A 56,295-nucleotide genomic window follows, 5' to 3' on the forward strand; every position below is an offset into this window, starting at 1 on the left:
CAAAAGCCATCCGGCCTGCGCTACACTCTGTCTGCATCGGGTCTCTGGCCTCGCTCGCGGATTTTGCTTTTCCAACAAGAACTTTCGCCGATTTCAGAGCCCGATGCACCTACTCGTGTGAGATTTCCGGGTTCAGGGCAGAGTGACTTCTCTGCTGACCACTCGACCAACAGATGTGGAGATAACGGACATATTCGCCGCGTCTCATGCGGATATGGCATTGCAGCTTGCGGTGATTACGCGCCATATTCTCCGCATGGAGTGCAGAAAATATGGCGCGATACATTCATCAGCATGAAGACTGGCCGAATTTCCGGTGGGACAATGATGCCATCTCCCAAGAATTGGCCGCCGTGCGTCATCGGCAGGGACGCCTCCTGGGCCGTATGGAAAGTCTCGGCTTCGATTTCAGGTCAGAAGCCGTGCTTCAGACCCTGACGGACGATGTCATCAAGTCGAGCGAGATCGAGGGTGAAAACCTTGATCGTGAGCAGGTAAGGTCTTCCATTGCCCGGAGACTGGGTATGGATATTGGCGCGCTGGCATCGGTGGATCGGGATGTCGAAGGCGTCGTAGAGATGATGTTGGACGCAACCCGGTATTACGCTGAGCCTTTGACCGAAGAAAGGCTGTTCGCCTGGCATGCGGCTTTGTTTCCTACCGGGCGAAACGGCATGGCACGCATTCTGGTCGGAGAGTGGCGTGATGACAGAACGGGCCCCATGCAGGTCGTGTCAGGTTCCGTCGGACGGGAGAAGGTTCATTATGAGGCGCCGATAGCCAGCAGGTTGCCCGCGGAGATGCAGGCCTTTCTCGACTGGTGCAATAGAACGCAGACGCTGGACCCCGTGCTGAAGGCAGCCATTGCTCATCTGTGGTTTGTCACCATTCATCCGTTCGAGGACGGAAACGGGCGCATGGCCCGGGCCATCGGCGACCTTATGCTGGCGCGTTCGGAACAGACAGAGCAGCGTTTCTACAGCCTGTCGGCCCAGATCCGTCAGGAACGGAAGGATTACTACGCCATCCTTGAGGTCACCCAGAAGGGAGATATAGACATTACGCCTTGGCTGCACTGGTTTCTGGGCGCTCTGGATCGCGCTTTTGACCGTGCTGAACTGGTCTTAGGAAAAGTCATCCAGAAGGCTAGGTTTTGGGACAATCTGGCCGGTCAATCGATCAATGATCGGCAGCGTCTCATGCTTAACCGTCTGCTCGACGGGTTTGAAGGTAAGCTGACCTCATCCAAATGGGCAAAGCTTGCAAAGACGTCCCCGGATACCGCCCTGCGAGATATTAATGATCTCGTATCACGCGATATTCTGGTTCGGGAGGCTGCGGGAGGAAGAAGCACCAGCTACAGGCTGGTTTTCCCTGAGGTGTGAACCGAAGATCCGCACTGGTGCCTTCCTGATCGCGGGAAAGGACATCCATCGTCTCTGTCACAATAAGAGACCGGCCGTGTGGCAGGGGCCGTCCGGGTCTTTCGGAGTAAGGGCGGTCAAGGACCAAACGAAAGTGAAGAAAAAAGCTTCAAATGTTTCAGTCGCTTAACTATGCTGCCAATCGTTCAACGAACCCGCTGACAAGCAGCAGTTTTCTTTGGTTGCGTGCCCCCGCAACCAACGACGCTTGCGAATGACCATTCGCCACATTTCGCCGGGATCGTAGTGTGCGGTTCCCCGCAACCACTGATACCGACACTCCCGTGAGCACTGCTCCGGGAGTGTTTCTTTTTTCAGCCTTTCCAATGGCTTGTCGCTCGATCCAGGTCAGGATCGTCCCCAGTTCTCCATACAGCATCGCGTCGATCTCGCCCCGGTTTGGACCAGGAGTGAGCACGACCTTCTCGATCAGAGCCCGCAGCGCTTCTGCGGCTTCCAGTCGTTCCTCGGGGCGGTTGAGAGCGTCGGTCAGGCGGCCGACCTTGCAGGCGTAGATCGCTGAGGCACTCGGCAGCAGGTCCGGCACTTCATCGGGAACGTCGGAGAGTAGGGATGCCAGTTCGGCTTTGCGGGCTTCGAGCGCGTCCATCTCCGCCTTCATGCTGGGATGGAACATGCCTTCCTTGATGGCCTCGATGATGCCCCGGATCTGCTTCTCGACCTTCACCTGTTCGATCTGCCAGACATCGGCATTGGAGCGGCGCTCGCGATTGAGGCGGTTGGTCTCCTCGGCATAGGCGCGCATGGCCTCGGCGGCGATCTCCGGTGCCATCATCCGGTCCTTGAGACCGGAGAGCACGCGGCGCTCCAGGTCGGGACGGGGGATCGTCCGACTGTTGGTGCAGGAGCCGTTGGTGACGTGGGACGAGCAGGCGAAACGGTCGGAGCCGCGCAGCGTGTAAGGGCCACCGCACAGGCCGCAGAACAGTAGGCCAGATAGCAGGGATTTCGGGCGACGGGTGCCGTTGAGACGGTTGCGCTTGTGGTGCGCTCGCACGGCCTCGGTGACATTGACGTATTTCTCAGCGATGACGCTCTGGCGGGCCTTTGTCGCCTGCCAGAGTGCGTCATCGACGATCCGCAGGTCGGGCACGTCTGTCACCACCCATTCGGATTCCGGGTTCAGGCGTGAGACGCGCTTGCCGGTGGACGGGTCTTTGACATAGCGCTGACGGTTCCAGACCAGCCGGCCAATGTATAATTCGTTGTTGATGATGCCGGTGCCGCGCTTCACATGGCCCCGGATGGTGGTGTCGCTCCACAGCTTGCCCTCGGGACCGCCGATGCCCTGATCGTTCAAAGTTTTGGCGATGGCGCGTGGCCCAACGCCGGCGGCGAAGTCGCGGAAAATGCGGCGGATGATCTCCGCCTGGTGCGCGTCGATCTCGCGGTCACCCCGGATATGTTCGCCTTGGGCGTCGAACTGTCGGACGACGCGATAGCCGTAGCACAGTCCGCCACCGGATTTGCCGTCCTCAACCCGGCCGCGCAGGCCGCGATGGGTCTTGGCGGCGAGGTCTTTCAGGAACAGGGCGTTCATGGTGCCCTTGAGGCCGACATGCAGTTCGCTGATCTCGCCTTCGGCCAGAGTGACGATCGGCACGCCGGCGAATTTGAGATGCTTGAACAGGGTGGCGACGTCAGCCTGGTCGCGCGAGACGCGATCCAGCGCCTCGGCCAGCACAATGTCGAACCGTCCGGCCTGGGCATCCTGCAACAGGGTCTGGATACCGGGACGCAGGATCATGCTGGCGCCCGAGATGCCCGCGTCCTTGTAGGCGCCGACCACCTTCCATTTTTCCCGCTTTGCGTGTTCGCGGCAGATGCGGAACTGGTCCTCGATCGAGGCGTCGCGCTGGTTGTCGGACGAGTAGCGGGCATACAGGGCGACGCGGGTCATGGGGATGGTCCTTATCAGGCGACCTTGTCCATCCGGCTGGGCCGGATCAGCACCTCGGCCGAGATGCCGAGGCCGTCATGCAACTGGCGGATCATGTCGATCGACAGGCCGCGTTTGCGGTTCAGCACATCGGCCACCCGGTTACGCGGGCCGATCATCGGCTCCAGATCCTTGCGGGTGAGGCCCTGCTGTTCCATGCGGAAGCGGATCGCCTCGACCGGATCAGGTGGGTCGATCGGATGGTGCTTGGCCTCATAGACGTCGATCAGGGTTGCCAGCACGTCGAGGCGGTCGCCATCCGGCGTGCCGGTCTTCGCACCCCACAGGCGCCCGACCTCTTCCAGCGCTGCGTCATAATCCGCCTCGTTGCGGATGGGCTTTAGATCAGCCGTCATGTTCCACCTCCGTCACGTCGATCCTGTCATACGCCTTATGCGTGCCGATCCATTTGATCCAGACGATGCTTTTCTCGAAATCGACCGCCACGACCAGGCGATAGGCGTTGCCCTTGATGTTGAAGACGATCCGCTCGGCGCTGACGATGCTGGCCGTGGCGTATAGCCGCTTCACATCGGCGGTGCTCGTCCAGCCAGCCCTGCCGACTTCGGCGAACCACGCGTCCAGCGCCGCCTTGACGGCCGGCTGGTCCTTCTGACCCGCCAGACTGTCGACGAACTCTCTCAGCGTGCGTCGGGCGATGATCCTCATTGACTGGCCTTATATCACGGGACCATAATGGTCACAAGAAAAATGCACGTCACCCTGGCGAGGGATCTCTCACCGGGGGAATACAGCCGGGCAGGGAAGGTTATCGCATGTGACCGGATCGGTTCTGCCGGGCCTGTTTCCTTTCCAAGGCACGTGCGCGCTCGAACTGTTCGCGTGCCATCTGACGGCCGATCAGGCGGGCGATGGACAGAATGGCTTCGTTGGACGGGCGGAACGCCTCTTCGGCTGTTTCCGCCTCACTGGCGGGGCCGAACACCTCGATCCTGATCCTGTCGGGTTTGCGTGCCATTCTGTCCATCTTCCCGGTCATGGGGCGACAGGAACGATGAAGGACAGGACAAGGGGATTTGAGAAGACCATGCGCCGGTCCATGCGGTAATCGGCGGTGATCGCGCAGAAAAGGGAGGCTTATCGGCTGTGGAAAAAATGATCATTCTCCTGGCGATCGGATATGCCATTGGATTCTATATTCGAGATCGTCGTGCGAAAGAGGCTCTTGTGCAGTCCGAACGCCAGGCTGCGGGTCAGATCGAGACGCTTCGTCGACAGATCGCCACGCTCAACAAACAGGCTGCCGATAAGCAGCAGGAAGACGAGCGGCGCCGGCAATATCGGCAGGAGAATGACCTGTCCGATCCGCAGAACCAGTTACGCTTTGTTGGTGAATGCAGCCTGAAGGCGGTTCCACCCGTCAATCGGGAAGCCGTGCGCGTGCTCTATGCGATCGACGAGTGGATCAAAAATATGCAGCCCGACTGGCGTTTCGCCTTCGAGGTTGCGATGGGTGGCTTCATTAAAACGCCTTATGCCTCGGATGATCCGCGTCAGAAGCGGGCCTTTAATTCTTACAGCGGCAAGCGCGTTGATTTCCTTCTGATCAATCGCCGTGGGCAACCAGTATTGGTGGTCGAGTATAATGGTTCGGGCCACGACCTGTCCGGCGATGCAGACGCTCGTATGGAGGTCAAGCGTCTGGCTTTGCAGAAGGCGGCTATCCCGCTGCTCGAGATTCCCGAGAGAATGGACAAGCTCGATATCTTCGCTGCACTTTCGGAGAAAGTTGGAGTGCTGGAAACAGAAAAAAGAACAGGCTAATGGCTCCGCCCTCGCGCCGGCAAGGGTTCGCGTCAGCGCGCTGACGCCGCCCGAGGGGGTGTCCCCGATCTTCCTGCGCTGCGCTCCGTGCAGATCTGGCGATACCTTGCTCCTTCGCCGGGAAACTGATAAAAGATAATAAGAATCACTTGCATTTCGTAGGGCTGTAAAAAGCTGTCTCCATGGCATCAGACTGCGCGCGAGAGGTGGAACCATTGGAAAAGGCAGGCTCGGTCGCGTCTCTTTACGCTGCCCATCAGCGCGCATTGCTCCACTACGCGGGACGGCTGGTCAGGGACCGTTCGACGGCCGAAGACATTGTGCAGGAGGCCTGGTTACGCTTTGCCCATGCGGCCGTTGACGCGCGACCGATCGATCCGATGCGTTATCTCTATCGCATCATCCGGAACCTATCGATCGATAATGGCCGCCACGCGGCGCGTGAACAGGAGCTGTTCGAACCGGAATCGTACGGGGAATGGTCTGCTGCCGCGACAGACGGCGCGGTCGCCACCGAACGGCTTGTCGGCGACCGTGCGGCGCTCGACATCGTGAAAACGGTGATGGACGCCATGCCCGAGCGCATGAGGATCGCCTTCGAGATGCATCGTCTCGGCGGCTGCAAACTGCGCGAGATCGCCACAACCCTCGGTATTTCATTGCCAATGGCGCATGTGCTGGTGTCCGAGGCTGTCGCGCGTTGCCGCGAGCAGGTCGAGTGGCCATAACAAAACATGCCACATCGTTAGAAAAAGCAGGACGTTTTCTGTCTAAGATCATAGAGCGGATGCGGATAGCCATCTTATGCCACGCATTCCATACCGATTTTCTGAAGGATTATAATGGCGACGCCACCTGACCCAGGCAGTCAGCGTTCTTGCAGGGAGGCGACGGACTGGCTGATCCTGCTTCAGGAAGAGCCTGACGATCCGGAGATCGCCGCCCGGTTCGCGGCATGGCGTGCCGCGTCGCCTGCCAATGAAGACGCCTGGCAACATACCCGGAAGGCTATGGACATCGTGGCGCGACTTCCCGCCAGCAACGCCGGCGACTGGAAGGCGGGGGTCCGGTCGGACGGGACGCCTGCTGCCGTGCCCCCCGGCCACAGTCCGCGACGACACGTCATGTCACGCCGCCGGGCAGTGCTGGCCGTGCCGGCGCTTGCCGCGTGCGTGGCGCTTCTTCCATTTCTCCCTGAGCTGTCTCTGCGTATGCGTGCCGATGCCCGGACCGGCACGGCCGAACGGGTGACACTGGCGCTCCCGGACGGTGGTTCCGTCACTCTGGCCCCGGCAAGCGCCATTGCATTCGGGCACGGCAGCGACAGGCATCACGTCACGCTTCTGGCCGGCGAAGCGTTATTCTCCGTTACGCACGATGAGCGTCATCCCTTCACGGTAACTGCCGGTTCTTTCGAGGTCAGGGATATCGGAACCCTGTTTGATGTCCGTCGCGCCGGTGAAGGCGTCGCCGTTTCCGTCAAAACCGGCCTTGTCCGCGTGCGCGGCGGCGCATTGCCGGATGGCGGGCAGGAACTCGGAGCAGGCCAGATGCTCGCCGCCGACAGAACCGCGTTTCACGCCGACACCCGCGCGCCCGACCAGATCGCCGCCTGGGCTGATGGTCTGCTGATGGCGAACGACCAGCCGCTTGGCGAGGTGGTGGACAGGTTGCGGCCCTGGCTTCCCGGCAAAGTCGTCGTCTCTCCCCGGCTCGCGGACCAGCGTATTTCGGGGGTCTACAGTCTTGCTGACCCACAGGCCGCACTCGACGCCATCGCCCACGCCCGGCAGGCGCGTGTCCGTCGGGTAGGCTCCTGGGTTGCGGCAGTCTGGTAAGCCAGGCGCCTCGCGGCTTACCCGGAAGCGGGGAGGGAGGGCCGGACAGTCATCGGCAACCGCAGGCGGTAAAGCCTTTCCCCACGTCCTGATGCCCGCGTTCCTCACCGCCCTCGGCATGACGCGAAACACGCGTTACCGCCGGTTCCCGAAATCTCGCTGCCCCTTTGTCTTCAAAGCAAAAAATTTCGGTCAGAGTTTGTCGCATAAACCTGCGGCGTCTCACAGCGTCCCGTCGTCTCGCAAAAAAAATCAGCCGCTGACCGGTTTTTATTAGAAAAAATTTCCCGCCGCCGTCTTCCCAGATGAGAGACTTGCAAATGTAAGGCAATCTTAACTGACGCCCGGACCACTCCCCGGTTCGCGCCGCGCATGACGGAGAGAAAGACAAGGCGATGCCACCCACGACTGACCAGAAACAGCCCGGCCGGAAATGGTGCGTAATGGCAGCCGGCGACGCCGCCTCCCGAATGTTGCATGTCCGACCGCGAACCTTGCACCTGGGCCTCGCGCATCTTGCACATCCCAGCTCGTCGAATCCGGCATGGGATGGCCCCCCGGATCTTGCATCCTCGAGGCCTCCTGAATCTGGTATGGCCACACAACGTAACCCATTCAATCTGCAAGGAAAAAATGCCACCAGTTCGTCCTCGTTCCTTCTGCCGGTTTCCGTCTCCCGCAACGCGGCCCTTCTGGTCGCCTCCACGGCGCTTGTGGCGTTTACGCTGCTCGTTCCTGCCTGTGCCCAGGCGGCTGGGGCGGTTTCTTCCGCAACTGTCCTCTCTACTCGCACCTACAACATCAGCGCTCAGCCGCTCGGATCGGCTCTCCTGAGTTTCGGCAAGCAGTCGAGCCTTCAGCTCACCGCACCGGGCGAGCTTCTGCGCGGGGTCAAAACCTCTGGTGTCCATGGTCAACTGACATCACAGCAGGCGTTGGGACAACTGCTTGCGGGGACTGGACTAAGTTACGCCCCGTCGGGAAGCGGGACCGTCGTTCTGACAAAAGCGGCGGCCAACATTACGCTCGGTCCCGTGCGCGTCGGCGGTACGGCGAGGTCATCTGGCGGGGACGCGCAATCCGCCTACGGTCCCGGCGTGGGTTTCGTCGCCACCCGGAGCGCGTCGGCCACCCGGACCGATACGCCGTTGATCGAAACGCCGAAATCGGTTTATGTCGTGACACGTCAGCAGATGGACGATCTGCAACCGCTCACGATCGGCGCCGCGCTGCGCTATACGCCCGGTATCGTCAGTCTGGCCGCCAATGACAGCACACCATCCGCAAGCCTGTTCCAGCCCGTGCATCAGCGTGGTTTCGAATCCTATACATTCGTGGATGGCCTGCTGAACGGAACGTCCATCAGCGATCCGTTCTTTCTGGACCGGATCGAAGCCTTGAGCGGCCCGTCGTCCGTGATGTATGGGCAGGCCAATCCCGGCGGGCTTATCAACATGACGCTCAAACACCCGACCGAAAAGGCGCAAGGTCAGGCGAATGTGGGTTTTGGCAATTACGGGCGTTACGAGGGGCAGGTCGATTTCAGCGGTCCGCTCAATAAAAGCAGAACCTTGCTTTATCGGCTGATCGGTGTCGGCATCACTCAAGGATCTCAGATTAATTACAATCATTACAAGAGACTGGCCGCTCAGGGTGATATCGAATGGAAGATTGATAACAAGACCGATCTCACCATTATCGGGCAATTTGCCTACGATCCGGAAAGCTTGAGTCCCTGGATCGGTATTCCTGCTTATGGAAGCCTTATCGAAAGTCCGACCGGACGTATTCCCGTATCGACATTCTATGGCGATCCAGCCTTCAATGAGAACTGGAATCGGGAATATATGCTGGAAGCCATTTTCCATCATGAGTTCACGAAGAATCTCCAATTCAATATGACGGCGCGGTTTGACGCACAAAGTCACGGAAGTTGCAGCTTGATGGCTGGAGCCGTGAATATTGCCAAGAATACGATCGCCCGATCAGCATTTTGTGACAGCCAGATCGGGGGACGCTCATCACAGTTAACGGCCAATCTCAGTTACAAATTGCACACGGGACCGGTGTCCCATTCGTTTCTCGCCGGCGTCGATTATCGTGGGCAATGGTCCAAGGGGTATTGGGGATTTGCCACCGCGCCCGCGGCGATTATTATCAATCTCATCTATAATCAATATACATATTCCGATTATCTTCAGGCGACCAATGGTCAATCCAAATGGAAAAAATATGCGTATTGGCAGGATGGTATCTACTTTCAGGATCAGCTCAACTGGCGTCGTTTCTATGTAACGCTCGCCGGCCGTCAGGACTGGAACGGATATGGCGATATCTTCAATCGGCCGTTCACATGGAATGCGGGGATCAACTATGTTTCCAGTATCGGTCTCGCGCCCTATTTCAGTTACGCGAAATCCTTCATGCCGCAGACGGGGCAGGTTTATAGTGCGGGCAATCTCATACAGCCTGATCCGTTGAATGGACATCAGTGGGAAGTTGGTTTGAAATACCAGATTCCGCATACCCAGTCTATGTTGACCGCTGCCTATTACGATCTGGCCGAAAACAATGTTCTTGTGAGCAATCCGGACTTTCCGAAATATAGCAGTGAAATCGGGCAGGTGAAGTCGCGGGGCGTCGAACTTTCTGCTCATGCCAATCTGGCGCAGGGTCTGGACCTGATCCTGAATTATACTTGGAACCGGGTCTATAACGCCCGCACCACGCTGACAGGGCAGACGATCAGTGGTCTGGCGGTCTCTCTGGTGGGCAAGCGTCTGGTCCAGCAGCCGACGAATGCCGCGTCGGGCTTCCTCGATTATACGCTGCCGAAAAATCTCGTGCCGGGCCTGTCGGTGAATTTCGGGGTCCGGTATCAGGGGAAAAGCTGGGCCGACCAGGCTAATTCATTCCGAAATCCGCCCTTCATCCTGTTCGATACGGGGTTTAGTTGGGACGCGGGGAAGGTGTTCAAATCGGCCAAGGGTCTCAATGTCAGGCTGAACATGACCAATTTCGCCAATGACACGTATGTCCAGTGCGGCAGCGCCAGGTTCTGTCATTATGGCGATCAGCGCGTCGCATACGGGACGATCGGCTATCGTTTTTGAGGTGCAGCGGTTTGGCCCTGAAAAATTTCCGTTAGAAAATCCGGCCCCACAATCGTCTTAGATAGAGTGAGGACCGAAAGCGGGCGCGACGCATCGACGCGCCTGCCGATACGAAGGGCGAGACAGGGGGGCGATGAGGCTTTATATCTCCACGAAATGCGACTTAGTATCATCATCATCATCATCATCATCATCATCATCATCATCATCATCATCATCATCATCATCTTCTTCTTCTTCTTCTTCAGGCGGTGAGCGAACACCATGACCACCACGACGCTGCGCCGCTGGTTCGTTGTCCACAAATGGACCAGCCTGATCTGCACACTGTTCCTGCTGGTGGTATGCGTCACCGGCCTGCCGATGCTGTTTTCCGAGCAGATCTGGGATGCCTTCGTGGGCGATGACGATCCGCCCTATGAAGTGCTTCCGCCCGGCACGCCCAACACCAGCCTTGACGTCATGGTCTCGAAGGCGCGGGCGATGTTTCCCGGTCAGATCGTCACACAGGTCAACCCCGACGACGACGAGCCGGCGGTGCTGGTGTCGATGGCCCCGAGTTGGCAGGCGCTGAAGGACGACGACAAATACCCCGATCGCCATTCGGGTCACTGGATCAAGTTCGACGCCCGCACCGCGAAGATCCTGAAGCAGTCACGTCCGGCGAATGCGCCAAAGTCGCCCCGTACCTGGACCGGAATCATTCTTGATACCGCGACGCGGCTGCATATGAACCTGTTCGCTGGCCTGCCCGGTGCCCTCTTCATGGGAGGGATGGGGATGCTCTTCGTGGCGTCCCTGGTATCGGGAACGGTGCTTTACGGCCGCTACATGAAGCGTCTGCCTTTCGGCACGGTGCGGCGGGATCGGGCGGCGCGCCTGGCATGGCTGGATTTGCATAATCTGCTTGGCGCGGCCACCCTGGCCTGGGCGCTCGTGGTTGGCTTCACCGGCTTCGTCAATGAATTGCAGACTCCGTTGTTCGGACTGTGGCGAATCACCGATGTCCGGCAGATCCTGAAACCCTACGCCCATCTGCCAGTCGTGTCGCAGGATCATCTGTCTTCCGTTCAGGCGGCGTTCGACACGGCGGCGAAAGCCGCTCCCGGCAACGAGGTGACGGGACTGTCGTTTCCCGGTGCCCCCTTCGGCAGCCCGGTGCATTACGTGCTTTGGACCCATGGTGCGACACCATTGCGCGCCCGCCTGTTCACGCCGGTCCTGGTCGATGCTCGCTCCGGTGAACTGACCGGCGCCTACCCGATGCCGTGGTATCTGCGCTTCCTCGAAATTTCCCGCCCGCTGCATTTCGGCGATTATGGCGGCATGCCGCTCAAGGTGCTCTGGGCGCTGCTCGATCTGGTGGTGATCGCGGTGCTGGTCAGCGGCGTCGTGCTCTGGGCCGGCAAGCGCAAGCTCTCGACCGATATGCGCCTGCGCGCGCTCGACTTCGACCTGGAGGATGCCGGCACCGTTCCGGCTCGCGCGGAGCATGCCCGATGAACGCCACGCCACCGCTGCTGCCGCGCGCGCAGTCCTCGCTCCGGTCCCCGGTCGTCGTCTGGCCCTGGCCGATCGCGCTTGGTCTGCTGACGTCCTTCGGGCTGGCGTCCGCCCTGCTGGGTCAACATGGCGTTTGGCTGGTGCTGTCCTGGATTGCCCTTTCCATTCCCCTCGTCGTGACGCTCGCCTGCCTTGTCCAGGCGGGACGTCGCGCGCCCCTTTCCAAAGGAGGTCTGTCATGACCCCGATCTCGTTTTCTCCGTGGGACATGTTCCTCAATGCCGGCAGCGTCGTGCGCGGCGTCATGGTCCTGCTGGCCGTGGCCAGTCTGGTGAGCTGGACGATCCTGATCGCCAAGTCGGTGGAACTGCTGCGTGTCCGCCTGGCGCTCGAACGCGCGGAGCGCGTGCTGGGCGAGGCCAACACCCTCAACCTGGGTGAGGAGTGGACGCGCGATCGCGGCGGCATCGCCCATCGCCTGGTCATGGCCGCCGAGGCCGAGCGGAAGCAGTCGCGGGACATTCCCGAAGACCGTGACGGGCTCAAGGAGCGGATCGTACTGCATCTGGAGCGGCTGGAAGCGGCAGAGGGACGTCGCCTGATGCGTGGCACCGGTCTGCTGGCCACCATTGGCGCCACCTCGCCCTTCATCGGGCTGTTCGGCACCGTGTGGGGCATCATGACCTCGTTCACGGGGATCGCCGCAAGCAAGGCGACCAGTCTGGCCGTCGTCGCCCCCGGCATCGCCGAGGCCCTGCTGGCCACGGCACTGGGGCTGGTCGCCGCCATCCCGGCGGTGGTGATCTACAACCATCTCGCCCGTCAGTCCGCTTCCTGCCGGGCACAGGTGGCGGACCTGACGTCACTGGTCATGAGGCTGGTCTCGCGCGATCTGGGGCGGATGCAGATGCTGACGGCCAGCGGTCAGGTCGTGCGGCTCGGTGCGGCACGCGACGCCCACATGGTGGCGGGGGAGTGAGCGGCGATGATCCGGATCCGCCATGCCGACGAAACACCGCACGAGGCGCATGAGATCAACGTCACGCCGTTCATCGACGTGATGCTGGTGCTGCTGGTGATCTTCATGGTCACGGCCCCGCTGACCACGGTCAATGTGCCGGTGGACCTGCCATCCTCGACCGGGAAACCCACGCCGCGTCCGGACGATCCGGTGTTCCTGACCATCAAGCCGGATCACTCGCTGGCGCTGGGCGAGGATGACATCGTCGCCGATGCCCTGGCCGGGGCCATGGCATCGGCGACCAAGGGCAACAAGGATGAACGGATCTTCCTGCGCGCCGACAGGAGTGTCGATTACGGTACCCTGATGGGCGTGATGGACAAGCTGCGAGCCGCCGGATACCTCAAGGTCGCGCTGGTCAACCTTCAGGGACAGGAGGAAGACAGCGAAGCGGGCGCAACGGCGGGGCCCGCTGGCGATGCCGCTCCCGCTGCGTCGGGAGGGCAGCCATGAACGACCCGGCGGTCGTCTCGATCAACTCCACCGCTTCGGATATTCCGTTCGCCGACTGGTACAAGGGCCAGCTTCGCCGGGACCGGCGTGCCGAGGCGATCCGCTGGGGCGCTTCCTTTCTGATCGTGGCGGCGGTGACGGGCGGTGCGATCGGGTGGATCATGCATCTGCCGCCTCCGGTGATGCCGACACCCGAGCCGCCTCCGGCCGCCATCGCGATCGACATGGCCCCGGAGCCGGTCTCGACACCGACGCCGCCGACCGACCTGCCGCCGGGACCGCAGCAGACCCAGTCCATTCCCGATCCCGCCCCGGTCGAGCCACCGAAGATCACGGCGCCGCCATCGCCCGCGCCCAACCCGCCGGCTCCGGTGCCCAAGCCCGAAAAGCCGAAGCCGCTGAAGAAGAAGGCGAAGCCGGTCCCGAGCCGGAAGGTGAAGGTGCCGGACAAGCTGCCGCCCGCGGCTGAAACCACGGCGCCGCCATCCTCGGATGCACCACCGGCGCCAATGCAGGCCGTTCCGGCGCCCGGCTCGTCCTCGGCCCATGCCTCGCATGACCCGGTGACCTGGCAGGGGGCGTTGCTGGCGCGGCTGGAGCAGTTCAAGCGCTACCCGTCCGACGCCATGGAAGACCACCAGGAAGGTGTGCCGACCGTGACCTTTTCCATGGACCGCAAGGGCCATGTGCTCTCGGTGCATCTGGAGGGCAGCTCGGGGCACAACCTGCTGGACCAGGAAGCCGTGGCGCTGCCGAAGCGCGCCGATCCCCTGCCGCCGCCGCCCGCTGACGTGACAGGCGATCCGGTCACGCTGACAGTCCCGATACAGTTCTATATCAATCAGGGACGCAACTGATCTTTCCCGCATTTCCCGCAGATCGTGACAGGATCAATGCCATGCTTGCCTTCCCCGAACACCGCCGTTCGCCGCCTGACGTGCGGCAGATCCGCCCCGGCATGGGAGCCAGTGCCCGGTTGGTCCGACAGCTCGAACGGCGCTGCTTTTCAGCCGGCCTGAAGATGACCGACCTGCGTCGGGTTCTTCTGCATGGCATCCTCGAAGCCGGCGACGGCGCCACCGCGCTCGAAATCTGGAAGAATCTGACGGGCATGGTGGATGGCTATGTCCCCAGTCACGGTTCCCTCCAGCGCAATTTGAACCTGATGGTCGAGTTAGGCGTGCTCCGCCGCGATGTCGGCGCGGACCGGGTCTGGCGGTACGGGCTGCCGCCCGATGCCCTCCGCACGACGGGCGACATGCCGATCGTCCGCATTCTCGAAGCGGGAACGGGCCGCCGGAGCCCCTGTGACCTGCCCGAGGTCGCGACCTTTCTCCGCCGTCTTGCCGTGGAGCGGGGGCTGGACATCCGCAGCGCCGCGATCACCGTCCGGCCCGTGCCCAAGGCGCCCGTCTGAAACCCGTGGGCGTATCCCCCGGAAAAAAAAGAGCGGTGGGGCCGGTATAAAGACCGCCCCCACGAGCGTCTTTATAAGCAAGGACCCCTGATGACGGCGGACGTTCGGCCTGTCACGTGAGTTTCATCGCCTTCTTTGTCAGACGGCCGGTCGCGACGACGCTCCTTCTGGTCGCCGCAATCCTCTCCGGGCTGCTGGCCCTGCCGTCGTTGCCGGTGTCCGACCTGCCCGATATCAGCGTTCCGGTCTTTTCGGTGTCCGCCAGCAATGCGGGCGGCACGCCCGAGGTCATGGCGCGCACGGTCGCGGCCCCTCTGGAACGCCATCTCGGGACCATCGCGGGCGTCACGCAGATGCAGTCGGTCTCGACACGCGGCGAGACCGTGATCTCGCTTGGCTTCGAGGCGGGACGCGATCTCAACGGCGCCGCGCGCGACGTCGAGGCGGCGATCCGCGCGGCCCGGGCCGATCTGCCGAAAACGCCGGGTTCCGACCCCAGCTATCATCGCGCCAATCCGAACGCGACGCCGGTGCTGATCCTGGCGGTCACGCCCGGGATGATGACGATGCCTCGCCTGTATGACCTGGTGAACGTGACGCTGCGCCCCATGCTGCTCCAGGCGCCGGGAGTGGGCGACGTGACGCTGATGGGCAGTTCGGCGCCGGCCGTGCGCGTGGCGATGAACCCGCTGGCTTTCTTCAAATACGGCATGGGCTTCGAGAACCTGCGCGCGGCGCTGGCCTCCGCCAACGCCCATACGCCGAAAGGCGTCATCGATACGCATGGCCAGCGTTTCCAGCTCGCGGTCAACGATCAGGCCGAACATGCCGATGATTACCGAAACCTGATCATCGCCTACAAGAATGGCCGTCCGGTCCGGCTCAGCGATGTCGCGACCGTGACCGATGGCATGCAGGACATCAATGCCGCCGCCTTCTTCGACGGCAGGCCGGCCCTGACGCTCATGGTGCGCGCCCAGCCGGGGGCCAATCTGGTGGGCATCGTCGATGCGGTGACGGCGCGCCTGCCACGCCTGCGCGCCCTGATGCCGCCGGGTGCGGATATCGCCATCGCCCGGGACGGCTCCGTCGTGATCCGCTCCTCCCTGCATCATACCACGGTCACCCTGCTGCTCGCCTGCATGCTGGCGCTGGCCGTGGTATGGGCGTTCCTGCGCTCCGCCACCGCGTCGGTGGCGGCGGCCATCGTCGTGCCGTGCTGCCTGATCGCCAGTCTCGGCCCGATGCATCTGGCGGGGTTCGGGCTGGACAATCTTTCGCTCATGGCCCTGACCGTGGTGACCGGGCTGGTGGCGGATGACGCGATCGTGGTGATCGAGAACATCATGCGCCACCGTGCGCTCGGTCTATCGATCGAGGACGCGGCGATCGCGGGCGGCAGCGAGGTGGTTTTCACCCTGTTGTCCATCACGATCTCGGTGCTGGCGGTATTCGCGCCGATCGGCCTGGCGCCGGGTCTGACCGGACGGCTGTTCGGGGAATTCGCGGGCACGGTCGGGATCGCGGTCACGGTGTCGCTGGTGCTGTCCTGCGTGGTGACGCCCTGCCTGACGGCGGCGCTGTTGCGGCTCGCGCAGGCGCGACATCCCGGGGACAGAAAAACCAGGACAGAGCCTCCGAAAAGTCTGGTCGCCGGTCTCTATCCCCGAATCCTGGATGTGTGCCTCCGGCATCCGGGCAAAACGGTCCTGTTGCTGCCGCTGAGCCTGTTCGCCGGTCTGCTCCTGTTCGCCCGCATGCCGAAGATCGTGTTTCCGAAACAGGATATCGGCATCGTCTCCGGCGGATCGCGCGCCGACGGCGCCACGCTGGCGGACACCAAGGCGCGTATCGCACATTTCAGTCAGGTCATGCTGTCCGATCCCGGCGTCTCGCATGTCGTGGCCTATCTCGACACGTCTGAGGGGTCGAGCCACGGCATGGTCTTCGCGACCCTGCGTGACATCGCTGACCGCCGGGACAGCGCCACCATGATCGCCCGGCGCGCCGCGGCGGCCATGCGGCACGAGCAGCACGGCGAATATCACGCCCAGGCCCCCGGCAATCTGATGATGCGCGTGGGATCGAACAGCTCCGGCCTCAGCTACATCCTGCGCAGCGACGACGAGCGCCTGCCTGGGCCAGCGGCCCGACGTCTGGCGCAGGCGCTCAAACAGCCCCCTGAATTCACGGATGTCGACGAGGACAGCGATCCGCCGGGCGAGAGCCTGTCCTTTGCCATCAACCGTGACGTCGCCGCCCGGCTGGGTGTCACGCCGCAGGTGATCGGCTCGGCCCTCTCCGATGCGTTCGGGCAGATCACCGCCTCGGTCGTCTATAGCTGGCGGGGGCAGTATAATGTCGTCATGACCCTACAGGACCAGTTCCTGCGTGATCCGGCGCTGCTGCGGAATTTCTGGGTCAGTCCATCCGGTGGTTCGGCGTCCGGCAGTGCGGCGTCGAACACGATCCGTGTGACCACACAGGGATCGGCCGGCGGGTCGTCCACGCTCGCGGCGGCCTCCTTCCGCAACCAGATCGCCAATGCGCTGGCAGGCGGGGCCACGGCCTCAACGGGGGCCGCGGTCGCGACAGGGGCCGAGACGCTGGTCCCGCTGTCGATGGTGGCGACACTGACTCCGACCCGCGATCCCGCCAGCGTCACGCATCTGGGCTATGACAGTTCGGCGTCGATCGCGCTGGAACTGGCTCCCGGCGTCAGCCTGGAGCGGGCGCACGCCATCATCGACGCGGAAAGTCGTGCGCTCTCCCTGCCGCGAACCATCAGCGGCGTTCTGCAAAGCGACGACGGCGACGCGGGCAGGAGCACGTGGGATAGCGAGATGCTGGTGCTGGGCGCCATCGTCGCGGTCTATCTCACGCTGGGCATCCTCTATGAAAACTCCTTTCACCCTCTGACCATCCTCTCCACCGTGCCCTCGGCTGGCATCGGCGCGGTGCTGGCGCTCGATCTGTTCGGGCTGCCCTTCTCGGGCATGGCGGTCGTGGCGATGCTGCTGCTCACCGGCATCTCGCTGAAGAATGCCATCATGCTGGTCGATTTCGCGGTGTTGGCGCAGCGCAGGCGGGCTCTCACGCCACACGCGGCGATCCGCGAGGCGGCCCTGTTGCGGCAGAGGCCGATCCTGATGACGACCGGCGCCGCCGCTCTTGGCGCGCTGCCGCTTGCTCTCATGGGCGGTTACGGCATGGAACTGCGCCAGCCGCTCGGCATTGCCCTGATCGGCGGCCTCGTGGTCAGCCAGATCCAGACCATGCTCACCACGCCCGCGCTTTACGTGCTGATCGCGCGTCTGCCTACCCTTCGTCCGCCGTGCGACCGCTGCTCCGCATGTGGATCGGAAAAGGTGACATTGAGCAGCTACGCCCGTCTCGCCGCACTCAGCCGCTGGCGGGACGCTTTTCCGGAGGGTGTTGAACTCGCCGTCGCCGAATCGGCGAGCGATCGATAACGCTTCTCCCGTACGCGCTGGCCCCCGGCGCGGGTGTCGCAACCCTGTGTGGCGGCTTCCTCGCACGGCGACTGGATCGCCGGGTCCCCGTGCTGTTCGGCCTTACCTTCGGCATGAGCGCCGTAACCGGAATGATGGTGGCCGGCTTCGGTCTCTATCTGCTTCTGTACCGCTGCATGGTTGGAGCCTTATCTCCGGATCACGCATGCGGGTCAGCAGCCAGACGAAAGCCGGGGCGCCGATTACGGCCGTCACGATCCCGACCGGCACTTCGGCAGGTGCCGCGATCACGCGCGCCAGACTGTCGGACAGCGTCAGGAGCGTCACCCCCAGCAGCGCGCTCGCAGGCAGGACCAGCCGGTGATCGGGACCTGTCGCCAGCCGCACGAGATGCGGCACCACGACCCCGATGAAACCGATGCCACCCACGATCGAGACCGTCGCCCCGACCATGGCCGCGACGGCGAGCATGGCAGACGTTTGGTCCGCTCCACAGGATAGCCCATCAGCCGCGCGTCTTCCTCGCCGAGAAGCAGCGCATTCAGCGGCGCTACAAGGCCGAGCGTCGCGAGCAGGCCGAACGAAGCAGAGGTGATCTTCTATACAATCCTGGACGATGATAAAAAAGCAGCCTGACTATCGAACTAAAAACTCTCCGGTAAACCCGGGGCGGTTCAATGCCGATCCGCATCCTGTCTGTCGTCTTGTCGGGCGAAGCGGCTGGGGCGGAAGTCGGCCAGCCAGTCGATGGGGACGCCGTTCAGGACTTCCATGGCGACGCATTGCCCCATGATCGGTGCTTGGGTCATGCCGCTGTGCATGACGGCGACGTGGACGTTGGGGTCGCTGGCGGAGGCGCCGACGATGGGGTGGCCGTCGATCGGCAGAACCCTGTGGCCGAGCGTCATGAATTCGAGCGGCAGCGGGGGGAGGTGGGGAAAGAAGTTCCGGACTTTCGCCAGGAAGGTCTCGCCCGTGGCGGCGTCGGCCGGGGTATCGCCGCTGTCGCCGAAATTGGAACCGGTGACCAGGCGCCCGTCGGGATTCTGCTTGATGTCGCAGCCAGGCGGCATCACGACCTGTCCGAACAGGGGGCGCAGGGGGGCGGTATGGGCCAGGATGCCCCGCGATTCCCTGAGCGGGGTCTTGAGCCCCGCCGTGGCCGCCATCGCGGGCGTGTCGTTGCCCATGCAGAGGACCACGTTGTCGGCGCGGATCGGGCCCTTGTCGGTCTGCACGCCGGTGACGCGTCCGCCCGTGCGGTCCAGGGCCAGCACGTTGGTGCCCATGGCGAGGCGCGCGCCCTTCCTGGCCGCCGCCGCGACCAGGGCCTCCGCCGCGGCGACCGGGTCCACCGTACCGTCGATGTCGGATTTCCACGCGATCGCGCAGGGGCCGGTCCGCACGCCCGGCAGCCGGGCCTCGACGTCCGACCTGCCGATCGTGCGGATGGGATAGCCCCAGCCTTCGAGCCGGCGAATGATGTCCCGCGTTTCCGCCACCGCGTTTTTCTCGTCGGTGTGCCAGGAGATGCCGCCGCCCCACTGGATGGCGAGATCCTGGCCGATCTCCTGCTGGAGGCGATGCCAGCCCAGGATGCCGAGCATGTTCAGCGTATAGTAGGAATAAGGTTTCTTGTTGAACGCATTGAGCCAGGCGAAGGATTTGGCCGTGGTTTCCTGCCCTGGGCCGGCGCGGTTGACGATCGTGACGTCGGCGCCGTAGGTGGCGAGGTGATAGCCGACCGATGCGCCGATGATGCCCGCCCCGACGACGACGACGGATTTGCGGGGCGTCGCCGCGAAGGCGGAGGGGGCGGCCGTGCTGGCGAGGCCCATCAGGAGGTGGCGTCTTTTCAAAAGCATGGGATGGCTCCTGCTCTGTTCGGATGCGTGCGTGGGGTCAGCATCTGGCGGCCGGCACGACATGGCCGAGCGGATGCATGAGCCGGTTGGCCCAGCCGAAGATCGCGACCGCGTGGATGAGGTCGATGATGTCCGCCCCGGAAAGGCCCGCGTCGCGTAGCGCGCGGACGTGATCGGGCGTGGCGGCTGAGGGCGTGGCCGAAAGCGCACGCGCGAACGACCAGATGGCCTGGCCGCGTGGGGAAAGCCGGTCCGGGCGATCGTGCCACAGGGCGGTGACCGCATCGTCGCTGCCGGTCAGGTCGGCAAGGCGGCGGGCATGGACCATGGTGCAATAGGGGCAACCATTGACGACCGACGCGCCGAGGGCGCCCAACTCGCGGTCCGCGCGCGGCAGGCCGCCGGGGGCGTACATGATCGCGTTGAACAGGATCGTGCGGGCCAGACAGCTTTCCGGATCGTGGGCGAGGGTGCGGACATAAAGCGAGATGCCGAGGGATGACGGGGTGACCTGCATCGCCTCGCGTTGCCTGGCATTGGCCCGCGCGATATCGACCGGCTCTATATAGGGGGCCCAGTCCAGGAGCTTGACGCGGATTCTGCCGGGCATCGTTCAGTCTTTCAGCAGGCGCAGGCCGGCGGTGACGCGGCACTGGTAATTGACGAACGCGATCAGTTCGGACAGCGCCACGATCTGGGGGTTGGACAGGCCGGCCTTGACCAGGGCCGCGATATCCGCCCGCGCGGCCGTCTGATTGCGTGTGGTCACCAGGTCCGCCTGTCGCGCGATGGCGCGGAGCGGGGCGGGAAGGGCGGATGCTCCGTCGGCCAGGGCCGCGAGGTCGGCGCCGGCATCGGCCTCGGCGAGGGCCGTCCGGTAGGCCGTGGCCAATGCGGTGTCCGCATTGAGGGTGGCAATGCGGCAGGCCAGCGCGAGGCGCAGCGCCGGGGCGAGGCCGTGATCGTCCTCCGGGGCCAGTACAGCGTGGCGGCAGGCTTCCGAGCCGGTGACGAATGCGGCCCTTGCCCGGCGATGGGCGAAGAGAGGGGCATCCTCGGCGAGCCCGACCGCTGCATCTATGGCGTCCGTCATGTCGGAGATCCTTCTGGTTTCAGGGCGCAGGGAGCGGAGTATCGGTCCATTCGTCCCCCGTCAGTTCCGGATCGTCGAAGGCCACGAGGCCTGCATAGTGAAGGGCGCGATCCGCGACGAACAGGGATTCGGCGATGTGGCGGACCAGGCGTTCCGCGCCGTCGCTGATGGCCGGGATATCGCCGCTGACCTTTCCGTGCGACAGGGTCGCCGGATAGCAGAAACAATGGACGAAGCGGAGGAACGGGCAGGCGCCTGGAATTTTCTCGATAAATTCGAAGCCTTTCCCGAGGTCGGGGGAATGGTCCAGTTCCGCGTAGCGTATGCCGGAGGGCATGTCTTCCGCCGCCGGTGCGAAACGGTCTTTCCACAGGCGGATGTGCGGCGCGATGACGGCCAGTTCCGGCCGTTGCGAAAGATCCGCCGAAAAGCCCGTGGCGGCGATGACATGATGCGTGTCCAGACGGCCGCGCGATGTTTCGAGGCGGACGCCATCGCCCAGGAAGGTTGCGGATTCCACGCCGCATCCCAGATGGAAGAAGGCGTTGGGCCAGCGCGAGACCCGCAGGACGCTGGCGCGTGGTGGCGGGGTCTGCGCATCGAGCACGCAATCCATGAAGCGCCACTTCCAGCCGTCGGGCAGGCCCCGGAAACCCAGCACGACGCCCATGCTGCCGATGCCGGTGAATTTGTTGACGCGCGGCATGGCCCGGCGCCGGAGCAGGATATCGACGCGGCGCGCGCCGGACTCCAGCGCGGTCGCGGCATTGTCCATGGCCGAGGCGCCGGCACCGATGACGGCGACATTCCGGCCCCGGAGTGCCGCGAAATCGATCCGGTCGGCGGAATGGGCCCAGGCATGGCGGGGCAGGGCGGCGACGACCGGCGGCACGAACGGCCCGCCCAGCCCGTCGCGCCCCGTCGCCAGGACGAGGCGCCGGCACAGGACCGTCTCGGGCCGCCCGCCCGACAGGAGGCGCAGGGCCAGCAGGCCGTCTTCGCGGAAGGCGATGCCGTCCAGCGCGGTTTCGTTGCGGACCGGGATGGCGAGGACGGTACGCAGCCAGACCAGGTACTCCATCCAGAGTCCGGTCGGAATCCTGTCCAGTGCCTCCCATCTTTCCGGCCCGAAGCGATGTTCGTACCAGGCGCGGAATGTCAGGCTGGCGAGGCCCATGCAGGGACCGGACAGGGATTTCGGCGAGCGCAGCGTCTCCATCCGCGCGTAGGTGGTCCACGGGCCTTCGTGTCCGGCCGGGGCGCGGTCGAGGACGATATGGTTGTCGATGCCGCAGCGGCGCAGCGAGGCGGAGACCGTCAGGCCCGCCATCCCCGCGCCGACGACCGCGACGTCGACGACCCGCCGCCCGTCCGCCATGCGCGGCGGCACCCACGGGCGGGTCGGGATTTCGAGCCATTGCAGATCCTGCCTGACCCGTTCGTTCAGCCGGTCCAGCCCGCCGGGGATCTCTTGGGGGTGCGACATTTCATGTCCTCTCGCGGAGACAGACCGATATCACATTATAACGGGATCGGAACGCCTCGCGGTAGGGCCTGAATCCTTCCAATGGGTAATCGTATGATGAAATTTTCTACTTCGAAACAAAACGGATCCGATACGATTATGCTGGAAAATGGGGGAGGTTCGGCGGGAGAATGGATCGTGACGCCGGACGCGGCGCGGCGGCGACGTCGATCGGGGTCGGGTTCGGGAATTCTTTTCATGGTAGCCGTACAAACTATATCGGCCGGGCGGCCATATACGTTTTGTTGCCCAATCGAACTGAGGTAGGATTTTTCCCGTATCGGGTTCGGTTCCGTGCGGAATGAGCCGATCGTTCCCCACAGGGTGCGATCAGGTGGCTGGCGGATGTCGCGTCGTGCGGCGCAAGAGGCGAAAGAGACAGAGCAGAATGAAACGTCAGGCACTTTTCTCAACGGCTCTTGCCGTCGTACTTCCGGCGGTGATGGCGTCCGAAAGCCTTGCCGCGACCGGCGCGGACCGCAAGGCCGCGCATGCCGCCAGGAGCCGCGCCGCGCCGGCCCCGAAGCCGGTGGCGGCCATGGCCCCGGCATCGGCGCCCGCGCCCGCGCGTGTCGTGGTGCCCGTGGCGATGCCCGCGCGGAGCGACGGGGGCGACGCTGACGAGCAGGTGATCGTGACCGGCACGCGCGATCCGCACGCGAAGGCGCGCGACAGTATCAGCCCCGTGGTCGTGATTTCGGCGGCGCAGCTCAAATCCACCGGGCAGGCCGACCTGCGCGACGCGCTGACCACGCTGATCCCGTCCCTGACCCGCCAGACCGTGGGCACCGGCACCGCCAACACCATCGATTCGATCAACATGCGTGGCCTGACATCGAACCAGACGCTGATCCTGGTCGACGGCAAGCGCCGGCATACGACATCGACCGTCTATTACGCGCCCGGCCCGCAGCAGGGGACCACGCCGGTCGATATCGACATGATTCCCGTTTCGGAAATCGACCATATCGAGGTTCTGGAAGACGGAGCGGCCGCGCAGTACGGGTCGGACGCCATTGCCGGCGTCATCAACGTCATTCTGTCGCACCGCAGGCACGGCATCCAGATGTCGGCCAACAATGGCGGCTATTACAAGGGAGACGGCTTCACGTCGAAGGACTATGTCGGCGGTGCCTTCGAACTGCCGAATGGGGGCTTCTTCAACCTGGGCGCGGATTTCAAGTTCCAGGACCATGCGATCCGGGGTGGCTGGGACAAGCGCACGAACAGGTACGACAACCCGATCACGAGCATCCCGCGCGCGGTCCAGGTCGTGCTCGGCTACAACATGGAATACAATATCAACAGGGATCTGACGCTGTATTCCTTCTCGACCTTCGGCCACAAGGTGGCCGATGCGTTGCAGAATTTCCGCACCGGCGTGGACGTGCCGGGCGCGACCTTCCCGACGCTCTTCCCCAACGGCTACGTTCCGATCATCCAGACCGACGAGACCGATTATGGCGTGACGGTCGGCTTCAGGGGCAAGGCGTTCCTGGGCTTCGATTTCGATTTCTCGACGACCTATGGCGGCAATCATAACGATGTGAATATCGCCAATACGGGCAGCCAGAGCTATCTGGAAACCTACGGCTACACGCCGACGGAGTTCCATCAGACCGCCTATACGACGACCCAGTGGACGAACAACCTGGATTTCCGGCGCAGCTTCGACACGGGCGTGCTGGCGGGGCCGCTCAATTTCTCGATCGGCGCCGAATATCGCTATGAAACCTACAAGATCGGTGCCGGCGACTACAATGCCTACTATATTTCCGGCGCCCAGGGGCAGCATGCGATTCCGCCGGGCCTGGCCAGCACGTCGAACCGCGACGTGACGGCGGGTTATATCGATGTCGGGACGGAACTGCTCAAGGGGTGGAAACTCGACCTGGCCGGCCGGTTCGAGCATTATACCGATGTGGGAGATACCGAGATCGGCAAGGTATCGACCCGCTATGACGTGAACAAATATTTCGCCTTTCGCGGCACCGTCAGCAGCGGCTTCCGCGCGCCGACGCTGGCGGAACAATATTTCTCCAGCCTGACGGAATCGCCGACCTCGGCCTCCGGCGTCCTGGGCGTCAATTCGCCCGGTGCCAAGCTGCTGGGCGCCCGGCCGCTGAAGCCCGAGCGTTCGACCAGCTACAGCGCCGGCATCATCCTCAATCCCATCAGGAATATGCATATCTCGCTGGATGCCTACCAGATCGATATCCGCGACCGTATCGTGATCGGCGGTGTCTATGGCGGTGCCTTGGCGATACAGGCCATGAACCTGTCGGGCCTGTATTTTCCCTCCACCTCCGCGACCGCGACCGCGCAATACGAGACGAACGGGGCATCGACCCGCACGCGCGGCATGGATATCACCGCCACCTATCTGACCAATCTGGGCCGGTACGGCCGGATCAACTGGGATGCGGCGGTCAATTTCAACCAGACCAACATCACGCATGTCGGGGTGGACCTGAACGGGAACACGCTGCTGAATGCCCAGCAGCGCTCGTTCCTGACATCCTACATGCCGCGCAACAAGCTGATCTTCGGTGGCCGCTGGACCTGGGGCAATCTGGACTTCACCGTGCATGAGACGCGCTATGGCCGCACGACGTCGAACAATACCTACTGGAACGACGTGCCGAGTTCGCTGGTCAATTCGGTTTCGCACTTCCTGCGCTGGGTCCAGACGCCGCGCTTCCAGACCGATCTTGCGATCGGCTACCAGGTGACGCCGCGCCTGCATGCCACGCTGGGCGCCAACAATGTCGGCAATGCCTATCCGCGCAAGGTGCCCTACCAGGTGCAATATCTGGGATCGGAGGTGTATAACATGGACGTCCAGCAGATGTGGCTGTTCGGCGGCTACTACTACATGCAACTTGATCTTACGCTTTGATGGGGCGGGAAAGATCCTGAACGGCCGGGAGATGCCGCGTTGCTGAATGCGCCGAAGAAGACCATGTCCATGGGTCTTTCGATCCGGTACCTGGGGTATCACGCGGCCGGGTGGCGACACCCGGACGCCGACCCCGGGGGCAGTACGAGCTTCCGCCATTTCGCGACGGTCGCGCGGATGGCCGAGCAAAGCTGTTTCGACATGCTGTTCCTTGCCGACGGGATCGGCGTGCGGGTGACCGACACGCCGCCCGGCGCGCTCGCCCAGTCCTCGCAGGTCGCGGATTTCGAGCCGCTGACGCTGCTGTCGGCCCTGTCGGCGGTGACCGGGAGGATCGGCCTGGTGGCCACCGCCTCCACCACCTATAACGAGCCGTTCCATATCGCGCGGAAATATGCCTCGCTGGACCGGATCAGCGGCGGCCGCGCCGGGTGGAACATCGTGACCTCCTGGTCGGATGCGGAAGCGCGCAATTTCGGGCGGGACCGGCATCTCGACCATGACACCCGCTATGACCGGGCGCTGGAATTCGCCGAGGTGGTCAAGGGGCTGTGGGATTCATGGAGCGCGGACGCGCTGGTGGGCGACAAGGCGCGGGCGCGCTTCCTCGATCCGGCGGGTTTGCATGTGCTGGACCATGACGGCCCGCATTTTCGCGTGCGCGGGCCGCTCGACGTGCCGCGCAGCCCGCAGGGGCGGCCGATCCTGGTGCAGGCCGGCGCCAGCGACGCCGGCATCGAACTGGCCGGGCGCAACGCGGAGGTGATCTATTCCCTGCCGCGCTCGCTGGCCGAGGCGCGGGCCCATTCGGAAAAACTGCGCGTGGCGCTGGAGCGGCACGGCCGTCGCCGCGAGGATCTGCGGATCCTGGCCGGCGTCACCCTGTTCGTCGGCCGGACCGAGGCCGAGGCGCGGGCGCGCTACGAGGCGATGCGCGCGCTGATCCCGCCGGAACTCGGCCTGTCCTATCTCTACGCGCAACTGGGCGACCTGTCGGGCTATCCGCTCGACGGGCCGGTGCCGGAGCCGCGGGACCCGATGGTCAGGAGTATCGCCCGCGCGCTGGTCGACCAGGCGCATCGCGAGAACATGACCATTCGCGACCTGTATTCCCTCATCGCCTCCGGGTTCGGCGCGCATGTGCTGATCGGCACGCCGGAGCGCATCGTGGACATGATGGAGGAATGGTTCTCCTGCGGGGCGGTCGATGGCTTCAATCTCTGCCCGGCGCTGCTGCCGCTCAGCCTGGAGGAATTTACCGAACTGATCCTGCCGGAACTGCGCCGCCGGGGGCTGTTCCGCACGCGCTATGAGGGCATGACGCTGAGGGAGCATCTGTGCCTGCCGCTGCCGGCCAGCCGCTATGGCGATCCGGTCGCGCCCGCCCTTGAGGAGCGGCGGGCATGACGTGCGTGATCGCGGGCGATCCGGAGGGGATCGCGCCGTTCCGGGCCTGTTTTCCGCAGGCGCGGTATCTGGCCGCCACCGGGCAGCCGATATGGCATGGCGAGCCGGGGCGGCTCTGGGTGCAGTCGGCGGGGCAGGTCCGGGCGGTGCCGTTCGCGCAACTCGTTCTGGTGGGCGAGGCCAGGTTGCTGTGTGCGGCGCTGGGCTGCCGGATGGAGGAGGCCGGCCCGGCTACCGATGCGAACCACCAGACCAGCCGGCAGGGGATTTTCTTCCTGCGGGCCCGGCCGGACGCGGCGGCCGTCGCGCTTGTCGCGGCCGCGATCGCGCGGGGGCTGCCGCCGGTCGCGGTGCGGGAACGGCCCGGGCCGAACGGAAGCATGATGCGCCTGGAGCCGGTGGCGGTGGCCATGCTGCTGGAGCAGCCGGAGACGGGGGCGCGCGACGGGGAATTGCTGGGGCAGGTCGCGCTGACCGGCCCGGTCGCATTCTGCAAGCCGGTGAAGCTTGCCGCGTTGGCCGCAATCGGGGCGGAACGGCCGGCCCCATATCCGATCCAGATGGACCCGGAGGGCGCATGAGCCAGGAGACGGACCTGATCGTCATCGGCGGCGGGCTTCAGGGGCTCTCGACCGCATTCTGGGCCGCGCGCGGCGGATTGCGGGTGACGGTGGTGGAAAGAAGCGCTCCGGGGCGCCACGCCTCGGGATTTTCGGCCGGGGGCGTGCGGACCCTGGGGCGGGCGCTGCCCGAGATTCCGCTGGCGCTGGCGGCGCTGGACCTCTGGTACGACCTTCCGGCGCTGCTGGACGACGATGGCGGCTTCGTCCCCTCGGCGCAGGTGCGGGTCGCGGAAAACGACGCCGACACGCGCAGTCTGCGGGAACGGGTGGCGACGATCGCCGCGCGGGGCTGGACCCATGAGGTGCTGCTGGACGAGGCGGAGGTGAAGGCGCTTCTGCCGGCCGTGGCGCCGCATGTCGTCGGCGGCCTGGTGTGCCGCAGGGACGGGTTCGCGGACCCGATGCGGACGATTCGGGCGTTCCTGCGGGCGGGCATCCGTGCCGGCGTCTCGGTCTGCGTGGGTGCCGGCGTTGCCGGGCTGGATCGCGTGCAGGGGGGGTGGAACGTGACGCTGGAGGGCGGCAGCCGCCTGCGCGCGCCCCGCATCGTCAATGCGGCGGGGGCATGGAGCGGGCGGATCGCCCGCATGGTGGGGGATGATTTCCCGCTCGGGTTCAACGCGCTGATGATGATGTTCACCGCGCCGCTGCCGCCCTTCATCACCCAGGTGGCGCTGGCGACGGGGCGGCCGCTGTCGTTCAAGCAGGTGGCGTCGGGCCATGTCATGATCGGCGGCGGTCCCAAGGGGGTCGCGGATCTCGATACCGGGCTGGCGACGCTGGACGTCACGCGGCTGGCGGCGTCGGCGCGGACGGCGCTGGAACTGTTCCCGGTCCTGAAGGATGTGGACATCCTGCATGCCTGGGCGGGGATCGAGGCGATCATGCCGGACGAAATCCCGGTGATCGGGCGGTCGTCGCGGGCGGAGGGGGTCGTGCATCTGTGCGGCTTCTCCGGCCACGGATTCGCGCTCTCGCCCCTGACCGGGCGGATCGTGGCCGACCTGGCGCTGGGCCGCGAGGCGGCGTGCCCGATCGCGGCGTTCTCGCCCGATCGCTTCGTGCCGGACGGGGGCGGATCGCGGCCGGCCGGCACGCTGCTCCAGCCCGCCGGCTAGGGGGAGCGATGCCATGACGAGCAGGCGAGGCCGGGCCGTGATCGGCTCCATCGCGGGCAATGCCCTCGAATGGTACGATTTCATGGTCTTTTCCTATCTCGTGCCGGTCATCAGCGCCGTTTTCTTCGGCGGCGCGGGGCAGCGGGCCGTGCTGTTCACGACCCTCCTGTTCGGCCTGGGCTTCGTGACCAGGCCGCTGGGCGGCGTGGTGCTCGGCCTGTTCGCCGACCGGCACGGCCCCGGCAGCGCGATGGTGCTGGGCATGAGCGTCATGGCCGTGTCGATGCTGCTGATCGCCTGCGCGCCGGGATGGCACTCGGCCGGGCTGGCGGGGGCCGGGATCGTCGTCGTCGCCCGCCTGTTGCAGGGATTTTCCGCAGGCGCCGAATTCGCGACCTCGACCTCGTTCCTGATCGAGGAGGCACCGCCGGGCCGGCGGGGTTTCTATGGATCGTGGCAGATGGTCGGGCAGGCTGCCGCCCAGATCCTCGGCGGCGGGGTGGGGTTCCTGCTGGCGGCCGCGCTGAGCCCGGAGAGGCTGGTTGCCTGGGGGTGGCGGCTGCCGTTCGCGTTCGGCCTCGTCATCCTGCCGGCGATCCTCGTGCTGCGCCGGAGCGGGCGGGAGACCGCGCCGCGCCCGGCCCGGGACACGCTGCGCGGCAGCACGGCGCGTTTCCTGCGCGACCTGGGGCGGCAGAAGGGGCGGGCGCTGTCGGTGGCCGGGCTGGTCGGCGGCACGTCGGCCACGCTCTATATCCTTTATGGCTACAACATCACCTTTGCCACGCACACCCTGCACCTGCCGATCCGCATGGTCTTTTTCATCACCATGGCCGCCGCGATCGTGATGGTGCCCTTCATCCTGCTGGCGGGGGGCCTGGGCGACCGGTTCGGCGGGCGGCGGGTGCTGCTGGCGTCCCTGGTCGGGCTGCTTGTGGCCATCGTCCCGCTCTCGGCCTTTCTGGTCGCCGGGCCGTCGGTGGCGCGGCTGCTGATCGTGCAGGGCGGACTGGCGGTGTTCTCGGGCCTGTTCCTGGGGTCGTACAGCACCGTCGTCGCCGAAGTGTTCGAGCCGGGATCGCGGACCACGGTGCTGGCGACGGTGCATAACATGACCGTCATGCTGGTGGGCGGGACGTCGCAGCCGATCGTGACGTGGCTGCTCGCGGCGACCGGGTCCGCGATGGCCAGCGGGCTGTATGTCGCCATGGCGGTGCTGGGGGCGACGCTGGGCGCCGGCTGGCTGGCGGCGGAGCGCAGGCCGGCCCGGCGCATGGCCCTTGCGCGCGCGGAGCCGGTGCCGATGCATGTCTGACCCCATGTTGCCGCGCTGGCTGGTGCTGCTGGCGGGGTCGATGCTCCTGGCCGAACTGCTGCGCCGGATCGGCCTGCCCGCATCGGCGCTGCTCGGGCCCATGATCTGCGGCATCGTCGCCGGCGTGACCGGGCAGGGGCTGCGGCTGCCCGGTCCGGTCTTTCCGCTGGCGCTCGGGGTGGTGGGGTGCCTGATCGCCACCAGCCTGCCGCTGTCGGTCCTGGCCAGCATCGTCGACAAGGGTCCGGTCTTTTTCGCCGGGGTCGTTTCCATCGTGCTGGTGAGTGCCGCCGCCGGATTCGTGCTGGCGCGGACCGGGGTGCTGCCGGGAACGACGGCGTTGTGGGGATCGTCGCCCGGAGCGGCGACGCCGATGACGATCATGTCCGCCAGCTACGGCGCCGACATGCGGCTTGTCGCCTTCATGCAATATCTGCGCGTGATCTTCGTCTCGGGGAGTGCGGCGGCCGTCACGCGGTTTTTCGCGACGGCCCCAGCGGCGCATGGCACGCTGGCGCCGGCGGAGGGCAGTGCCGGGGCGATCGCGGGCACGCTGCTGACCATCGTGGTGTCGACCGCCCTGGCCCAGAGAGTCCGTATCCCCGCCGGGGTGCTGATGGTGCCGCTCGTCGTCGGCGCGGTGTTGCAGGATACGGGGCTGCTGACCATCGCCCTGCCCGGCTGGGTGCGCGTGCCGGCCTATACCGCGTTGGGGTGGGGGATCGGCCTGCGCTTCACGCCCGCGATCGTGCGGCATGCGCTGCGGGCCTCGCCCTGGGTCGTGCTGTCCACGCTGCTGGTGATCGGCGCGTCGGGCGCGGTGGCGTGGCTGCTGGTGCTGTGCGGCGAGACCGACCCGCTTTCCGCCTGGCTGTCGTGCAGTCCGGGGGGAGAGGACACGATCGCCATCATCGCTTCCACCACGCCGGGGGTGGATATGTCGTTCGTGATGGCGATGCAGACGGTGCGTTTCGTGCTGGTCCTGTTTACCGGCCCGGGGCTGGCCCGCTGGCTCGGCCGCTGGCTTCCCTCCGCCGCCGATCCCGGCCTCCTTGCGTCGCCTTCGAAGGCCGATGCTTCATGACCCGCCGGCCGGGTCCGCCGCGGTCTCGGCCAGCGCGGTGACGATCATCTCGACGCGGATGTCGCTCAATTTCGTGTTCCTTCGTAGCCGTTGAAATGCGGTGTGCCCGGTGTCGGGGTGCCCAGGCCGCCATAGGCGGCGCTTTCCGCGCAGATCCAGCGGATGAAGGCCGAGATGGCCGGGTCGTGCGCCTTCTCGACCGGCGTGACGACGTAGTAGGCGCCGCGCGAGCGGATCGTTTCCTGCGAGACCACGCACAGCGTGCCCTCGGCGAGTTCGCGCTCCACGAAGATCGTGGGGACGAGCGCCACGCCGATCCCGGCCATCGCCGCCTCGATCGTCGCGTTGAACTGGTCGAAGACGTGCCCCTTGAAGGACGCGGCGCCGGAGACGTCGACCTGCGCGAACCAGAAATCCCACAGGGCCGGGCGCGTGGTGAGCTGGATGAGGCTGGCGCGGGCCAGGTCGGCCGACGTGCGGAGTTCCGCCGCGTCGCGATAGGCGGGGCTGCACACCGGCACGATCGTCTCGTCGAACAGGTGATGAAGCTGGCCGTCCGGCCAGACGGGCGCGCCGTAATGCACGGCGATGTCGCAGTCCGATCCATCGAAGCTGAACGGTTCGAACACCGTGGTGATGTTGACCTTGATCTGCGGATATTGCGCCATCAGCCTGGGCAGGCGGGGGATGAGCCACCGGGACGAGAAGGTGGAGAACATGTGCAGGCTGAGCGTGTTCTCGCCATCGCCCGAGGACAGAACGCGATAGGTGGTGCCGGCGATCTGTTCGAGGATCGAGATGACGGACGGCAGGATCGACTTGGCCTGGCGCGTCATGATCAGGCGCTTGCGGCGCCGGTCGAACAGCGAAACGCCCAGCGTCATTTCCATGTTGCGGATCTGCTTGCTGATCGCGCCCTGGGTCAGGCTGAGTTCCTCGGCGGCGGCGCTGAAATTCTGGTGCCTGGCCGCGGCCTCGAACGCGACGAGTTCCGGCACCGACGGCATCAGGCGGCGGGGAAGGAGCATGGCGGCCTCCTTGTGATCTTGCGGCTGAGGCTGAGCAGGGCCGCCGTCCAGGCGACGGCGACCGCGTAATCCAGGCAGAGCAGCGTCGGCCGTGCCGCCACCCGGGCCATGATCATGGCGACCAGCGTGGCGCCGCAGGTCTGGCCCATGATGCGCGAGAGCGCGATCATGCCGCTGGCGCTGGCGCTGCGGTCGTGGGGGGCGGCGAGGACGATCGCCCGGTTGTTGGGCGAGACGAACATGGCGAACCCCAGCCCAGCCAGGGCGAAGCGCCACATGATGTCGAAGCCGCCGGCATCCAGCGGCGTGAGGCGGATCATCAGGAAGCCGAGACCGTTGATCGCCAGCCCGATCGACGACAGCGTTCCGGCGGGAACCCGGTCGGAGAGGCGGCCGACGAGCGGGCCCATGGCCACCATGGAGGCGGGCCACGCGGTGATCAGCAGCCCGGTCGCGACCGGCGAGCGGCCGAACAGGCCGGTCAGGGAAAACGGAATCGAGATCATGAAGAAATTCGCGGCCGTATAGCCCAGGAAACAGGTCGCGACCCCGATGGAAAAGGCGGGGCGGGCCAGCAGGTCCACCGGCATCAGCGGCGCGGCATGGTCTTTCTGGCGGGCCAGCAGCAGCCCCCCGGCCGTGGCGCCGAGCAGGACGAGCACGGCGCCGCCCGATGCCAATGCGTTGCGGGCCAGGACGTCGCTGCCGGTGAGGACCAGGCAGAAGGCCGCCATGTTCAGCAGGATCGACAGCGGGTCGATCAGCCTGCGGACCGGCGGCGTCGCGGGCAGGCGCGCCTTGCACAGGGCGAACACGAGCGCGCCGGCCGGCAGGTTGAACAGGAACAGCCAGCGCCACGAACCGGTGCAGTAGAGGATCGCCGCCGCGACGGAGGGGCCGAGGGCCACGCCGAGCGCCGTCGTCAGCGAATTGAGCGCGAGGCAGTGGCCGAGGCGGGCAGGGGGGCAGACCATGCGGACGAGCGCGGTGTTGACCGCCATGATCGCGGCGCCGCCCGCGCCCTGCACGCCCCGCGCGAAGGCGAGGGTGACGATATGGTGCGAGAGGGCGCACAGCAGCGAGCCCCCCATCAGCACCGCCAGCCCGGCCAGGCAGACCTTCTTGGCGCCGATCCGTTCCGCGACCGCCGCGAGCGGCAGCAGCAGCATGCAGTTGACGAGCTGGTAGGCGTTGACGACCCAGATCGAGACGGACGCGGAGGCGCGCAGGTCGGCCCCGATCGTCGGCAGGGCGATATTGGCGACCGCGTAGTCGAGCACCGCCAGCAGGACGGCCAGCAGAACCGCCAGGAGCGCCCCCCGGTCGATGGCGGGAGAACTTTGGTGAACCGGCATGGCCGTCGTGATCGCGTTCATGGAGCGTTCAGAGGCGAAAACGGAGGAACCGGGCGGGGTCGTAGGGGGCGGCTTCGGGGACGGGGGCGCCGATGACCAGCCGCCCGATCAGATCCGCCGTCCAGGGGGCGCTGACCAGCCCCAGATGGCCGTGGCCCGTGGCGTAGAACACGCCGCGCGTCGTGGGCGACGGCCCGATGACCGGCAGGCAGTCCGGGGTCGAGGGCCGGTTGCCCATCCAGTGCCGGACGGTGCCGAAACCGCCGATCTTCATCATCGGCAGGCCCTCGCGCAGGCAGTCGAGAAGGATACGGGCCCGGTTCCAGTCGGGGGGCGCGCCATCGGGGGCGAATTCGACCTGTCCGGCGGCGCGCAGGCCGCCCGTCATCGGGGTGATGCCGAATTTGAGGTCGGACATCATCACGGGGATGGCCGGCTCGTCCGTCACGCCGGGAAGCTGGACGTGATAGCCGCGCTCGCCGACCAGCGGAATGGTATCGCCGAGCGTCGCGCCCAGTGCCCGCGCGCCCATGCCGGCGGCGATGACGACGCCGCCGCACGCCACCACGCCGCCGGCCGTCCGGACGCCGCGTACCTGCCCGGCCTCGACCACGAAACCGTCGACATGGCCGGCGGCGAAGCGGACGCCCCGCTCGCGCGCAAGGGCGGCCAGGGCGGCGACATAGCCCCCCGGATCGGCGCAATGGGCGCCGTCGGGCAACAGGGCGCCGAAACCATATTGCGGCCCCAGGCCGGGGCAGGCGGCTTCGAGCGCCGCGCGGTCGAGCGTCCGCCAGCGCACGCCGTTCTCGCGCCGGAGCTGCCAGCCGAAGGCGTCGGCTTCGTATGCCGCCGCGTCGGGATAGACGATCACCAGCCCCGTGCGTTGGATCAGGTCGGGCACGCCCGCCTCGGCGGCCAGCCTGGCATGCCGCTCCGGCGCATCGGCCAGGAACGGCCGCAGGGCGGAGGCGATGGCCCGGGCCCGGGCGGGGGTGGCGCCGCAGGCGACGAAGCGCAGCAGCCACAGCCAGATATGCGGCAGGGATGCCGGGCGCAGGCGCAGCGGGCCGCGGGCGTTCAGCAGGTAGCCGGGCACCTTCTTCCACATGCCGGGCATCGAGATCGGCACCACCGATCCAGGGCTGAGCCATCCGGCATTGCCGTAGCTGGTGGCGTTTTCCGACCCCGGCGCGTCGGTGGACAGGAGGGTGACGTCATGCCCCAGGCGGCGCAGGTGCAGCGCCGTGGTCACGCCCACGGCCCCCGCCCCGATGACGGCCAGCGGCATGCCTTGCGCGGCGGGGGTGGACGTGTTGTCTGTCATCACGCCTTTCCCATGTGGAAATGTCTGAGGAATGTCCGGGTCCGTTCCTCGCGCGGGTCTTCGATGACCTGCCGCGCCGGGCCGGATTCCACGATATGGCCGTCCGCCATGAAGACGACGGTGTCCGCCACGTCGCGCGCGTAGGACATTTCGTGCGTGACCACGATCTGGGTCATGCCGGCCTGGGCGAGGTCGCGCATCACGCTCAGGATTTCCGCCACGCGCTGCGGGTCGAGCGCGGATGTCGCTTCGTCGAACAGCATGACCTTCGGTTCCATCGCCAGCGAGCGGGCGATCGCCACCCGCTGTTTCTGGCCGCCGGACAGACGGTCGGGCAGGGCGTCGGCGAAGCTGTCCATGCCCATGCGTTCCAGGAGCGGCCGGGCGATCCGCTCGGCGTCGTCGTGCGACCGGCCACGGACGAAGCGGGGGCCGGACATCACGTTTTCCAGCACCGTCATGTGCGGAAACAGGTTGAAGGACTGGAAGACCATCCCGGCCTCGGCACGAAACGCGGCCATCGCCTTCGCGCGGTGGCGCGAGGCGGTGGCGCCGAAGCGCATCGTGCTGCCGTCGATCGTGATCGAGCCGGAATCGGGGGTTTCCAGAAGATTGACGCAGCGCAGCAGGGTGGATTTTCCCGATCCGCTGGGGCCGATGAGGGCGAGTACCCGGCCCCTGGGCACGCCCAGCGAAATGTCGTGGAGCACGTCGCGCCGGCCGAAACGCTTCGAGAGGTTCACGATGTCGATCATCAGCGGTTCCCTAGCCATGGCGGCGGCGCTCCAGCAGGCGCGCGCCCTGCGTCAGCGGAAACAGGATCAGGAAATAGATGACGGCGATCGTGGTATAGACCTCCAGCGGCTTGTAGGTGGCCGAGGCGACCATCTGCCCCTGATAGACCAGGTCGGGCACGGTCACGACCGAGATCAGCGACGTGTTCTTCAGTTGCAGCACCACCTGGCTGACCAGCGGGGCGGTCATGCGCCGCAGGGCCTGCGGGGCGATGACCCGGCGCATCATCGTGACGGGGGTCATGCCCAGCGCGGCGGCGGCATCCCACTGGCCGCGATCGATCGAATCCAGTCCCGCGCGGAAGATTTCGCTGTAGAATGCCGCGCCGTAGAGCGACAGGGCCAGCAGCGCCGCCGTGGCGGGCGCCAGGCTGAGCCCCAGCACGACCGGCAGCGCGTAATAGCACCAGACCAGTTGCACCAGCGCCGGCGTACAGCGGAAGATTTCGACGACCGCCCCGGCGGGGATGGAGAGGATCTTCCAGCCGCTGCGCCGCGCCAGCGTCAGCAGCAGCCCCACCGCCATGCCGACGACCGCGCTGGCGACGGTGAAGCCCAGCGTATATTCAAGGCCGATCCGGAAAATCGACCAGTATTGCAGGATCGGACCGAAATCCCATTTATAGGTCATGAGGAGCGCCGCATCGGATCAGAATTCCAGGCCGGGCGGCAGCGAGGCCGGATCGACATTGCTGGCCCGCAGCGCCTTGTACATCCACTCCTGCACGATGCCCCCCGAGCGGTTGTAGAGCAGCCAGTTATTGACGAAGGTGAGGAAACGCGGGTCGGGCGAGACGGGCACGCCGACGCAGGTCGGCTGATGCACCACGGGCTGCGGCAGGACCAGAGTCCCCACCGCCGGGTTGCGCGCGTGCATCACGGCGGCGATCACCACCACCTGCACCACGCAGTCCGCGCGGCCGGCCTGGAGCGCCATGATCGCGTCGGTCGGCGACTGCACCGCGACGGGCGTGCAGTGGGGCAGGCTGCGCCGGACGAAGATGTCGTGCGACGAGCCGGTGTCGAATGCGACGCGGATCTCGGGCTTGTCGAGGTCTGCCCATTTCGTGACGGACAGGCCCGGCTTCGCGATCGCGGTGAAGGCGTTGTTGATGGCGATGTCGCTGAACTGGATCTGGAGCGCCCGCGCCGGCGTGGGGCTGAGGGCGAACATGACGTCGATCTTGCCGGTCTGGAGGTCCATGACCGAGGTGCCCCACTGGGCTTCCACGATTTCCGGGGTGACGCCCAGGGCCGAGGCCATGTCCCTGACCATGTCGATGCAGGCGCCGGTCCAGCCGCCGGCCAGGAGATCCTTGTGGAAAAAGGGCTCGGCCCCCGGAATGGCCGCGGTGCGGAGCTTGCCCGAGGCCCTGATGCGCTCGATCGCCCCGCCCGCCTCCTGCGCGCGCGCCGGGCGCAGGCCCGGAAGGGACGTCGCGGCCGCGAAGCCGCCCAGTGCCAGGACCGATGCAAAGGCTCGACGTGTCGTCACTTCAGGATCTCCCCGCCATCAGGCGAACCGTTTACGATGCAGATCGACTTTAGGGGGGTGGGCGGTACCGTAAAGCCGAAATCGTCCAGCCCCTCCCGGCCGTCAGACGATCTGGTTCTTCAGCGGTGTTCCGGCTTCGAGCGCCGCGATGTTCGTCATCAGGATATCGACGACGTTGCGCTCGTAGAACTGCGTCTCGCCCGCCGCATGGGGCGTGACGACCACATTGTCCATCGACCACAGGGGCGAGGTGGCGGGCAGGGGCTCCTCGACGAACGTATCGAGCGCCGCGCCGGCGATCCGTCCGGATCGCAGCGCCGCGATCATGGCGTCCTCGTCGACGACCCTGCCGCGGGCGACATTGATCAGCACCGCGTCCGGGCGCATGGCGGCGAAGGCATCCGCGCCCATCAGGCCGACCGTCTCGGGCGTGAGCGGGCATGTCAGGATCACCACGTCGGCCTGCGGCAGGGTGGCCAGGAAATCCCGGTTCGAGATGACCCGCACGCCCACGGGCTGCGTTGCGGGGACCGAGCGGCGCATCGCGATGACGTTCATGCCGAACGCCGCGCACAGCCGGGCAACGCGGGCGCCGATCCCGCCGAAACCGACGATCAGCACGGTCTTGCTGTCCAGTTCCTGCAACCGGTCCTTCGGGTTGCTGCTGGTCGGGCGCCAATAGGCGTTCTTCTGGTCGTCGCGGGCTTCGTACAACCGGCGTGACAGGGTCAGGAGCAGGCCCAGCGCGTGATCCGAAACGGCGTTCGCGTTCACGCCCTGGGCGCTGCACAGATGGACGCCGCGCGCGCGGAACAGGGCATGGTCGTAATGATCGACGCCGGCGCTGACCGACTGCACAAGCTTGAGTTTCGGCGCCCAGTCGAGAACATGGTTTTTCCAGAGCATGGACACGACCAGGATGTCGGCCTCGCCGATCACCGCCTCAAGATCCTGGAGATTGGTGACCTGGGTGCAGGGCGGCGGATCGGGGTGGCGTTCCATCTCGCCCTTGAGGTCGTAATGCGCGTGCGCGACACAGACGTTGGGCCGTGCGCCGATCCATGGTTTTATCATGTTTCATTTCCATCCGTTGCAGGAGAAAAGGAGGGGAGGAAACCGGCCTCCCGCGATCGTCTCTGTCCTGCGATGGAACATATTATTCCTATTCCGGAATGAGAAGGCAAAATGCCTCCCGCATATATTCCATTCTGGAATGTTTCAGGCCTGTCTAGAACAGGCCGCGATAGTCGCCGCCATCGACCAGCAGGCTCTGGGCCGTGATGAAGCCGGCCTTGTGCGAACAGAAGAACGCGACGGTCGCCGCGATCTCTTCGACGTCGCCGAAGCGTTTCGCGGGGTTGCCGGCGGCGCGTTCCGCCCAGATGCTGTCGTAGCTGCGCCCGGTCATGTGCGCGAGGTCGCGGACATGGGCATGTTGCGCCGCCGAATCGATGATGCCGGGCAGGACATTGTTGATCGTGACGTTCCGCGCCACCAGTTGCCGGGCCAGGCCGGACGAGAAGGCGACCAGGCCCGACCGCGCGGCGTTCGAAAGCGCCATTTCCGCCTGTGGGTTCTTCACGCTGCGGGACACGATGTTGACGATGCGGCCAAAGCCGCGCGCGCCCATGCCGTCGACCGCCAGCCGGATCATCTCGATCGGGGCCAGCATCATCATGTCGACGCCGGCGATCCAGCGGGCGCGGTCCCAGTCGCGGAAATCGCCCGGCGGCATGCCGCCACCGTTATTGACCAGGATATCGGGCGCGGGGCAGGCATCGAAGATGCGCCGGCGGTCTTCGTCGCGCGTCAGGTCCGCCGCGACGGGCACGGCCTCCCGGCCGGTCCGGGCGCGCGCCAGCGCGGCGGTTTCCTCCAGCGCGCCCAGGTCGCGCGCCACCAGCGTGACGGCCGCGCCCTCGGCCGCCAGGGTCAGGGCGATGGCCCGGCCCATGCCCCGGCTGGCGCCGCATACGATCGCCCGACGGCCCTCAAGTCCCAGGTCCATGCCCCTGCCTCCAACAGTTACAGGCGCGAATGCGCGCGGGAGAAGGTTCGTGGCCGGATGCCGGCCACGAACCATGTCACCATCGAATAGATATCATACACCGGCAGGCCGGTCGCGGCGGCGACGGCCGCCGCATAGGGGGGCATGTTGGTGCATTCCAGGACGATCGCACCGATATCGGGGGTGTCGCGCACCAGCGCGCGCGCGGCCTCCACGACATCGCGCTCCGCCAGGCCGATATCCATCCTGTCGCTCTCGGCCTTGATGAGAACGCGAAAGAATTCGGCGCCGTTCTCGGTGCCGGCGACCGGCGTATCCGCCGGCGCCCCGACGGCCGCGAGATGGGCGGGGGTCAATGCCGCCGCGCAGACCGTGACGACGCCCGCGCGCCGGCCGGGCGGCAGGGTCGCATTGACCCACGGAATTTGCATGAGCGCGGACGTCGCGACCGGAACGGCGAGGGCGCTGGCCAGTCGCGGCTGGAGCAGGGCGAGAAAGCCGCAATTGGTGGTGATGGCCGACACGCCCAGGTCGATCAGCCGCCTGCCGGCCCTGATGAAATGGTCGAGCCGGTCGCGCGGATCGCCAAGGACGATGCGTTCGGGCGTGGCGCCCTCCACGACGCAGAACTGGACCGGAAACGGCCAGGTCTCGGCATTGCCCATGTCGCCCGGAATGCGCGGGAAGCGGGCTTCCAGCATCAGGATGCCGAGCGGCACGCCATAGATGGCCCGCCCGCCCCGTGCGATCATGTCCGCCATCGTCCGCCGTGTCCTATCCTGCCAGTAGTCGGTTGACGCCTGTCTTCAGGCGGTCGAGCGCGTCGTCGATCATCCTGTCGGATGCCGCATAGGACAGCCGCAGATATCCCGGCCCGCCGAAGCAGAAGCCGGGGACGATCGCGACATGGCATTCATGCAGGAAATACCGGCACAACGCGGCATCGTCGGCGATATCCCTGCGTTTCAATTCCGGCCTGGCAAGCAGGGCGCGCATGTCCGCGAAGGCATAGAACGCCCCGTCGGGCAGCAGGCAATGGACATGCGGGATCGCGTTGAGGCCGGCGACGATCCTGTCCCGGCGGCCGCGAAAGGCGTCGCGCCGGCTGGCGATGACGTCCTGCGGCCCGTCGAGGGCCTCGATCGCGGCGACCTGGCTGATCGAGCAGGGGTTGGACGAACTCTGGCTCTGCACCACCGCCATGGCGGCGATGATCTCCGGCGCGGCGGCGGCGTAGCCCACCCGCCAGCCGGTCATCGAATAGGCTTTCGACACGCCGTTGACGGTGACGACGCGGGGTTTCAGGTCCGGGCATGTCGCCGCCATCGTCGCGAACGGCGCGGTGTCATAGAGAACATGTTCATAGATATCGTCCGAGATGACGCCGACATGCGGCGCCGCGCGCAGCACCTCGCCCAGGGCCGCGAGATGCGCCGCCCGGTAGACCGCGCCCGTGGGGTTGGAGGGGGAGTTGAGCAGCAGCCAGCGCGTCCGGGGCGTCAGGGCGGCGGCAAGCTGCTCCGGCGACAGGCGGAAGCCGGTTTCCTCCGAACACGCGACCACGCGCGCCATGCCGCCGGCGAGGCGGATCATGTCGAGATAGGTTGTCCAGCACGGTGACGGAACGATCACTTCGTCGCCCGGATTCAGCGTGGCCATCAGGATATTGAAGAGGACCTGCTTTGCGCCGGCGCCGATGCTGATTTCGTTCTCGGCATAATCCATGCCGTTTTCGCGCCGGAACTTGCGGCGGATCGCCGCCTTGAGTTCGGCGGTGCCGTCGAGGGCCGTGTAACGGGTCTGGTTGGTCGATATGGCGTTGATTCCGGCCAGCTTGACATTGTCGGGGGTGGGAAAGTCGGGTTCCCCCGCACTGAGGGAGATCACGTCGTCATGCGAGGCCGCCAGGTTTCGGGCTTCCGCGCCGATGCGGATGATCTCTGAAACGCCGATACCGTTCAGCTTTGCGGATCGTGAGAATTCTGGCCAGCGCCCCATGATTGCTTTTTTCCCATCACTCTGGCTGATCATGCGTTCCTAGCAGGTCGGGCGCGGGCGAGCCTGTGCGTTCGGCATACTTTTTGTACGGAAATCATTCCATTATCAGGATGATGGGGGCGGGGAAAGGGCCTGCTACTGGCCGGCGGCGCGCAGCGGCGGCTCCGCCGGCACGTCCTTGAGGTCCATGCCCTGGAATTTTCCCGTCAGGGTCTGGAGGAAGGCCGCGATATCGGCCACGTCCCGATCCGCGATATGACGATCCGGTGTCTGGTAGCGCGCCATGACCCGGATCGCCTGCTCCAGGGTCTTGGCGCTGCCATCATGGAAATAGGGCGCGGTCAGTGCGACATTCCGCAGGTTCGGAACCTTGAAGCGCTGTAGATCGGCCTTCGATTGGGTGACCGCGAAGCGGCCCATGTCGACCGATGTCAGCGGCTTGTCGCGGTCCTGGAAATAGGGGCCTTCAAGCCCGAGGATTTCGAACGCGTCGCCGCCGACGGCGACGCCGCTGTGACAGCCCGAGCAGCCGATCTGCTTGAAACGTTCATAGCCGCGCAGCTCCTGCGCGGTCAGCGCCTTTGCGTCGCCCTTCAGGTACAGGTCGAAGCGGCTATCCGGTGTGATCAGGGTCTTTTCATATTCCGCGATCGCGTTGGTCACGGTCTGCTCGGTCACCGCGTTGGGCCCGTACAGGCTTTCGAAAGCTGTCGCGTATTCCGGCACCGCGGCAATGGCGGCAGCCACGCCCGCCCAGTCATGCGACCCCATTTCGACGGGGTTGGTCACGGGGCCGGCGGCCTGGGCGGCCAGGTCGGCGGCGCGGCCATTCCAGAACTGCGCCAGGTTGAACACCGCATTATAGACCGTCGGGGTATTGATCGGCCCCTTCTGGCCATTGATTCCGGTGGCGGTCACCATGTGGTCGACCCCGCCTTCGTTCAGGCCATGGCAACTGGCGCAGTTCAACTGGCCGTTGCCCGACAGGCGCGTGTCGAAGAACAGCGTGCGCCCCAACTCGGCCTTCCGCCAGTCGACCGGCACGCTTTCGGGAATGGGCTGGATGACTTCGCCGGCGAAGTGCGGGGCAACCCCCGGCGTGGCGTAGTATCGGCGCCGCTGGTCCTGGATCCAGGCCAGGATGTCCCGCCGCTGGCGCGCGTCCAGATAGGCGTGCCAGTGAAGGGCCAGATAGGCCCATGGCGGCATCCGATTCTGCGCGATCACTTCCTCGATCCGCGAGAGCTGCTCGACCGAGGGCGGCTTGCCGGCCTGGAACGCCGCGATGACGGGCTGGAACTGGAAGTGACGCTGGCCCTGGGTCAGGTCGCGGGCCATGATCTGGTTGGCGAGCGGCAGGCTGAAGTAGAAGGGCAGGTCGGTGCCGGCCACATGGCAGTAGTCGCAGCGCGCCTCCTGAAAGGCCGCGAAGGCCTTCATGGACACGGGGTCGTGCAATGACGGACTCCCGGCGGGGATCTGCGGCGCGCCCGCATGGTCGAAATGCACGAGATAGGCGACCGCCCCGCCGTAGGCGACGACACCCAACGCCACGATGCCGGCAAGTGTCTTTTTGACTGGACTCAGCGACAAGGCACGGTCTCCTTTCCCTGAAGGAAAAACACGACGATATGACTCAATCCATTGGTTAACGCACACAGAAAAAATCGGTTTCTGGGCCGGCGCGCGCCAAGGCCGGCGGGAATGGCGGGCGGTCCGTTCAGGCGCCACGCAATGCGATCGTGACCGAAAGGCCGCCGAGCGTCGATCGTTCCAGCATCACCGAGCCGCCATGCAGGGCACAGAGTTCACGGGTAATCGCCAGCCCGAACCCCGTGCCGGCCGATTGCTCGTCCAACCGTCGCCCCTCATGCGTCACCAGATCGATTTCGGCGTCGCTCAGCCCGCGTCCGTCGTCCTCGATCGTGATGCGCACCCGTTTCCCGTCGGCCCGGGCCGTGACGCGCACCCGTCCCGCCGCGTGCCGCCAGGCATTGTCGAGTACATTGCCCAGGAGTTCGTCGAGATCCTGCGGATCGCACCGCACATGCAGGTCGGATGGCACGTCGAGGTCCGCATGGCATGGGGACTCGGCATGAATGCGCGCCAGCGCCTCGGCCAGGTCCTGGAGACGGGGCAGCAGAATGACGGCGGGCGAGGCGACGCCGCCGCCGGCACGCGCCCGGCCCAGATGATGGCGGATATGGCGTTCCATCGTCTCGACCAGCAGGCGCAGCCGCGCGCCCTCCGCCCCCGGCGCGTCCGCCAGGTCCAGTTTCAGGGATGCCAGCGGTGTCTTGAGGCCATGGGCCAGGTTCGACACATGGGTTCGCGCCTGCGCGACCGCGTTCTCGTTGGCAACGATCAGCCCGTCCAGTTCCTCCACCAGCGGCACCAGTTCGGTGGGCTCCGAGACGGCGATCCGGCGCAGGCGCCCGGCCTTCACCTCGGCCACCATGCGGCGTAGCCGGACGACCGGCCGCAACCCGACGCGGATCTGCACCGCCAGCGCCGCCAGCATGATCCCGCCCATGGCGAGGACGCTTTCGGCCAGAGGCGTCGCCGCGGCGCGCAGGGGCTGCTCCACGATCTCGCGCGGCGCCGCGGTCACGATCGTGACCTGTCCGGCGCCCTGGCCGAAGGCGGCCACCCGGTAATGCACGGCGTGGCCCTGCGCGTCCCGCCCGTCCATGGGGCGCAGATCCGGCGGCATGCCATGAAGCCGCAGCGCATCCGCGATGCCGAAAGGCGCGCCCGGACGCGGCATATCCGGCGGGGCCGGCGGCGGGTCCCGCAGCCGGTCCGACAGCGGATCGGGCGGCAGCGACAGCGCCTGGCCGCCCAGCGAGACCGACCGGACGATACCGAACGGCCCCCTGGCCTCCCACACCCAGCCGGAGCCCGGCTGGTCGAAGGGCGGCAGGTCCCCCGCATGCAGGGCGGCGGCGGGATGATCGGGATTGCGATCCAGCGTGCGCGCGATCAGCGCGATCTCCGTGTCGAGGCGCAGATCGAGCGTCTGGAGCACGAAATGCCCGAACACCCCGGCGATGACCGACGCCGAGACGGTAATGCCCAGCAACAGCGCGCCGCCCGCCGTCACGAGCAGGCGGCCGGTCAGCGAGCGCGGCAGCAGCCTCATGAGGAGGCGTCGCCCGCCGTCAGGCGATAGCCGCGCCCCCGGATCGTCTCGATCATCCCGGCACCGATCTTGCGGCGCAGGCGGCCGATGATGACCTCGATCGAATTGGATTCGACCTCCGCGCCCCCTTCATAGACCCGCTCGAACAGGTCCAGCCGCTCGATGACCGCTTCCCGCCGCATCATCAGGCAGGACAGGACGCGCCATTCGAGCGCGGTCAGCCGCAGCGGCATCCCGTCGCGTTCGAACTGCCCCGTCTGGGCGTCCATCATCAGCGCGCCGCACACGATCCGGCTGCCGGCATGTCCGGCGGCCCGACGGACGAGGGCGCGCAGGCGCATCACCAGCTCTTCCATGCGGAACGGCTTGACGAGATAATCGTCGGCGCCGGCCTTGAACCCCCGTACCTTTTCCGACCAGCCATCCCGCGCCGTCAGGATCAGCACCGGCAGGGGCCGCTGCGCCTTGCGCCAGGCATGCAGCACGCCGATGCCGTCCAGGGTGGGCAGTCCAAGGTCCAGCACCGCGACGTCATAGGCCTCGGTACACCCCAGATGCGCCGCGTCCTCGCCATCGGCGGCGCTGTCCACGGCGAAATATTCCGCGCGCAGGGCCGTGGCGATCCGGTCCGACAGGGCCGCGTCGTCTTCCACCAGCAGGATCCGCATACCGTCCACCCTCCCTGTCCAGGTGGCGTTGCTAGCGCCGGAAAGCTGAACACAGCCTGAACGGGCGGGTTCAGCGTCCGTCAGGCCGGCCCTGATAGGTATCGATCCGTTCCAGAGCAGAGGATGCATCATCATGACGGACATTGCCAAAGCCCCGCGGGCACGGCGCCCGGTCGCCCTCGACGCGGCGATCGCGACGGGCTTCGCCCTCGCGGGCGCGGTCGCCGGAGGCGCTTTCGTGGCATGGACACGGCCCGCGATCGAGATCGCGCCGCTTGCCCCCGTGCCGATCGCGCAACTCGCGGCGGCGACCGGCCCGGTCACGATCCGCGCCCGTGTCGCGGAAATTTTCGGTCACGATGCCATCGTCGCGGATGCGACCGGACGGGCCCTGGTCGATTTCGGCCCCGGCGGCGATACGGCACCGTTGGTGACGGTGGGCGCGACCCCGCTGATCCAGGGCGTGTTCGACCAGGGAATCCTTCACGCCACCTTCCTGCAGGACGAAGCGGGGCATGTGACCGCACTCGGGCCGCCGCCGCCGCCGCCGCCACCACCACCGCCACCACCGCCACCACCACCTCCTCCTCCCGGCGGATGACACCCTCCGCCACCGCCGGCATCCGGCCGAATGCCGGCGAATCCCAGCACCGCGCCGAGACCGAGCAGGACGACCGTCACCAGCAACGCCTCATGCATGCCCCGGATGAACGGCCCCGTGCCGTCATGGCGGACGAGATACCCGAACAGCGCCACCCCGATCATGCCGCCCACCTGCCGCGCCGAATTCAACAGCCCCGAGGCGATCCCGGCCCGGGCATGTGGAACGGATGTCAGGGTCGCGTTGGTGATCGTGGGAATGGCCAGCGCGATGCCGCTGCCCGCCAGCCGCATCGGGCCGGCGAGCGACCAGTAGGAACCCGCCGTCGACACCGGCAGCAGCAGGCTATAGCCGAGCGCCGACAGGCCCATCCCCATCGCCGTCAGGCGATGGGGGCCGACGCGACCGACGATCCGCCCGGCCAGGACATTCATGATCGCCAGCATGGCCATCATCGGCAGAAAGGCCAGTCCGGTCGCCTGCGGCGAATAGTGCCGGACCGTCTGGAAATAGAGACTCAGCATGAAGACGCCGCCATAGAACGCCAGATTGGCGATCAGCCCGATCGCCGTGGCACTCCGCAGCGTCGCGTCCCGAAACAGGTCCAGCGGGCAGCATGGCGGACGGATTGCCCGCTTCAAGCCGGAGGAACAGCGCCCCGAGCAGCCCGGCCGCGACAAGGCCCGCGCCGACGACCGGGTCGGTCCAGCCACGGCCGCTCGCCTCCGTCAGCGCCATCGTCAGCCCCGACAGCGCAAGGGCGGCGGCGATCTGGCCGGCGAGGTCGAGCCCGCGACGGGGGTGTTTCGGCGAGGCCGGCGCATGGCGCGCGGTCAGCCAGAGACCGAGCACGCCGATCGGCAGATTGACGAGGAAGATGGCGCGCCAGCCCGCGACGGCGATCAGGAGCCCGCCGACGACCGGCCCCGCGGCAAGCGCGATTCCACCGCCGGCACCCCACCACCCCACCGCCCGATTGCGTTCCTCGGGGTCGTGAAAGGCCTGACGCAGCAACGAGAGCGAATTCGGGACCAGGAGCGCGGCCCCGATCCCCTGCACGAACCTGGCCCCGTTCAACAGGTCCAGGCCGGGGGCAAGGCCGCATCCCAGCGATGCGAGCGTGAACAGCGCAAACCCGGCCATGAAGACCGGCCGCGCGCCGACCCGGTCGCCGAGCGCCCCGGCCGTCAGCAACAGCGCCGCGAAGGCCAGCGTATAGGCGTTGACGACCCATTGCAGGCCGCTCATGCCAGCCCGGAACGCGGCGTGCAGCGCCTCCAGCGCCACGTTGACGACGCTGACATCCATCAGGACGACGACAAAGCCAAGGCATGACGCCACCTGCACGAGCCTGGACGGACCGATCGATACGCGAGACATGCAGACCCTTTCCCTGCCCGGTGTGCGGGCACCATCAGGGATCGACGGTCGGTGCGTAAATTCCATATAATCTCGTCCCAGACCGGGAAAAACGCACAGATGTTCGATTGGGAAGACCTCCGCCACTTTCTCGCCGTCGCCCAGGCGGGAACGTTGTCGGGCGCGGCACGCCGTTTGAAGGTCGATCATGCAACGGTCAGCCGTCGGCTGGCGGCGCTCGAGACGTCGTTGCGGATGAGACTCGTCGACCGCCTGCCGCGATCGTGCCGCTTGACGCCGACGGGAGACCAGATCGTCCGGCTCGCCTCACAGATGGAGGCCAGTGCCTTCGCGATAGAGAGAACCGTTCACGCCGCGCGATCGCCTTTCGTCGGCAAGGTCACCGTCAGCGCGCCGCCGGTCCTCGCGACCAATGTCTTCGCCGGGCAGGTTCTCGCCTTTCACAGGCGGCATCCCGACATCCAGCTTTCCATTGCCAGCCAGGCGCAGCAGGTTTCGCTCAGCCGGCGCGAGGCCGATATCGCGGTGCGCCTGTCGCGCCCCACCGAGGCCAGCAGCGTCACGCGCCGGCTCGGCAGCATGGCGTTCGCGCTCTTCGCGCGCCGCGACTACGCCCGGCGCGACCAGCCCGCGGCATGGGAATTCATCGCCTATGACGCGCAATATGCCGATATGCCGCACCAGCACTGGCTTCTGGCCGTCGCGGGCTCCCGTCCCGTCGTCTGCGAAGTCAGCGACATCACCAGCCAGCACGTCGCGGCGCGCACGGGCATCGGCGTCGCGGGCCTGCCCTGCTTTCTCGGCGATGCCGACCCGGCCCTGGAACGCCTGCCCTGCGATGGCGCGGATTTTTCCAGGGAAATCTGGCTCGTCGTCCACGCGGATCTGAAGCACGCGCCGCAGATTCGCGCCGTGACGGATTTTATCGTCGCGACCATGACAGAATCCGGTCTTGGACCGGACCCGCGTCGCCAGGGCCGCCCGTCAGAACCTGGCGATCAGCGTGACCCCCGCGATCATCAGCCCCGCTCCGGCGATCCGATAGGGATTGAGCGCATGGGGCGCCATATGCAGGAGGCCGAAATGGTCGATCAGCAGGCTGGCGATGATATTCGCCGTGATCGTGGCGCCATTCACCGGCCCCGCGCCCAGCTTCCGGATCAGGAGCAGGCCGGCGAAGACCGCGACGGCGCCGGTCACGCCTCCCAGCGGCGCCCACCACGGCATCCGCGCGACATCGCCCACGGTCGGCAGCGGCCTGGGCATGCAGGCAAAAAGACCGATCGCCAGGAACAGCACGAGCAGGAACGAGATGGAGGTCGCCAGCCACGGATTGACCATGGACCGGTTGAGCGCGCCGTTCATCACGGCCCCCACCGCTTGCAGCATGCCGGCGACGAAGATGAAGGGAAAAGCCCATGATGCGTTCATGACAGGGTCCTCCGACAGGGTAGGTCAGCCGATCAGCAGGCGCGCCCCCAATGCGCCGGCCAGCGCGGCCGGCATGGCGATCGCCCCGACTTTCAGGAATTGCAGGAAACCGACATCCTCGCCCTCGCGGCGGATCACCTGAAGCCACAGGATCGTCGCCAGGGACCCGGTGATGGAAAGATTGGGCCCCAGATCGACGCCGATCAGCAGGTTGTCGACCATCAGACGCGGCACGTCCGACTGGCCGATCGCCTCGCTCGCGATCAGGCCCGCCGGCAGGTTGTTCATGATATTCGACACGAATGCCAGAATGGCCCCCGGCCACAGCGACGCGGCGGGGCCGCCGCTGGCCGCCGCCCCGTGCAACGCGTCGGCGATCAGGCGAACGAGGCCGGTGCGCTCCAGCGCGCCCACCAGTACGAACAGCCCGGCCACCAGCGGCAGCACGCCCCACGAAATCCGTCGCGCCAGGGCAAGGGGCGGGCGGCGCGCCAGGGCCGAAACGCCCAAGGCCGTCGCCATGCCGGCCACCGCCGTCGGCAGGCCGAGCGGCCGATCGAAGGCGGAAACCGTCACCAGCAGGACCGCCGTCAGCGCGATTCCGGCGAACGCCGCCTTGCCCCCCGCGTCGAGCCGCGTCGCCGCCACCTGGCGCGCGCAGCCCTGGCGCAGATGGCCGCGTTCGAGGACGCGCAGCACGAAATAGGTGATCGCGATCGCCAGGGCCGACGGCAGGGCGAAGGACGCCAGCCACGTGCCGAGGGGCGGCAGGTGGCCGTCATACAGCACGAGATTGGCCGGATTGGACAGCGGCAGCACGAAGCTGGCGGCATTGGCGATCAGCGCGCAGGCGAACAGCATCGGCAACGGGTCGGCCTCCGCCCTTTTCGCCGCGGCGAACACCGCGGGCGTCAGGACGACGGCCGTGGCATCGTTGGACATGAAGGTGGTGACGGCGACGCCCGTCAGATAGACCAGCGTGAACAATCGCGTGGTCGAGCCCGCCGCGTGATTGACGGCGAGCGTCGCCAGCCAGTCGAACAGGCCATGAACGCGCGCCGTTTCGCTCAGCAGCATCATGCCGGTGAGGAAGAGATAGACGTCCGCCCCCCTGAAAAGGGAGTCCGTCGCGGTGGAAACCGGAATCAGCCCGGCGACCACGAGCAGGAGCGCGCCCGATACCGCCCAGATCCATTCCGGCAGGCGAAAGGGCCGGATGATCACGCCCGCGGTGGCAAGGGCGGCGATCGTCCAGATCGCCTCACGGTCGAAGGTCATGTCGCGTTGCCATACTCCACGGAACTCACGCCGCCCGGTCGCTCGCGGGTCTGATGATGGGGGCGAAGCCGATCCAGAGAAGCAGCGACAGGACGGCGAGGCAACCGAGCGTGTAGAACGCGGCGGGGTATCCGAGTTCCTCCGCCATCCACCCGCCGAGGGCAGGGGACAGGCTGGCGCCCACGCCCTGGGCGGTCATGACCATGCCCTGTCCGACATTGACACGGCCTGTCCCGTCCAGGAGGCGGGCGACCAGACCGGGCACGGCGACGCTTTGCAGCCCCGCGCCGATGCCGTCCAGCGTCTGCACCGGCCAGACGCCCCAGTGCTGGATGAAGGTGCCGGCAAGCAGGCCACGCAAGGGCAGGGCGGCAAAGGACACCAGCAAGACCACCCAGTAGCCGCGGCGCGCGACGAAGCGCGCGGCCAGCAGGCTGGTGACGATCATGACGGCCTGCGCGACGACGACGGTCGCGGCCGTGAACATGGCGGGGTCGCCCAGCCCGGCACCCACCACGGCCATGCCGTAGAGGGGCAGCATGGCCGCATTGCCGAGATGGAAGAAGCACAGGCACGCCGCCAGGACGATCAGGGGCTTGTGGCGGAAAAACGATCCCGGGCCCTCGGCCCGGTCATGCAGGGGCCGGCCGGCGACGCGTTCCAGCCCGCGCGCGGCCTGGTGATCGATGGCCCGTTCCGGAATCGCGAGCACCGAGGCGACGGCCAGCACGCCGAAGGCGGCGGACAGGAAGAAGATGGCCGGCAAACCGAAACGCCAGCCCAGCCAGCCCGACAGGCCCGCGCCGACCATGTTGCCGGCGTGGTTCCACGCCTGATTGCGCCCCATCTGCGCGGCGAAGCCCTGCTGGCGGACGATCCCCAGCGTCATGCCGGCCATGGCGGGGCCGATGGCGGCGCCCGCGATGGCCGTCGCCAGTTGGCTGAGCGTCACGACCATGGCCGATTGCGACACCAGGAGCAGAAACGAGCCCAGGATGGTGCAGAGCCCGGTGACGACGACGACCAGGCGTTTCCTGCGCGTGTAATCGATGAAGGCGCCGGTGGGAATCGTCGCCACCATGCCCGCGATGCCGCCGATGGTCATCACCGACCCGATCGGACCGGTGCGCCAGCCATGATGTTGCAGGAAGATGCCGAGAAACGGCCCGATGCCGGCCTGCACGTCGGCCATGAAGAAATTGAGCGCACACAGGCCGAAGAGCGTGCGGTGCCAGGGATTGCCGTGCATCCGCGTGCCTGCGGCAATCGTAGGCATCATGAAACCTAATTCCGTACGCGGGTCATGCCTCTTAATCATGCGGCATAAGGTACGATCAGTCAAGCGTTTCCTGTCGAAAAACCACGTGCCCGCCGTCAAAACCTGTCATAGGCGATGATATCGGCATCCGCGATCCGTCCGCCATGCGGCGGCAGGTCGCCCATGCCCTTTCCGATCGCGACGAACATGACCAGCGCATGGTCCCTGGGCAGGCGGACGATCTCCGCGACCTGCTCGAAATCGAACCCGTCCATCGGGCAGGTATCGTAGCCGAACGCCGCCGCCGCCATCATCAGGGCATAGGCCGCCATGCCGGCGGAACGGAAGGCCTCGTCGCGCTGCATGGCCGGGTTGTTTTCATAATACTGGGTAATCATCGAGACATATTTCTCGCGCATCGCCTCCGGCGCGTCCTTCCAGTAGCGCCCCGGGTCCTTCGCATAGGCATGCATGTCCGCGCACAGGACGATCAGCGCCGAACATTCCTCGATCTGCGGCTGGTTCCACGCCACCGCCTTGATCGCGGCCCGCACGGCGGGGTCGCGCACCACCAGGAAGCGCCAGTTCTGGATATTGAACGCGGTCGGCGCGGTGCGGGCGGCATGCAGGATGGCGGCCAGGGTCTCGCCCGGCATCTCATGGCCCGCGTCGAAATGTTTCACCGCGCGCCGCGCATGCATCGTATCCAGGATCTCGTTCATCTCGTCCTCTCCTTCTCTCTGGCCCGTGGCGCGGTCCCGCCCGGCTTCACGGCATCGTCCGCGTCAGTCCGAATCGCAGATGACGAGCGTCGAGGGGTCGCGCGCCCGCACGACGATCGTCTCGCATCCCGTAATCGCGACGCCGCACCCTGCGTCGGCCTCCTGGCCGGCGATGTCCACATGCCCCGCGACGACCAGCGCATAGACGCAGCGATCGGCATAGGTCGGGATGGCGGCCTGTTCGCCGGCCGCCAGCGCGACACGCAGCACCCGGGCGCGCGCCTTCAGCGGCAGCGGGTCGCCCGACCGGCCCTGGTCCGCCTCCTCCGGATCGTCGGCGGGAAAGCCGCTGGCGAGCAGGGCATGCGCCTGCCCCATGCGGTCGCCGCCCCGGCGCAGGCCGATCGTCGGCTCTCCGCCTTCCTCCTCGGGCATCAGCCAGAGATGCAGGAACGACGCCGGCGCCCCACCGGTCTTCCATGTCGCCTGGGCCACGCCGGCACCGGCGCTGACGACATGGCAGTCGCCCGGCTTCAGCAGGCTGTCGCCAAGCCCGTCCACCAGCACCGCGACCATGCCGTCCAGCGCGATGGTCACGATTTCGACCGCGCTTTCATGCGCCAGCCTGAACGCGGCATCGGCGTCCAGCGCGACCCGGTTCAGCACCCGCAGCCGTCCCCAATGCAGCGGGGCCGGATGGCCATAGTCGCGGAACGCGAAATGACAGTCGAGCGTGACGCCATCCTGGGCCAGATGGCCCAGTTCGGCGGGGGGGCGTACCTTGATCATCCCCGCAGTCATCTCGGGCGTCATCCCTGGCGTCCTCCCTGTCCGGCCCGCTGGGCCGTCGCCAGCGGAAGGTCCGCCTGCCAGCCGCCGCCGAGCGCGCGGTACAGCCGGGCCACCGAGACCGAAACCGCCGTCGTCGACTGCACGAGCTGGTTCTGGCTGGCCAGGAGCGCGTTCTGCAAGGTCAGCACGTTCAGGAAGTCCGACGCGCCCTGCACATATTGCTGCTGGGCCAGCCGCACGGCCGTCTCGTTCTGCGCCACCGTGTCTTTCAGCCGGTCGCGCTGCTGCTGCGCGGCGGAGAAATCGGCCATGGCATCGTCGATTTCCTGCCACGCCTTGAGGATGGTGCGCTGGAGGTTGATCGCCGCCTCCTTCTGCTGCGCGCGGCGCAGGCGCAATTGCCCGGTCAGCCGGCCGCCCTCGAACAGCGGCAGCGTCATGGTCGGGCCGAACCCGTACTGCCGCGATGCCCAGGACCCGAGCCCGCTGAATTGCAGCGCCTGCACGTCGAGGCTGCCGGACAGCGTCACGCGCGGAAAGAAGTCCGCCACGGCCACGCCGATGCTGGCGGTGGCGACGTGCAACTGCTCCTCGGCCATGCGGATGTCCGGCCGGCGCTCCGCCAGTTCCGACGGCAGGCCGACGGGCACCGCGTCGGGCACCGGCGGAATCGGCGCCGGCGTGCCGAGTTGCGCGCGCAGCGCGCCCGGCTCGCGCGCCACCAGGAAGCTCAGCGCGTTGATCAGATGCACCTCCTGGCTGCGCAGGATCGGCAGGCGCGACTGGAATTCGCTGAGCTGCCCGCGCGAATCCGCCACGTCCAACTGGGTGGAGGCGCCCTGCGCGAAACGCAGGCTGGTCAGCGAGACGCTGTGCCGGGCGATGTCGATATTGCGGTCGACGATGGCGATCTGCGCCTGCACGCCGCGCAGGTCGAGATAATCCTGCGCGGTCTCGGCCATCAGCGACACCAGCACGTCGCGCTGCATGTCCTGCGTCGCCCTGACCGCCGCGGTCGCGGCCTCGACCTGGCGCCGGACATGGCCCCACAGATCGACCTCCCACGACGCGCTCATGCCGTATTGCGGCAGGTTGAAGGACGGGTTGCCGACCGTGCCCGGCACCGCCACGGGGCCGAAGCCCTGCGCGCCGCTGGCGACGTCGCCCGCGCCGGCGCGCTCCAGCGTGCCCAGCAGGCCCAGGATGCCGTTGGTGCTGGCCCGTTCGCGCGCGTAGGAGGCATTGCCCTCGACATGCGGAAACTGCGCGGCGCTCGCGATCCGCCGTTCGGCCAGGCTCTCCGCCAGGCGATAGGCGCTGGCGCGCAGGTCCAGGTTGGCGGACGCGACCTGCTGCTCCAGCGCGGTCAGCACCGGATCGCGATAGATCGTCCACCAGCGCGGATCGGCGGGGTTTTCCACCGGGTGGCTCCCGGCATCGGCCAGGCCGCGATGCCAGTGCGGCGCGCTGGCGACATCGGGCCTGTGATAGTCCGGCCCGACGGTGCAGGCGCCCAGCAGAAGAAGGGTCGTCAGGCTCGCGAGCCGACGGTATGCAGCCTTCGCCATCACCCGACCCTCACTGCCACACATAGCGGGGGTCGTCCGCCTTCGGGCCTTCGGGGTGCGAGGCCGTGTCGATCCTGACTTCCACCGACATGCCGACCCGGACCCGCGCCGCCAGGGGCTGCCCCGGGTCGAAGGTGACGCGCACCGGCAGGCGCTGCACCACCTTGGTGAAATTGCCCGTCGCGTTGTCCGGCTGGATCGGCGCGAACGCGACGCCCGTCGCCGGCGGAATGCTGTCGACGTGGGCGCGCAGCGCCTGGCCCGGGAAGGCATCGACCCACACCGTCGCCTTCTGCCCCGGCAGGACGTGCGTCAGTTGCGTCTCCTGGAAATGCGCGACCACGAACGCATCCTGGACCGGGGTGACCGCCATCAGCGCGCTGCCGGGGTTGACGTAGTTGCCGACACGCACCCCGCGCGCGCCCACCACGCCGTCCACCGGGGCCGGAATGGTGCAGTAGGACAGGTCCAGTTCCGCCCGCTGCTCCTCGCCTTCGGCGCGGGTCAGGTTGCCTTCGGCGCGCGCGATCTGGGCGGCGAGCACGTCCTTTTCCTGGATCGCGGCCTGCACGCTGGCCTCGTCGCGGGCTTTCGCGGCGGTCGCTTCGCGCGTCTGCGCCGCAGTCCGTTGGCGCTGCTCCATCGTGCCGGCGCCGCCGGCCGCCAGGTTGCGGTACCGGGCCTCGTCCTGCTGCGCGAAGGCAAGCTGCGCGTCGTCCGCCAGCACGGCGGCCCGGGCGGCGGCGATCAGCGAGTCCTGGCGCACCAGCGTCGCGTGCAGGTTGGCGATGTCGGCGCGCGCGGCGACGACGACGCCCTGGGTCACCTTCAGCGCCGCGCGGTAATCGTCGTCCTCGATATGGGCCAGCACGTCGCCCTTGCGGACGCGCTCGTTGTCCTGCGCCATCACGGCGTCGATGCGTCCGCCCACCTTGGGCGCGACGACCGAGGAATAGGCCGACACATAGGCGTCGTTCGTCTCGACCCGCACGCCGTCTCCCAGCACGAGCCTGTCTCCGCCCCATGCCGCGACGCCCAGCACGACCACGCCGGCCGCCAGCAGCAGCGTCTTCGATGTTCCGTTCATGAATACTCCCTCTGGCGGCCCCGGCGGCCGCGTTGTCTGTCGCGGAATGCGCGGGACCGTCAGGTCAGCTTCAGGTAGATCGTCACGACGAGGGCGACGAAATAGCCCTCGATCCGGTCGCGCAGCCGCGCTTTCGGCGCGCGGACCGCGCGATCGGGTGGCGGGATGTCCGGATGCCACCGATGGCGCCAGTCCCGAGATAAGCTGGTCTTCATGTCATTCTCGCATCATTCTCGCACGAAATGCGGTCCGGCCCGCGTCAGCGCGCCGGGGCGGTCATCGACGGCGCGCGGGGCGGATAGACCCGCTGCGGCAGGACCATGTTGAGGGCGAACAGGGCGGCGCAGACGCCGATCATGATCGTGTAGATATCCGCGCAGGCCAGGATCAGCGCCTGCTCCGACGCCGCGCCATGCATCAGGACCGTCAGGTTCCATTCCAGCCGGGCCGGATCGGCGATATGCGGCGCCAGCAGGCCCTGCGCCGGGTCGCCCCAGGGCTGCAACGCGTTATGGTTGGTGCCGTAGGTATCGAGCAGCATGGTGGAATGGAACTGCTCGCGGCGGCGCAGCAGGGCCGAGATGATGCCGGCCGCGATGGCGTTGGCCAGCCCCTTGGTCATGTTGAACATGCCGGAGATGAACGGCCCGTCAGCCGGGCCCAGGCCCATCGTCGCCAGCATGAGGATGGCGATGACCATCATCGGCTCGCTGGCCACCTGCAGGAGCTGCATGGCGTAGAAATTCTCGCGCACCCAGTCGGCATCGATCCAGGTGCCCAGGAAATAGGACAGGCCCTGGATCGCCAGCCCGGCCATCAGCACATGGCGGCAATCCACCCGGCGGATGTTGCACAGGGCCGAGACCAGCGGCAGCGCCAGCAATTGCGGCACCGCGAGGATCAGCATGACCGGCGCGATCTGGATCGGGCGATAGCCGCGCACCTCCTCCAGGTAGATCGTCGGGATTTCCGCCGTGACCGCGCCCAGCATCAGCACCGCCGCCAGCGTCAGCAGCGCGTCGGTCACGTTGCGCTGCTTGAGCAGCTGGATGCGGAAGAACGGCACCGGATGGAACCATTCGTTGATGATGAACAGCACGAACAGGAACCCGCCGGCGAAGAACAGGTGCGTGATCAGCGGCGAGCGGAACCAGTCCAGCCGGTCCCCCTGTTCCAGCGCGATCACCAGCATGCAGATCGCGGGCAGCCCGGTCAGCAGGCCGCGCCAGTCGAACTGGCGGAAACGCTCAAGCCGGATCGGGTCCTGCGGCAGGCCCCAGGCCACGCAGGCCATGGAGATCAGGCACAGCGGCACGATCTGCCAGAACAGGAACGGCCAGCCGAGATATTCGAACCAGAACCCCGCCAGCGGCGCGCCGCCGAGATTCGGCCCGAACGTCGCGGTGAGGGCATAGATGCCAAGGCCGTAGATCTTGATGTTGGGCGG

The 56,295-nt window shown here is 66.4% G+C and carries 53 protein-coding genes and 2 pseudogenes (1 of these 55 only partly in view); 20 read left to right on the plus strand and 35 right to left on the minus strand.

Annotated features, from left to right (window positions below; genetic code table 11):
* Positions 1-272 precede the first annotated feature (272 nt).
* The gene (locus HLH48_RS16885) at positions 273-1,385 is read left to right on the plus strand and encodes a Fic family protein (RefSeq protein WP_182998660.1); all 1,113 of its coding nucleotides are present in this window, start codon (positions 273-275) and stop codon (positions 1,383-1,385) included.
* Positions 1,386-1,554: 169 nt separating this feature from the next.
* On the opposite strand, the gene HLH48_RS16890 is transcribed toward HLH48_RS16885, so the two are convergent.
* The 4 genes from HLH48_RS16890 to HLH48_RS16905 all read right to left on the minus strand — a co-directional run bounded on the left by HLH48_RS16890 (position 1,555) and on the right by HLH48_RS16905 (position 4,363).
* The gene (locus tag HLH48_RS16890; RefSeq protein WP_182998661.1) at positions 1,555-3,345 is read right to left on the minus strand and encodes a recombinase family protein; all 1,791 of its coding nucleotides are present in this window, start codon (positions 3,343-3,345) and stop codon (positions 1,555-1,557) included.
* Positions 3,346-3,359: 14 nt separating this feature from the next.
* Positions 3,360-3,740, minus strand: coding sequence for a helix-turn-helix domain-containing protein (locus HLH48_RS16895; RefSeq protein WP_182998662.1), 381 nt, complete (start codon positions 3,738-3,740; stop codon positions 3,360-3,362).
* Positions 3,730-4,053: a type II toxin-antitoxin system HigB family toxin gene (locus HLH48_RS16900; RefSeq protein ID WP_062809663.1), complete on the minus strand. Its 324-nt coding sequence runs from the start codon at positions 4,051-4,053 to the stop codon at positions 3,730-3,732. Before HLH48_RS16900 ends, HLH48_RS16895 begins: the two co-directional genes overlap by 11 nt.
* A gap of 100 nt (positions 4,054-4,153) precedes the next feature.
* The gene (locus tag HLH48_RS16905) at positions 4,154-4,363 is read right to left on the minus strand and encodes a hypothetical protein (protein ID WP_246387425.1); all 210 of its coding nucleotides are present in this window, start codon (positions 4,361-4,363) and stop codon (positions 4,154-4,156) included.
* Positions 4,364-4,500: 137 nt separating this feature from the next.
* Between HLH48_RS16905 and HLH48_RS16910 the strand changes: the two genes are divergently transcribed.
* The 3 genes from HLH48_RS16910 to HLH48_RS16920 all read left to right on the plus strand — a co-directional run bounded on the left by HLH48_RS16910 (position 4,501) and on the right by HLH48_RS16920 (position 7,007).
* Positions 4,501-5,169 carry a DUF2726 domain-containing protein gene (locus HLH48_RS16910; protein WP_220795177.1) on the plus strand — a complete coding sequence of 223 codons (669 nt, stop codon included), beginning with the start codon at positions 4,501-4,503 and terminating at the stop codon, positions 5,167-5,169.
* A 206-nt stretch (positions 5,170-5,375) separates the two neighbouring features.
* The gene (locus HLH48_RS16915; RefSeq protein ID WP_264812352.1) at positions 5,376-5,897 is read left to right on the plus strand and encodes an RNA polymerase sigma factor; all 522 of its coding nucleotides are present in this window, start codon (positions 5,376-5,378) and stop codon (positions 5,895-5,897) included.
* A 114-nt stretch (positions 5,898-6,011) separates the two neighbouring features.
* The gene (locus tag HLH48_RS16920) at positions 6,012-7,007 is read left to right on the plus strand and encodes a FecR family protein (RefSeq protein WP_182998666.1); all 996 of its coding nucleotides are present in this window, start codon (positions 6,012-6,014) and stop codon (positions 7,005-7,007) included.
* Between the two features lie 173 nt (positions 7,008-7,180).
* Here HLH48_RS16920 and HLH48_RS16925 read toward each other — a convergent pair whose 3' ends face one another.
* Positions 7,181-7,522 (minus strand): hypothetical protein, encoded by a 342-nt coding sequence (locus tag HLH48_RS16925; protein WP_182998667.1) that lies wholly within the window; start codon positions 7,520-7,522, stop codon positions 7,181-7,183.
* 78 nt (positions 7,523-7,600) lie between these two features.
* On the opposite strand from HLH48_RS16925, the gene HLH48_RS16930 reads away from it, so the two are divergent.
* Positions 7,601-10,120 (plus strand): TonB-dependent siderophore receptor, encoded by a 2,520-nt coding sequence (locus HLH48_RS16930; RefSeq protein WP_182998668.1) that lies wholly within the window; start codon positions 7,601-7,603, stop codon positions 10,118-10,120.
* Here HLH48_RS16930 and HLH48_RS16935 read toward each other — a convergent pair.
* Complete coding sequence (locus tag HLH48_RS16935) at positions 10,108-10,395, minus strand: hypothetical protein (protein WP_182998669.1); 288 nt, start codon at positions 10,393-10,395, stop codon at positions 10,108-10,110. The genes HLH48_RS16930 and HLH48_RS16935 overlap by 13 nt on opposite strands.
* On the opposite strand from HLH48_RS16935, the gene HLH48_RS16940 reads away from it, so the two are divergent.
* The 7 genes from HLH48_RS16940 (at position 10,385) to HLH48_RS23690 (ending at position 17,987) form a co-directional block, all read left to right on the plus strand.
* Positions 10,385-11,623, plus strand: a complete 1,239-nt coding sequence (locus tag HLH48_RS16940) for a PepSY-associated TM helix domain-containing protein (protein WP_182998670.1) — start codon at positions 10,385-10,387, stop codon at positions 11,621-11,623. The genes HLH48_RS16935 and HLH48_RS16940 overlap by 11 nt on opposite strands.
* Positions 11,620-11,865, plus strand: coding sequence for a hypothetical protein (locus tag HLH48_RS16945; protein ID WP_182998671.1), 246 nt, complete (start codon positions 11,620-11,622; stop codon positions 11,863-11,865). The genes HLH48_RS16940 and HLH48_RS16945 overlap by 4 nt, the downstream gene beginning before the upstream one ends.
* A complete protein-coding gene (exbB, locus tag HLH48_RS16950; protein WP_182998672.1) occupies positions 11,862-12,602 on the plus strand; it encodes a tonB-system energizer ExbB in 741 nt (246 codons plus the stop codon). The genes HLH48_RS16945 and exbB overlap by 4 nt, the downstream gene beginning before the upstream one ends.
* Positions 12,603-12,608: 6 nt before the next feature.
* Positions 12,609-13,097: a TonB system transport protein ExbD gene (gene exbD, locus HLH48_RS16955; RefSeq protein ID WP_182998673.1), complete on the plus strand. Its 489-nt coding sequence runs from the start codon at positions 12,609-12,611 to the stop codon at positions 13,095-13,097.
* A complete protein-coding gene (locus HLH48_RS16960; protein WP_182998674.1) occupies positions 13,094-13,954 on the plus strand; it encodes an energy transducer TonB in 861 nt (286 codons plus the stop codon). The genes exbD and HLH48_RS16960 overlap by 4 nt, the downstream gene beginning before the upstream one ends.
* A 41-nt stretch (positions 13,955-13,995) precedes the next feature.
* Positions 13,996-14,514 carry a Fur family transcriptional regulator gene (locus tag HLH48_RS16965; protein WP_182998675.1) on the plus strand — a complete coding sequence of 173 codons (519 nt, stop codon included), beginning with the start codon at positions 13,996-13,998 and terminating at the stop codon, positions 14,512-14,514.
* Positions 14,515-14,630: 116 nt separating this feature from the next.
* Positions 14,631-17,987 carry an efflux RND transporter permease subunit gene (locus HLH48_RS23690; protein WP_182998676.1) on the plus strand — a complete coding sequence of 1,119 codons (3,357 nt, stop codon included), beginning with the start codon at positions 14,631-14,633 and terminating at the stop codon, positions 17,985-17,987.
* A gap of 192 nt (positions 17,988-18,179) precedes the next feature.
* Here the strand turns inward: HLH48_RS23690 and HLH48_RS16975 are convergent.
* From HLH48_RS16975 to HLH48_RS16995, 5 genes and pseudogenes are all read right to left on the minus strand, one after another.
* Positions 18,180-18,553, minus strand: a pseudogene (locus HLH48_RS16975) (FecCD family ABC transporter permease); the annotation flags it as partial.
* A 108-nt stretch (positions 18,554-18,661) separates the two neighbouring features.
* On the minus strand, positions 18,662-19,852 hold the full coding sequence (locus HLH48_RS16980; protein WP_182998677.1) for an NAD(P)/FAD-dependent oxidoreductase: 1,191 nt from the start codon (positions 19,850-19,852) through the stop codon (positions 18,662-18,664).
* A 37-nt stretch (positions 19,853-19,889) separates the two neighbouring features.
* Complete coding sequence (locus tag HLH48_RS16985; protein ID WP_182998678.1) at positions 19,890-20,462, minus strand: peroxidase-related enzyme; 573 nt, start codon at positions 20,460-20,462, stop codon at positions 19,890-19,892.
* A 3-nt stretch (positions 20,463-20,465) separates the two neighbouring features.
* Positions 20,466-20,945 (minus strand): hypothetical protein, encoded by a 480-nt coding sequence (locus HLH48_RS16990; protein WP_182998679.1) that lies wholly within the window; start codon positions 20,943-20,945, stop codon positions 20,466-20,468.
* Between the two features lie 19 nt (positions 20,946-20,964).
* Positions 20,965-22,431, minus strand: coding sequence for an FAD-dependent oxidoreductase (locus tag HLH48_RS16995; RefSeq protein WP_182998680.1), 1,467 nt, complete (start codon positions 22,429-22,431; stop codon positions 20,965-20,967).
* Positions 22,432-22,858: 427 nt separating this feature from the next.
* On the opposite strand from HLH48_RS16995, the gene HLH48_RS17000 reads away from it, so the two are divergent.
* The 6 genes from HLH48_RS17000 (at position 22,859) to HLH48_RS17025 (ending at position 30,916) form a co-directional block, all read left to right on the plus strand.
* Positions 22,859-25,369, plus strand: a complete 2,511-nt coding sequence (locus HLH48_RS17000) for a TonB-dependent receptor plug domain-containing protein (RefSeq protein WP_182998681.1) — start codon at positions 22,859-22,861, stop codon at positions 25,367-25,369.
* Positions 25,370-25,438: 69 nt separating this feature from the next.
* Positions 25,439-26,776 (plus strand): LLM class flavin-dependent oxidoreductase, encoded by a 1,338-nt coding sequence (locus HLH48_RS17005; RefSeq protein ID WP_246387427.1) that lies wholly within the window; start codon positions 25,439-25,441, stop codon positions 26,774-26,776.
* Positions 26,773-27,357, plus strand: coding sequence for a hypothetical protein (locus tag HLH48_RS17010; RefSeq protein WP_182998683.1), 585 nt, complete (start codon positions 26,773-26,775; stop codon positions 27,355-27,357). Before HLH48_RS17005 ends, HLH48_RS17010 begins: the two co-directional genes overlap by 4 nt.
* A complete protein-coding gene (locus HLH48_RS17015) occupies positions 27,354-28,517 on the plus strand; it encodes an NAD(P)/FAD-dependent oxidoreductase (RefSeq protein ID WP_182998684.1) in 1,164 nt (387 codons plus the stop codon). Before HLH48_RS17010 ends, HLH48_RS17015 begins: the two co-directional genes overlap by 4 nt.
* A gap of 13 nt (positions 28,518-28,530) precedes the next feature.
* Complete coding sequence (locus HLH48_RS17020) at positions 28,531-29,832, plus strand: MFS transporter (protein ID WP_182998685.1); 1,302 nt, start codon at positions 28,531-28,533, stop codon at positions 29,830-29,832.
* Entirely contained in the window at positions 29,825-30,916 is a 1,092-nt protein-coding gene (locus HLH48_RS17025) for an AbrB family transcriptional regulator (RefSeq protein ID WP_182998686.1), read from the plus strand. The genes HLH48_RS17020 and HLH48_RS17025 overlap by 8 nt, the downstream gene beginning before the upstream one ends.
* A 65-nt stretch (positions 30,917-30,981) precedes the next feature.
* On the opposite strand, the gene HLH48_RS17030 is transcribed toward HLH48_RS17025, so the two are convergent.
* The 13 genes from HLH48_RS17030 to HLH48_RS17090 all read right to left on the minus strand — a co-directional run bounded on the left by HLH48_RS17030 (position 30,982) and on the right by HLH48_RS17090 (position 44,731).
* The gene (locus HLH48_RS17030) at positions 30,982-31,944 is read right to left on the minus strand and encodes a LysR substrate-binding domain-containing protein (protein WP_182998687.1); all 963 of its coding nucleotides are present in this window, start codon (positions 31,942-31,944) and stop codon (positions 30,982-30,984) included.
* Positions 31,923-33,320, minus strand: a complete 1,398-nt coding sequence (locus HLH48_RS17035) for an MFS transporter (RefSeq protein ID WP_182998688.1) — start codon at positions 33,318-33,320, stop codon at positions 31,923-31,925. The genes HLH48_RS17030 and HLH48_RS17035 overlap by 22 nt, the downstream gene beginning before the upstream one ends.
* Before the next feature lie 7 nt (positions 33,321-33,327).
* Positions 33,328-34,626 (minus strand): NAD(P)/FAD-dependent oxidoreductase, encoded by a 1,299-nt coding sequence (locus tag HLH48_RS17040; RefSeq protein ID WP_246387428.1) that lies wholly within the window; start codon positions 34,624-34,626, stop codon positions 33,328-33,330.
* Positions 34,626-35,399: an amino acid ABC transporter ATP-binding protein gene (locus tag HLH48_RS17045; protein WP_272502286.1), complete on the minus strand. Its 774-nt coding sequence runs from the start codon at positions 35,397-35,399 to the stop codon at positions 34,626-34,628. Before HLH48_RS17045 ends, HLH48_RS17040 begins: the two co-directional genes overlap by 1 nt.
* On the minus strand, positions 35,392-36,051 hold the full coding sequence (locus tag HLH48_RS17050; RefSeq protein ID WP_182998689.1) for an amino acid ABC transporter permease: 660 nt from the start codon (positions 36,049-36,051) through the stop codon (positions 35,392-35,394). Before HLH48_RS17050 ends, HLH48_RS17045 begins: the two co-directional genes overlap by 8 nt.
* An 18-nt stretch (positions 36,052-36,069) precedes the next feature.
* The gene (locus tag HLH48_RS17055; RefSeq protein WP_182998690.1) at positions 36,070-36,915 is read right to left on the minus strand and encodes a transporter substrate-binding domain-containing protein; all 846 of its coding nucleotides are present in this window, start codon (positions 36,913-36,915) and stop codon (positions 36,070-36,072) included.
* Positions 36,916-37,017: 102 nt separating this feature from the next.
* Entirely contained in the window at positions 37,018-37,989 is a 972-nt protein-coding gene (locus HLH48_RS17060) for a D-2-hydroxyacid dehydrogenase (protein WP_182998691.1), read from the minus strand.
* A 154-nt stretch (positions 37,990-38,143) separates the two neighbouring features.
* Positions 38,144-38,923: an SDR family oxidoreductase gene (locus HLH48_RS17065; RefSeq protein ID WP_182998692.1), complete on the minus strand. Its 780-nt coding sequence runs from the start codon at positions 38,921-38,923 to the stop codon at positions 38,144-38,146.
* A gap of 17 nt (positions 38,924-38,940) precedes the next feature.
* The gene (locus HLH48_RS17070; RefSeq protein WP_182998693.1) at positions 38,941-39,684 is read right to left on the minus strand and encodes an aspartate/glutamate racemase family protein; all 744 of its coding nucleotides are present in this window, start codon (positions 39,682-39,684) and stop codon (positions 38,941-38,943) included.
* 13 nt (positions 39,685-39,697) lie between these two features.
* Complete coding sequence (locus tag HLH48_RS17075) at positions 39,698-40,921, minus strand: pyridoxal phosphate-dependent aminotransferase (RefSeq protein ID WP_182998694.1); 1,224 nt, start codon at positions 40,919-40,921, stop codon at positions 39,698-39,700.
* 135 nt (positions 40,922-41,056) lie between these two features.
* The gene (locus HLH48_RS17080; protein WP_182998695.1) at positions 41,057-42,514 is read right to left on the minus strand and encodes a cytochrome-c peroxidase; all 1,458 of its coding nucleotides are present in this window, start codon (positions 42,512-42,514) and stop codon (positions 41,057-41,059) included.
* A gap of 127 nt (positions 42,515-42,641) precedes the next feature.
* Positions 42,642-44,063, minus strand: a complete 1,422-nt coding sequence (locus tag HLH48_RS17085; protein ID WP_182998696.1) for a sensor histidine kinase — start codon at positions 44,061-44,063, stop codon at positions 42,642-42,644.
* Entirely contained in the window at positions 44,060-44,731 is a 672-nt protein-coding gene (locus HLH48_RS17090; RefSeq protein ID WP_182998720.1) for a response regulator, read from the minus strand. The genes HLH48_RS17085 and HLH48_RS17090 overlap by 4 nt, the downstream gene beginning before the upstream one ends.
* Before the next feature lie 133 nt (positions 44,732-44,864).
* Here HLH48_RS17090 and HLH48_RS17095 point away from each other — a divergent pair, with 133 nt between their 5' ends.
* Complete coding sequence (locus HLH48_RS17095) at positions 44,865-45,332, plus strand: hypothetical protein (protein ID WP_182998697.1); 468 nt, start codon at positions 44,865-44,867, stop codon at positions 45,330-45,332.
* On the opposite strand, the gene HLH48_RS22965 is transcribed toward HLH48_RS17095, so the two are convergent.
* On the minus strand, positions 45,215-45,787 hold the full coding sequence (locus HLH48_RS22965; protein ID WP_408871461.1) for an MFS transporter: 573 nt from the start codon (positions 45,785-45,787) through the stop codon (positions 45,215-45,217). The two genes, HLH48_RS17095 and HLH48_RS22965, sit on opposite strands and share 118 nt — an antisense overlap.
* Positions 45,678-46,901 (minus strand): MFS transporter, encoded by a 1,224-nt coding sequence (locus HLH48_RS23810; protein WP_408871462.1) that lies wholly within the window; start codon positions 46,899-46,901, stop codon positions 45,678-45,680. Before HLH48_RS23810 ends, HLH48_RS22965 begins: the two co-directional genes overlap by 110 nt.
* On the opposite strand from HLH48_RS23810, the pseudogene HLH48_RS23815 reads away from it, so the two are divergent.
* Positions 46,812-47,588, plus strand: a pseudogene (locus HLH48_RS23815) (LysR family transcriptional regulator); the annotation flags it as partial. The gene HLH48_RS23810 and the pseudogene HLH48_RS23815 overlap by 90 nt on opposite strands.
* A gap of 108 nt (positions 47,589-47,696) precedes the next feature.
* Here the strand turns inward: HLH48_RS23815 and HLH48_RS17110 are convergent.
* The 9 genes from HLH48_RS17110 to HLH48_RS17150 form a co-directional block, all read right to left on the minus strand.
* Positions 47,697-48,143, minus strand: coding sequence for a DMT family transporter (locus HLH48_RS17110; RefSeq protein ID WP_182998698.1), 447 nt, complete (start codon positions 48,141-48,143; stop codon positions 47,697-47,699).
* Positions 48,144-48,167: 24 nt separating this feature from the next.
* A complete protein-coding gene (locus HLH48_RS17115) occupies positions 48,168-49,421 on the minus strand; it encodes an arsenic transporter (RefSeq protein ID WP_182998699.1) in 1,254 nt (417 codons plus the stop codon).
* A 25-nt stretch (positions 49,422-49,446) separates the two neighbouring features.
* Positions 49,447-50,700 (minus strand): MFS transporter, encoded by a 1,254-nt coding sequence (locus tag HLH48_RS17120; protein ID WP_182998700.1) that lies wholly within the window; start codon positions 50,698-50,700, stop codon positions 49,447-49,449.
* Between the two features lie 95 nt (positions 50,701-50,795).
* The gene (locus HLH48_RS17125) at positions 50,796-51,401 is read right to left on the minus strand and encodes a nitroreductase family protein (protein WP_182998701.1); all 606 of its coding nucleotides are present in this window, start codon (positions 51,399-51,401) and stop codon (positions 50,796-50,798) included.
* Between the two features lie 63 nt (positions 51,402-51,464).
* Positions 51,465-52,214, minus strand: coding sequence for a pirin family protein (locus HLH48_RS17130; RefSeq protein WP_246387429.1), 750 nt, complete (start codon positions 52,212-52,214; stop codon positions 51,465-51,467).
* On the minus strand, positions 52,211-53,761 hold the full coding sequence (locus HLH48_RS17135) for an efflux transporter outer membrane subunit (protein WP_182998702.1): 1,551 nt from the start codon (positions 53,759-53,761) through the stop codon (positions 52,211-52,213). Before HLH48_RS17135 ends, HLH48_RS17130 begins: the two co-directional genes overlap by 4 nt.
* A gap of 10 nt (positions 53,762-53,771) precedes the next feature.
* Positions 53,772-54,848, minus strand: a complete 1,077-nt coding sequence (locus tag HLH48_RS17140; RefSeq protein WP_182998703.1) for an HlyD family secretion protein — start codon at positions 54,846-54,848, stop codon at positions 53,772-53,774.
* Between the two features lie 59 nt (positions 54,849-54,907).
* Positions 54,908-55,063: a hypothetical protein gene (locus tag HLH48_RS17145; RefSeq protein WP_182998704.1), complete on the minus strand. Its 156-nt coding sequence runs from the start codon at positions 55,061-55,063 to the stop codon at positions 54,908-54,910.
* A 44-nt stretch (positions 55,064-55,107) separates the two neighbouring features.
* Positions 55,108-56,295: the 3' portion of an MFS transporter gene (locus HLH48_RS17150; protein ID WP_182998705.1), read on the minus strand. The gene runs 468 nt beyond the window's last position; 1,188 of the gene's 1,656 nt are visible here — the last part of the coding sequence; its start codon lies beyond the right edge, outside the window — the gene reads right to left on this strand; the stop codon is at positions 55,108-55,110.

Source organism: Gluconacetobacter sacchari (assembly GCF_014174255.1).
GTDB lineage: Bacteria > Pseudomonadota > Alphaproteobacteria > Acetobacterales > Acetobacteraceae > Gluconacetobacter > Gluconacetobacter sacchari.

Excerpts from the sequence above, each read along its gene's own strand:
- HLH48_RS16885 (WP_182998660.1), top strand. The coding sequence starts at position 273 with ATGGCGCGATACATTCATCAGCATGAAGACTGGCCGAATTTCCGGTGG.
- HLH48_RS16890 (WP_182998661.1), bottom strand. The coding sequence starts at position 3,345 with ATGACCCGCGTCGCCCTGTATGCCCGCTACTCGTCCGACAACCAGCGC.
- HLH48_RS16895 (WP_182998662.1), bottom strand. The coding sequence starts at position 3,740 with ATGACGGCTGATCTAAAGCCCATCCGCAACGAGGCGGATTATGACGCA.
- HLH48_RS16900 (WP_062809663.1), bottom strand. The coding sequence starts at position 4,053 with ATGAGGATCATCGCCCGACGCACGCTGAGAGAGTTCGTCGACAGTCTG.
- HLH48_RS16905 (WP_246387425.1), bottom strand. The coding sequence starts at position 4,363 with ATGGCACGCAAACCCGACAGGATCAGGATCGAGGTGTTCGGCCCCGCC.
- HLH48_RS16910 (WP_220795177.1), top strand. The coding sequence starts at position 4,501 with ATGATCATTCTCCTGGCGATCGGATATGCCATTGGATTCTATATTCGA.
- HLH48_RS16920 (WP_182998666.1), top strand. The coding sequence starts at position 6,012 with ATGGCGACGCCACCTGACCCAGGCAGTCAGCGTTCTTGCAGGGAGGCG.
- HLH48_RS16925 (WP_182998667.1), bottom strand. The coding sequence starts at position 7,522 with ATGCGCGAGGCCCAGGTGCAAGGTTCGCGGTCGGACATGCAACATTCG.
- HLH48_RS16930 (WP_182998668.1), top strand. The coding sequence starts at position 7,601 with ATGGCCACACAACGTAACCCATTCAATCTGCAAGGAAAAAATGCCACC.
- HLH48_RS16940 (WP_182998670.1), top strand. The coding sequence starts at position 10,385 with ATGACCACCACGACGCTGCGCCGCTGGTTCGTTGTCCACAAATGGACC.
- HLH48_RS16945 (WP_182998671.1), top strand. The coding sequence starts at position 11,620 with ATGAACGCCACGCCACCGCTGCTGCCGCGCGCGCAGTCCTCGCTCCGG.
- exbB (WP_182998672.1), top strand. The coding sequence starts at position 11,862 with ATGACCCCGATCTCGTTTTCTCCGTGGGACATGTTCCTCAATGCCGGC.
- exbD (WP_182998673.1), top strand. The coding sequence starts at position 12,609 with ATGATCCGGATCCGCCATGCCGACGAAACACCGCACGAGGCGCATGAG.
- HLH48_RS16960 (WP_182998674.1), top strand. The coding sequence starts at position 13,094 with ATGAACGACCCGGCGGTCGTCTCGATCAACTCCACCGCTTCGGATATT.
- HLH48_RS16965 (WP_182998675.1), top strand. The coding sequence starts at position 13,996 with ATGCTTGCCTTCCCCGAACACCGCCGTTCGCCGCCTGACGTGCGGCAG.
- HLH48_RS16980 (WP_182998677.1), bottom strand. The coding sequence starts at position 19,852 with ATGCTTTTGAAAAGACGCCACCTCCTGATGGGCCTCGCCAGCACGGCC.
- HLH48_RS16985 (WP_182998678.1), bottom strand. The coding sequence starts at position 20,462 with ATGCCCGGCAGAATCCGCGTCAAGCTCCTGGACTGGGCCCCCTATATA.
- HLH48_RS16990 (WP_182998679.1), bottom strand. The coding sequence starts at position 20,945 with ATGACGGACGCCATAGATGCAGCGGTCGGGCTCGCCGAGGATGCCCCT.
- HLH48_RS16995 (WP_182998680.1), bottom strand. The coding sequence starts at position 22,431 with ATGTCGCACCCCCAAGAGATCCCCGGCGGGCTGGACCGGCTGAACGAA.
- HLH48_RS17000 (WP_182998681.1), top strand. The coding sequence starts at position 22,859 with ATGAAACGTCAGGCACTTTTCTCAACGGCTCTTGCCGTCGTACTTCCG.
- HLH48_RS17005 (WP_246387427.1), top strand. The coding sequence starts at position 25,439 with ATGGGTCTTTCGATCCGGTACCTGGGGTATCACGCGGCCGGGTGGCGA.
- HLH48_RS17010 (WP_182998683.1), top strand. The coding sequence starts at position 26,773 with ATGACGTGCGTGATCGCGGGCGATCCGGAGGGGATCGCGCCGTTCCGG.
- HLH48_RS17015 (WP_182998684.1), top strand. The coding sequence starts at position 27,354 with ATGAGCCAGGAGACGGACCTGATCGTCATCGGCGGCGGGCTTCAGGGG.
- HLH48_RS17020 (WP_182998685.1), top strand. The coding sequence starts at position 28,531 with ATGACGAGCAGGCGAGGCCGGGCCGTGATCGGCTCCATCGCGGGCAAT.
- HLH48_RS17025 (WP_182998686.1), top strand. The coding sequence starts at position 29,825 with ATGTCTGACCCCATGTTGCCGCGCTGGCTGGTGCTGCTGGCGGGGTCG.
- HLH48_RS17030 (WP_182998687.1), bottom strand. The coding sequence starts at position 31,944 with ATGCTCCTTCCCCGCCGCCTGATGCCGTCGGTGCCGGAACTCGTCGCG.
- HLH48_RS17035 (WP_182998688.1), bottom strand. The coding sequence starts at position 33,320 with ATGAACGCGATCACGACGGCCATGCCGGTTCACCAAAGTTCTCCCGCC.
- HLH48_RS17040 (WP_246387428.1), bottom strand. The coding sequence starts at position 34,626 with ATGACAGACAACACGTCCACCCCCGCCGCGCAAGGCATGCCGCTGGCC.
- HLH48_RS17045 (WP_272502286.1), bottom strand. The coding sequence starts at position 35,399 with ATGGCTAGGGAACCGCTGATGATCGACATCGTGAACCTCTCGAAGCGT.
- HLH48_RS17050 (WP_182998689.1), bottom strand. The coding sequence starts at position 36,051 with ATGACCTATAAATGGGATTTCGGTCCGATCCTGCAATACTGGTCGATT.
- HLH48_RS17060 (WP_182998691.1), bottom strand. The coding sequence starts at position 37,989 with ATGATAAAACCATGGATCGGCGCACGGCCCAACGTCTGTGTCGCGCAC.
- HLH48_RS17065 (WP_182998692.1), bottom strand. The coding sequence starts at position 38,923 with ATGGACCTGGGACTTGAGGGCCGTCGGGCGATCGTATGCGGCGCCAGC.
- HLH48_RS17070 (WP_182998693.1), bottom strand. The coding sequence starts at position 39,684 with ATGGCGGACATGATCGCACGGGGCGGGCGGGCCATCTATGGCGTGCCG.
- HLH48_RS17075 (WP_182998694.1), bottom strand. The coding sequence starts at position 40,921 with ATGGGGCGCTGGCCAGAATTCTCACGATCCGCAAAGCTGAACGGTATC.
- HLH48_RS17085 (WP_182998696.1), bottom strand. The coding sequence starts at position 44,063 with ATGAGGCTGCTGCCGCGCTCGCTGACCGGCCGCCTGCTCGTGACGGCG.
- HLH48_RS17090 (WP_182998720.1), bottom strand. The coding sequence starts at position 44,731 with ATGCGGATCCTGCTGGTGGAAGACGACGCGGCCCTGTCGGACCGGATC.
- HLH48_RS17095 (WP_182998697.1), top strand. The coding sequence starts at position 44,865 with ATGACGGACATTGCCAAAGCCCCGCGGGCACGGCGCCCGGTCGCCCTC.
- HLH48_RS22965 (WP_408871461.1), bottom strand. The coding sequence starts at position 45,787 with ATGATGGCCATGCTGGCGATCATGAATGTCCTGGCCGGGCGGATCGTC.
- HLH48_RS23810 (WP_408871462.1), bottom strand. The coding sequence starts at position 46,901 with ATGATCGACCTTCAAACGGCGTGCCGCGCCCGACAACGTTCCCGCCTG.
- HLH48_RS17110 (WP_182998698.1), bottom strand. The coding sequence starts at position 48,143 with ATGAACGCATCATGGGCTTTTCCCTTCATCTTCGTCGCCGGCATGCTG.
- HLH48_RS17115 (WP_182998699.1), bottom strand. The coding sequence starts at position 49,421 with ATGACCTTCGACCGTGAGGCGATCTGGACGATCGCCGCCCTTGCCACC.
- HLH48_RS17120 (WP_182998700.1), bottom strand. The coding sequence starts at position 50,700 with ATGATGCCTACGATTGCCGCAGGCACGCGGATGCACGGCAATCCCTGG.
- HLH48_RS17125 (WP_182998701.1), bottom strand. The coding sequence starts at position 51,401 with ATGAACGAGATCCTGGATACGATGCATGCGCGGCGCGCGGTGAAACAT.
- HLH48_RS17130 (WP_246387429.1), bottom strand. The coding sequence starts at position 52,214 with ATGACGCCCGAGATGACTGCGGGGATGATCAAGGTACGCCCCCCCGCC.
- HLH48_RS17135 (WP_182998702.1), bottom strand. The coding sequence starts at position 53,761 with ATGGCGAAGGCTGCATACCGTCGGCTCGCGAGCCTGACGACCCTTCTT.
- HLH48_RS17140 (WP_182998703.1), bottom strand. The coding sequence starts at position 54,848 with ATGAACGGAACATCGAAGACGCTGCTGCTGGCGGCCGGCGTGGTCGTG.
- HLH48_RS17145 (WP_182998704.1), bottom strand. The coding sequence starts at position 55,063 with ATGAAGACCAGCTTATCTCGGGACTGGCGCCATCGGTGGCATCCGGAC.